This window comes from Alkalibacterium psychrotolerans (assembly GCF_054784355.1).
The window spans coordinates 1-57,671 of the sequence record NZ_BAAGPH010000015.1; the positions used below are offsets into that span (position 1 = coordinate 1).

37 protein-coding genes and 2 pseudogenes (1 of these 39 running past the window's edge) are annotated in these 57,671 nt (G+C 44.2%); 32 read left to right on the forward strand and 7 right to left on the reverse strand.

The features are described from left to right. Positions 1–444 (forward strand): annotated as a pseudogene (locus tag ACYVLS_RS02325) (transposase); the annotation flags it as partial. A 2-nt stretch (positions 445–446) separates the two neighbouring features. Then, positions 447–875 (forward strand): annotated as a pseudogene (locus ACYVLS_RS02330) (TrlF family AAA-like ATPase); the annotation flags it as partial. Positions 876–1,026: 151 nt separating this feature from the next. Here ACYVLS_RS02330 and guaA read toward each other — a convergent pair. The 5 genes from guaA to ACYVLS_RS02355 form a co-directional block, all read right to left on the reverse strand. After that, positions 1,027–2,583: a glutamine-hydrolyzing GMP synthase gene (guaA, locus tag ACYVLS_RS02335; protein WP_460320760.1), complete on the reverse strand. Its 1,557-nt coding sequence runs from the start codon at positions 2,581–2,583 to the stop codon at positions 1,027–1,029. 34 nt (positions 2,584–2,617) lie between these two features. After that, positions 2,618–4,099: an IMP dehydrogenase gene (gene guaB / locus ACYVLS_RS02340; RefSeq protein ID WP_460320763.1), complete on the reverse strand. Its 1,482-nt coding sequence runs from the start codon at positions 4,097–4,099 to the stop codon at positions 2,618–2,620. A 482-nt stretch (positions 4,100–4,581) separates the two neighbouring features. After that, positions 4,582–6,102: an ABC transporter permease/substrate-binding protein gene (locus tag ACYVLS_RS02345; protein ID WP_460320766.1), complete on the reverse strand. Its 1,521-nt coding sequence runs from the start codon at positions 6,100–6,102 to the stop codon at positions 4,582–4,584. Next, positions 6,102–7,067 carry an ABC transporter ATP-binding protein gene (locus ACYVLS_RS02350; RefSeq protein ID WP_460320769.1) on the reverse strand — a complete coding sequence of 322 codons (966 nt, stop codon included), beginning with the start codon at positions 7,065–7,067 and terminating at the stop codon, positions 6,102–6,104. Before ACYVLS_RS02350 ends, ACYVLS_RS02345 begins: the two co-directional genes overlap by 1 nt. Positions 7,068–7,265: 198 nt before the next feature. Further along, positions 7,266–8,606, reverse strand: coding sequence for a dihydrolipoyl dehydrogenase family protein (locus tag ACYVLS_RS02355; protein WP_460320772.1), 1,341 nt, complete (start codon positions 8,604–8,606; stop codon positions 7,266–7,268). 232 nt (positions 8,607–8,838) lie between these two features. Between ACYVLS_RS02355 and ACYVLS_RS02360 the strand changes: the two genes are divergently transcribed. The 8 genes from ACYVLS_RS02360 (at position 8,839) to ACYVLS_RS02395 (ending at position 16,639) form a co-directional block, all read left to right on the forward strand. Further along, positions 8,839–9,312 (forward strand): GNAT family N-acetyltransferase, encoded by a 474-nt coding sequence (locus tag ACYVLS_RS02360; RefSeq protein WP_460320774.1) that lies wholly within the window; start codon positions 8,839–8,841, stop codon positions 9,310–9,312. A 142-nt stretch (positions 9,313–9,454) separates the two neighbouring features. Further along, entirely contained in the window at positions 9,455–10,825 is a 1,371-nt protein-coding gene (locus ACYVLS_RS02365) for a M24 family metallopeptidase (protein ID WP_460320776.1), read from the forward strand. Between the two features lie 430 nt (positions 10,826–11,255). Continuing rightward, complete coding sequence (locus ACYVLS_RS02370) at positions 11,256–12,449, forward strand: hypothetical protein (RefSeq protein WP_460320778.1); 1,194 nt, start codon at positions 11,256–11,258, stop codon at positions 12,447–12,449. A 14-nt stretch (positions 12,450–12,463) separates the two neighbouring features. Further along, positions 12,464–13,657, forward strand: a complete 1,194-nt coding sequence (locus ACYVLS_RS02375; RefSeq protein ID WP_460320781.1) for a hypothetical protein — start codon at positions 12,464–12,466, stop codon at positions 13,655–13,657. Next, the gene (locus ACYVLS_RS02380) at positions 13,654–14,598 is read left to right on the forward strand and encodes an ABC transporter ATP-binding protein (protein WP_460320784.1); all 945 of its coding nucleotides are present in this window, start codon (positions 13,654–13,656) and stop codon (positions 14,596–14,598) included. Before ACYVLS_RS02375 ends, ACYVLS_RS02380 begins: the two co-directional genes overlap by 4 nt. Further along, positions 14,579–15,490, forward strand: coding sequence for a hypothetical protein (locus ACYVLS_RS02385; RefSeq protein ID WP_460320786.1), 912 nt, complete (start codon positions 14,579–14,581; stop codon positions 15,488–15,490). Before ACYVLS_RS02380 ends, ACYVLS_RS02385 begins: the two co-directional genes overlap by 20 nt. A 12-nt stretch (positions 15,491–15,502) precedes the next feature. Beyond that, complete coding sequence (locus tag ACYVLS_RS02390; RefSeq protein WP_460320789.1) at positions 15,503–16,198, forward strand: hypothetical protein; 696 nt, start codon at positions 15,503–15,505, stop codon at positions 16,196–16,198. Positions 16,199–16,312: 114 nt separating this feature from the next. Then, positions 16,313–16,639 (forward strand): hypothetical protein, encoded by a 327-nt coding sequence (locus tag ACYVLS_RS02395; RefSeq protein ID WP_460320792.1) that lies wholly within the window; start codon positions 16,313–16,315, stop codon positions 16,637–16,639. A 446-nt stretch (positions 16,640–17,085) separates the two neighbouring features. Here ACYVLS_RS02395 and ACYVLS_RS02400 read toward each other — a convergent pair whose 3' ends face one another. Next, complete coding sequence (locus tag ACYVLS_RS02400) at positions 17,086–19,368, reverse strand: S8 family peptidase (RefSeq protein WP_460320794.1); 2,283 nt, start codon at positions 19,366–19,368, stop codon at positions 17,086–17,088. Positions 19,369–19,625: 257 nt separating this feature from the next. Between ACYVLS_RS02400 and ACYVLS_RS02405 the strand changes: the two genes are divergently transcribed. From ACYVLS_RS02405 to ACYVLS_RS02510, 22 genes are all read left to right on the forward strand, one after another. Further along, positions 19,626–20,912, forward strand: coding sequence for a TIGR02679 domain-containing protein (locus ACYVLS_RS02405; RefSeq protein WP_460320796.1), 1,287 nt, complete (start codon positions 19,626–19,628; stop codon positions 20,910–20,912). Positions 20,913–20,959: 47 nt separating this feature from the next. Continuing rightward, the gene (locus ACYVLS_RS02410; protein ID WP_460320799.1) at positions 20,960–23,014 is read left to right on the forward strand and encodes a beta-galactosidase; all 2,055 of its coding nucleotides are present in this window, start codon (positions 20,960–20,962) and stop codon (positions 23,012–23,014) included. A 116-nt stretch (positions 23,015–23,130) separates the two neighbouring features. Beyond that, the gene (locus ACYVLS_RS02415) at positions 23,131–24,090 is read left to right on the forward strand and encodes a LacI family DNA-binding transcriptional regulator (RefSeq protein ID WP_460320801.1); all 960 of its coding nucleotides are present in this window, start codon (positions 23,131–23,133) and stop codon (positions 24,088–24,090) included. A 147-nt stretch (positions 24,091–24,237) separates the two neighbouring features. Beyond that, positions 24,238–24,897, forward strand: a complete 660-nt coding sequence (locus tag ACYVLS_RS02420) for a hypothetical protein (RefSeq protein ID WP_460320803.1) — start codon at positions 24,238–24,240, stop codon at positions 24,895–24,897. A gap of 346 nt (positions 24,898–25,243) precedes the next feature. Continuing rightward, complete coding sequence (locus tag ACYVLS_RS02425; protein WP_460320805.1) at positions 25,244–27,118, forward strand: glycoside hydrolase family 13 protein; 1,875 nt, start codon at positions 25,244–25,246, stop codon at positions 27,116–27,118. 36 nt (positions 27,119–27,154) lie between these two features. Continuing rightward, positions 27,155–29,452 (forward strand): glycoside hydrolase family 65 protein, encoded by a 2,298-nt coding sequence (locus ACYVLS_RS02430; RefSeq protein ID WP_460320808.1) that lies wholly within the window; start codon positions 27,155–27,157, stop codon positions 29,450–29,452. Positions 29,453–29,870: 418 nt separating this feature from the next. Continuing rightward, a complete protein-coding gene (gene pgmB, locus ACYVLS_RS02435) occupies positions 29,871–30,530 on the forward strand; it encodes a beta-phosphoglucomutase (protein WP_460320810.1) in 660 nt (219 codons plus the stop codon). A 15-nt stretch (positions 30,531–30,545) separates the two neighbouring features. Then, positions 30,546–32,171 carry a glycoside hydrolase family 13 protein gene (locus ACYVLS_RS02440; protein ID WP_460320898.1) on the forward strand — a complete coding sequence of 542 codons (1,626 nt, stop codon included), beginning with the start codon at positions 30,546–30,548 and terminating at the stop codon, positions 32,169–32,171. Between the two features lie 236 nt (positions 32,172–32,407). After that, complete coding sequence (locus ACYVLS_RS02445; protein ID WP_460320813.1) at positions 32,408–33,724, forward strand: sugar ABC transporter substrate-binding protein; 1,317 nt, start codon at positions 32,408–32,410, stop codon at positions 33,722–33,724. A 158-nt stretch (positions 33,725–33,882) separates the two neighbouring features. Beyond that, positions 33,883–35,199: a carbohydrate ABC transporter permease gene (locus tag ACYVLS_RS02450; protein ID WP_460320815.1), complete on the forward strand. Its 1,317-nt coding sequence runs from the start codon at positions 33,883–33,885 to the stop codon at positions 35,197–35,199. Then, complete coding sequence (locus ACYVLS_RS02455; RefSeq protein ID WP_460320817.1) at positions 35,199–36,077, forward strand: sugar ABC transporter permease; 879 nt, start codon at positions 35,199–35,201, stop codon at positions 36,075–36,077. The genes ACYVLS_RS02450 and ACYVLS_RS02455 overlap by 1 nt, the downstream gene beginning before the upstream one ends. Positions 36,078–36,162: 85 nt before the next feature. Beyond that, positions 36,163–41,997 carry a pullulanase gene (locus ACYVLS_RS02460; protein ID WP_460320819.1) on the forward strand — a complete coding sequence of 1,945 codons (5,835 nt, stop codon included), beginning with the start codon at positions 36,163–36,165 and terminating at the stop codon, positions 41,995–41,997. 218 nt (positions 41,998–42,215) lie between these two features. Continuing rightward, positions 42,216–44,501: a pullulanase gene (locus ACYVLS_RS02465; RefSeq protein ID WP_460320821.1), complete on the forward strand. Its 2,286-nt coding sequence runs from the start codon at positions 42,216–42,218 to the stop codon at positions 44,499–44,501. 206 nt (positions 44,502–44,707) lie between these two features. Continuing rightward, a complete protein-coding gene (locus tag ACYVLS_RS02470) occupies positions 44,708–46,369 on the forward strand; it encodes a glycoside hydrolase family 13 protein (RefSeq protein WP_460320823.1) in 1,662 nt (553 codons plus the stop codon). A 385-nt stretch (positions 46,370–46,754) separates the two neighbouring features. Then, positions 46,755–48,455, forward strand: a complete 1,701-nt coding sequence (locus ACYVLS_RS02475) for a glycoside hydrolase family 13 protein (RefSeq protein ID WP_460320825.1) — start codon at positions 46,755–46,757, stop codon at positions 48,453–48,455. Between the two features lie 12 nt (positions 48,456–48,467). Further along, complete coding sequence (locus tag ACYVLS_RS02480) at positions 48,468–49,448, forward strand: ROK family glucokinase (RefSeq protein WP_460320828.1); 981 nt, start codon at positions 48,468–48,470, stop codon at positions 49,446–49,448. A gap of 52 nt (positions 49,449–49,500) precedes the next feature. After that, positions 49,501–51,684 carry a PTS transporter subunit IIBC gene (locus ACYVLS_RS02485; RefSeq protein ID WP_460320829.1) on the forward strand — a complete coding sequence of 728 codons (2,184 nt, stop codon included), beginning with the start codon at positions 49,501–49,503 and terminating at the stop codon, positions 51,682–51,684. Positions 51,685–51,699: 15 nt separating this feature from the next. Then, positions 51,700–52,551: an endonuclease/exonuclease/phosphatase family protein gene (locus tag ACYVLS_RS02490; RefSeq protein WP_460320831.1), complete on the forward strand. Its 852-nt coding sequence runs from the start codon at positions 51,700–51,702 to the stop codon at positions 52,549–52,551. Positions 52,552–52,671: 120 nt separating this feature from the next. Next, positions 52,672–53,562 (forward strand): transporter substrate-binding domain-containing protein, encoded by an 891-nt coding sequence (locus tag ACYVLS_RS02495; protein ID WP_460320833.1) that lies wholly within the window; start codon positions 52,672–52,674, stop codon positions 53,560–53,562. A 76-nt stretch (positions 53,563–53,638) separates the two neighbouring features. Continuing rightward, complete coding sequence (locus ACYVLS_RS02500) at positions 53,639–54,337, forward strand: amino acid ABC transporter permease (protein ID WP_460320836.1); 699 nt, start codon at positions 53,639–53,641, stop codon at positions 54,335–54,337. A gap of 12 nt (positions 54,338–54,349) precedes the next feature. Further along, complete coding sequence (locus ACYVLS_RS02505) at positions 54,350–55,093, forward strand: amino acid ABC transporter ATP-binding protein (RefSeq protein ID WP_460320838.1); 744 nt, start codon at positions 54,350–54,352, stop codon at positions 55,091–55,093. A 167-nt stretch (positions 55,094–55,260) separates the two neighbouring features. Next, positions 55,261–56,358 carry an NAD(P)-dependent alcohol dehydrogenase gene (locus ACYVLS_RS02510; RefSeq protein ID WP_460320840.1) on the forward strand — a complete coding sequence of 366 codons (1,098 nt, stop codon included), beginning with the start codon at positions 55,261–55,263 and terminating at the stop codon, positions 56,356–56,358. Between the two features lie 108 nt (positions 56,359–56,466). Here the strand turns inward: ACYVLS_RS02510 and ACYVLS_RS02515 are convergent, their stop codons facing one another. Beyond that, positions 56,467–57,671, reverse strand: partial view of a 6-phospho-alpha-glucosidase gene (locus ACYVLS_RS02515; protein ID WP_460320842.1) — the 3' portion only. The gene runs 127 nt beyond the window's last position; only the last 1,205 of its 1,332 coding nucleotides appear in the window; its start codon lies off the right edge, out of view; its stop codon occupies positions 56,467–56,469.

Genomic DNA, 57,671 nt, shown 5'->3' on the forward strand with positions numbered 1-57,671 from the left:
CAAGATAACGAAAGTGACGAAACCTGGTCTCTCTTTTTCGACTACCTTAAAGCCAGAGGGTTAAATGGCGTAAAGCTAGTGATCTCTGATGCCCACAAGGGCTTAGTTAAAGCAATCAAACAGTCATATACTCATGCTTCATGGCAACGATGTCAGGTACACTTTATGCGCAATATCCTTAGTTCTATTCCTAAGAAAGAGTCAAAACCTTTCAGAGAAGCGATTAAGGGGCTATTTAAATTGACGGATATTGAAATGGCCCGAAAGGTCAAGAATACTCTGGTCAACGACTATATAGAACAACCGAAATACCGAAAAGCCTGTGAAAAGCTGGATGAAGGTTTCGAAGATGCCTTCCAATACTTAGTGGTTGGACAGGCTCAATCAAGATTAAAGAGCACGAACCTGCTTGAACGGTTAAACCAAGAAATTAGACGCAGAGAGNGATGTCCCCAGGTAAAAAAGCATTTGTAATACTAAAATTAATTTTAGAATTTTCGGATAGCAAAATTCCAGTGTTAATTGATCAACCAGAGGATAGTCTAGATAATAGAGCCATTTATAATGAACTAACTAAATATTTAAAAATAACAAAACTAAATCGTCAAATAATAATTGTAACTCATAACCCTAATATTGTAGTAGGTGCGGATTGTGAAAATATAATAGTTGCAAATCAGCATTCAGAAAATGCTAAAAATAAAAATGGAACTAAATTCGATTATATTAACGGAAGTTTGGAGAATTCCTTTCTAAAGAATAGTTCTTTTGTCTTAGAGCAAAAAGGTATAAGAGAGCACATCTTTGAGATATTAGAAGGTGGGAAGGAAGCTTTTAAAAAACGCGAACAGAAATATAATGTCAAGAGAATGTAATTACACGAATGTTTTAAGATTATTTAATTATGATGATAATTGTAAAAAAGCAACCGAAATTGTAGATTAATCTACTAATTACGGTTGCTTTTTAATACGACTTTCAGTGAAATATTTAGAATCGACTTGGTTAAAGTTTCTATAGACTTACTTACTCCCACTCCACAGTTGAAGGTGGCTTGCTCGTTACGTCGTAAACGATGCGGTTGACGTGCTTGACTTCGTTGACGATTCGGACAGAGATTTTCTGCAAAACATCCCACGGGATGCGGGCGAAGTCTGCGGTCATGCCATCAATCGATGTGACGGCGCGAATACCGATTGTATAGTCATAGGTACGGCCGTCGCCCATGACGCCGACACTCTTGAAGCCTGGTAAGACAGTGAAGTATTGCCAAATGTCACGGTCCAAGCCGGCATTTTTGATTTCTTCTCTTAAAATCGCGTCACTTTCGCGGACGATTTCTAGTTTTTCTTCAGTAATTTCACCAATTACTCGGATTCCTAGACCTGGCCCAGGGAAAGGCTGGCGCCAAACAAGAGATTCAGGCATGTTCAGTTCCAGTCCGAGTTCGCGGACTTCGTCTTTAAACAAGGTATTCAGTGGTTCAATCAGTTCAAAGGTCATGTCATCAGGCAGTCCGCCCACGTTGTGGTGAGACTTGATAGTCTGAGCAGTGGCTGTTCCACTTTCAATGACATCAGTATACAAAGTTCCCTGAGCCAGGAAGTCGATGCCATCCAGTTTCATCGCTTCATCATTAAAGAGGTAAACAAATTCGTTTCCGATGATTTTACGTTTTTGTTCAGGATCAGATACACCGGCTAATTTATCCAGGAAGCGGTCTTTGGCATCAACGCGGATAACGTTCAAACCAAACTTCCCTTCCAAGCTTTCCATGACCTGGTCCCCTTCGCCTTTTCGCAGTAAACCGTGGTCGACAAAGATACAAGTCAGCTGGTCGCCAATGGCTTTGTTTAACAACACACCCACAACGCTGGAATCGACTCCGCCAGATAAGCCTAAAAGGACTTTGCGGTCGCCGACGCGTTCCCTGATTTTTTCAACTTCCATATCGATAAAGTTCTGCATGGTCCAGTTGCCTGAACATCCGCAGACGTTGAATGCGAAGTTGCGCAAAATTTCATTTCCGTGTTCGGTATGGCGAACTTCTGGGTGGAACTGCACGCCATGGAAGTTCTTGTCAGTGTTTTGAATGGCACTGATTGGGCAGTGGTCGTTTGAAGCGGTGACTGTAAAGCCTTCCGGACTTTTCGTTACATAATCACCATGGCTCATCCAGACGTTTTCTTCGGTTTCAAGCGTTGTGAAAAGATCAGCCGTGCGGTCTTGTACGCTGATTTTCGCTTTACCGTACTCACGGTTCTTGCTTGGCTTCACTTCGCCACCCAGCATGTAAGTCATCAGTTGCATGCCGTAGCAAATGCCTAAAATTGGAACGCCCAGATCGAAAATTTCCGGGTCGATGGAAAAAGCGCCGTCGTCATAGACGCTCATCGGTCCACCTGAGAAAATAATCCCACTGACGTTCATTTCTTTCAGTTCTTGGGCCGTCGTTGTATGCGGCAGCAGTTCAGAATACACACCGAATTCTCTAATGCGGCGGGTAATCAGCTGATTGTACTGGCTTCCGAAGTCCAGGACGATCAGCTTTTCCAGTTTTGTCGTATCAATAGTAGAAGTCACTCAATTCACACCTTATCTGATTAGTTTTGTTAATTTAACGCACGGAATAGTTTGGGGCTTCTTTCGTAATCTGTACATCATGCGGGTGAGACTCACGCAGTCCGGCTCCACTCATTTGGATGAACTGGGTATCTTCGCGCAAAGCTTTCAAGTCTTTGGCACCGGCATAACCCATTCCTGAACGTAGGCCACCCATCATCTGGAAAATGACTTCCTGCAGGCTGCCTTTGTACTCAATACGGCCTTCGATGCCTTCAGGGACCAGTTTGTTGGCTTCGTTTTTAGAATCCTGGAAGTAACGGTCGCTTGATCCTTTTTTCATGGCGCCTAAGCTGCCCATGCCGCGGTATGTTTTGAACCGACGGCCCTGGAAGAGTTCGAATTCACCAGGTGATTCGTCTGTTCCGGCAAGTAGGCTACCTAGCATAACGGCATGTCCGCCGGCTGCGAGTGCTTTGACCACATCACCGGAGTACTTGATGCCGCCATCTGCGATAATCGCTTTGCCATATTCCCTAGCAACGGTTGCTGAATCATAAATAGCAGTAATTTGAGGGACACCGACACCGGCAACGACTCGCGTTGTACAAATGGAACCCGGTCCAATTCCGACTTTAACGACATCAACGCCTGTTTCAAACAAGGCGCGGGTTCCTTCAGCTGTTGCCACATTTCCAGCAATCAGAGCAACATCTTTAAATTCGTTACGCAGTTCTTTTATTTTGCGAATCACACCGGCACTGTGGCCGTGCGCTGTATCAATGACAATAACGTCCACACCGGCATCTATAAGGGCCTGAGCACGCTCAAATGAGTCGCTCGTTACCCCAATAGCTGCACCAACGAGTAAGCGGCCATGTTCATCTTTCGCGGCGTTTGGAAATTCAACGACTTTTTCAATATCTTTAATGGTAATCAGACCGCTTAATCGTCCGTTGGCATCAACAATAGGCAGTTTTTCGATTTTATGTTTCTGCAGAATCTTTTCTGCATCTTCCAAAGACGTGCCAACGGGTGCAGTCACTAAATCGTCTTTCGTCATGGCGGTGCTGATTTTTTGAGTATAGTCCGTTAAAAAGCGCAGGTCACGGTTGGTCAAAATGCCGACCAAAACACGGTCTTCCATTGAATTGACCAAAGGCACACCACTGATGCGGTAGCGGGACATCAATTCTTCGGCATCTGAAATGAGGTGCTCCGGTGTCAGGTAGAAGGGGTCGATAATGACGCCATTTTCTGAGCGTTTTACTTTTTTGACTTCCATAGATTGGTCTTCGATGGACATGTTTTTATGAATAATTCCCAGACCCCCTTGACGGGACATGGCAATCGCCATACGTGAATCCGTCACCGTATCCATGCTTGCACTCAAGACGGGAATAGATAGTTTCACTTTATCGGTCAGTGATACACTCAAATCCACATCATTTGGCAGGACATGGCTTTCCTGTGGCATTAATAGGACATCATCAAAAGTAAATCCTTTTTTGGCAAATTTAGTTTCCCAAGTTGTCATAAATCAAATTCCTCCTCAAAGAATAGGGTGACGGGCTGATAATTTTAAGGATTAGTGTATCAAACGGTCTGGAGAGAAGCAATCGGTATTTCCAGTTAGTTTTAATGATGAGAACAGACTAAGACAGCGGGATGTCTGTGATAGAAAAAAGGAGTAGCGTCAGAAAGGGAATGCAGCCGTTTCCAATTGGTGTTTTATGAAAAAGAGCAAAAGATAGCTGTGTTTAAATTCTAATTGAATTCTAATGATTAATCAAGTCCCATCTGGCTTTATTGTTAAGAAAAGGGAATATAAATACGAATATTCGTCAGTTTTAATCTGTTTATATGAGCAAAAGACGAACATTAACAAGGTTGAACTTGAACTTATCCGGGCTAAAAATGTAGGAATGCGGAAAGGTTTATCTGTACAAAAAAACAGTCCAACCGACCTCAAGGGCAGCTGAACTGTTCTATTATTTCATTTATAATCATATGAAGTGTTTATTCGCTAAGCAGGCCTTCTTCAATCAAGAATTCACGGGCCACTTCTTCAGCTGGTCGGTCTTCAAAGGCAACCTGGTAGTTCATTTCACGCATCTGATCGTCCGTAATGCGTCCATCTAGTACGGATAGAATATCCTCAATTTCAGGGTACTCTTCAACAAGAGATGTCATCATTAAAGGTGCCCCTTGGTAAGGAGGGAATAAACTCTCATCATCTTCAAGAACGACAAGGTTATTTTCAGCTATATCGGCATCCGTACTGTAGGCATCAATCAGGTTAACGTCGCCACGTTCAATGGCTGCATAGCGGAGCTGAGGTTCCATCGTAGTGACACTGGCAAAGGAAATGCCGTACATACTTTGGATACCAGGGTATCCGTCATCTCGGTCATTGAACTCGATGGTAAAGCCAGCGTTCACCAGATCGGTAACGTCTGCCAGATCCGAAATGGTTTCCAGCTCATGTTCTTCGGCAAAATCAGGTGCAACGGCAAGAGCATAGGTATTGTTGAAGTCCATCGGGTCCAGTAGGGTCATATTATACTCTTCCTGGAGCAGGTCGCGGGCTTCAATGAACACCTCTTCTTCGCTCGTTCCCGGTTCTGGAATGGTATCAAAGAAGTTCGTCAAAACGGTCCCGGTAAATTCGGTATAGATATCTACTTCGCCAGAACGTAGTGCGTTAAAGACAAAGGTTGTTCGTCCAAAGTTCGGCTCAACGCGTGCGGTCAAGTCACTTTGATCTTCAATCAGGAGTTTGTAGACATTCATCAGTATTTCCGGCTCAGGTCCCATTTTTCCGGCAATCACTAAGTCTTCGTCTTCACCAAATAGCAGAGGGATTGTTAATAGTCCGGTAATAACTAGCAGCCCCGTGCTCAGTATAATCACTGTTTTTCTGAAGGAGGTCTTCTGCAAATAGCGCAGTAATTGGTCAAACAAAATAGCCAACAGTGCAGCCGGAACAGCCCCTAAAATAATCAGGTTGTTGTTTCCGCGGTCAATTCCTAAAAGAATCAAGCTACCTAACCCACCGGCACCAATCAAGGCGGCAACCGTTGCGGTACCGATAATCAGAACCATCGCGGTACGGATACCGGCCATAATGACAGGCAAGGCCAGAGGCAGCTGAACTTTTCTCAGTTTGCGCCAGCGGTCCATTCCCATAGCATCAGCCGCTTCATTGAGAGACGGGTCAATGCCGGTTAAGCCGGTGTAAGTATTTCTTAAAATAGGGAGCAGCGCATAGATAATCAAAGCCGTAATGGCCGGCACAGTTCCAATACCCACAAGTGGAATCAAGAGACCTAAAATAGCCAAGGACGGAATTGTCTGGAAAATGGCAGTGACTTGAATAATCGGTTCGGCCAGTTTTTTACGTTCCATCAGGAAAATACCCAGTGGCACGGCAATCAGGACGGCAATGAATAATGAGATAAATGAAAGCTGCATATGTTCAATCAGCGCTGTCCATAAGTCTCCGCTTCGTGCTTGTAATGTTTCGATTAATGCTCCCATTAGACTGAAACCTCCTTCTTATCGCCTAGGTTCCCTGCAAGGTACTGCACCAGGAGATCTCGCGTAATGATTTTGTCCACGTCGGTCGTCTCAGTTACTTTAACAGACGGGTGTTTCGACAAGGTCAGAATCAAATCATCGATTGTCGTTGAAGCGTCAACAGATGCGGTAAAGACTGTTGTTTCTGTGGTGTAAAATTCATGGTCAAGTAGATGCTGCACAGTTTTTTCTTCTTGATAATGCGGCAGGCCTGTCTGGAGAAACTCTTTGACAAAGTCATTTGCCGGGTGCTTGAGGATTTCCTCAGCCGTTCCCACTTGTTCAATTTTCCCTTCATTCATCACACAAATCCGGTCGCCTAAGTTAATAGCTTCCTGCATGTCATGCGTCACAAAGACGACTGTTTTTTTGAATTTATGCTGCAGGTTGACAACGTCCTGTTGCAGATGGCTTCGGGTAATCGGGTCTAAGGCACTGAAGGGTTCATCCATTAGAATGATTTCCGGATCAGCTGCCAGCGCTCGAATGACACCGATTCGCTGCTGTTCACCGCCGGATAGTTCAGACACTTTGCGGTCCCGGTACTGATCGGGGTCAAGGTTGACGCTCTCAAGCAGTTCCGTTACGCGGTTAGACATGTCTTCTTTGGACCACTTTTTCATTTCCGGCACAATCACGATATTTTCCTCGACGGTCATGTTTGGGAAAAGGGCAATCTGCTGAAGCACATAGCCGATATTCCAGCGCAGTTCCTGAAGATCATAGTCGCTGATGGGTTTGCCATCAATCTTGATGTAACCTTTCGTCAGTTCAATGAGCTGATTAATCATTTTCAGCGTTGTCGTTTTACCGCTCCCACTAGGGCCAATTAACACAAAAAATTCCCCTTCATTTATCTCAAGTGAGAAGTCGGAAACGACAGCTGTTCCATTGTATTCTTTCGTTACTTTGTCAAAATGAATCATAGCCGTACCTCCCCATATTCTATTGAATTAGTATAACAAACTTGTTACAAAACTCTGTAATCATATACTCAGAAAGTTTAGTCACAGCTGGTTAAATACTATAGACACAGTCTTTTTAAGCTGCAAAATCAGTTGAAACAGCCTGTCAAAATGAATAAAAAACCATTCACCTCCAATAAATGAGGTGAATGGTTTATATTACTTGTAAAGAGAAGACAAGTCACTGCCGATGGATGGATAAGCAAACATGATCGAGGATAGTTCCTCTGCTTTTATCTGACGGTTAATCAGAAAACTGAAATAGTTAATCAGCTGATCTGCTTCATTGTTCAAGCAGGACGCGCCGACTAGCTGACCGGACTTTGTCTCTGTAACAACAGTGACTCTACTGACTGCTTCATTCGTCCGGCTATAGCTGAACCATTTGCTTGTATCGGTAGTGGCAACGTCATAGTAATCCGGATGCTTCTCAGCTTCTTCAGCCGTTACACCAATCTGAGCCAGCTTGGGAGACGTAAACACAATGGTTGGAATGGTCGGATAGACTATTGGCTGATCCGTTTGCTCGGTCAGATAGTTCATCAGGTAGCTGGACTCAAAACTGGAAACAGGTGTCAATTTCGGCTGTTTTTTGGACAGGACATCACCTAATGCGTAAATGGACGGGTTGCTTGTGCGAAGATGCTGGTCCACTAAGATACCGCCTTTGTCATAATCCACATCAGCTGCTTCCAAGTTCAGTGTATCGGCGTTGGGAATCCTTCCGGTTGCAGCAAAGACTAAGTCAGTTGTCAGTTTGAAATCCTGCTTGTCGGTAAGGAAGTAGCCCTTGTCCGTTTGTTTGATTTCTGCCAAGTCTGTATTTAAATGAAAAGTAACCCCTTTACTTTCTAGCTGATGCATCACTTCACGGACGAAATCCTGATTATAAGCTTTGAGTGGCGTATCATTGTGCTGTATCACATGAACCTCAGCTCCTGCAGCATTGGCAATGGATGCCAGTTCAAAGGTGATGTAGCCGCCGCCCACAAATGTAAGGGTGTCGGGCATATCGGGAAGCGAGAGAAAGTCATCGCTTGTCAGGAAATGTTCCGACCCGGGGAGGTCAAGGATACGTGGACGGGCACCGGTGGCAATAATAAACTGGTCCGCTTTAACGACAGACTCGCCGACTTCTATGGTTTGCTTATTAATAAATTTAGCCGAACCGGTTAGCGTTGTGACTCCGGCATCTTCCAGTCCTTTTTTGCTTTGTTCAGAAACAGGGTCGGTAAAGGTCTTTTTAAACGCCATCAAATCAGGCCAATTGATATGAATTTCCTCTTTAACGCCTTTTCCACTCAGTTGGTTTGCTTTATCTTTCGCTTCAACGGCAGACAAGAGTACTTTTTTTGGATCACAGCCTCTGTTGGGACACGTTCCGCCCCACAAATCCTCTTCCACGATAGCGACTTTTTTTCCGGACGAAGCGAGTCCCATAGCGATGCTTTTGCCGGCCACGCCACTGCCAATGACAATGACATCAAAACGTTCAGTCATGTTCATTCCTTCCTTTCTTTCTGGTTCATTATTAATAGTTGATTCATTTTACGTTACTTAATTTAAATGGCTTAATAAAAGAGTATCACTTATGATAGAGCTTTACCTAGTTTGAACCCTCGGGAAAGAGGACTTTATCGCTTTAAGTCAGTTATGGTAGGATAGGTAAAATTAATCGACTACATTCAAATCTGGGCTTTTGAAAGCAATTAATTTAAATGGGGGATTTTATATGGTGAAGCTACGGAAAATAGAAGAAAAAGATAATCAGGTTTTAGGGGAAATTGTTCAGCGCTCGCTGGAAGAAGAAGGGTTGAATATGCCGGGGACAGCCTACTTTGATCCCTATTTGTTCTCTTTATATGAGTATTATCAGAAACCGGACAGGCAGTACTGGGTTCTGGAAAAAGAGGGCAAGGTCATCGGAGGCATTGGGGTCGGGCCTTTTGATGAAGAAAGACGAATCGGTGAAATTCAAAAGCTCTATATTATAAAGGCAGAGCGCGGTCAGGGCTATGCACATCAGTTGGTAAAGAAAGCGATGGAATACGGTAAGAAACAATATGACGCGCTTTATATTGAAACCTTTGCGTCTTTATCCGATGCGAATCACTTGTATCGGAAGTATGGTTTTAATAAGTTGGATGCGCCACTGGATGGAACGGAACACAGCGCCTGTGATACTTGGCTGCTTCGTGAGTTTTAAAGAGAATACATTCAAAAGGCTTGTGCTGTATGAGAAAATACTTACGCAGGGGCCTTTTTCTATATCATATGCTATGATTGAGTTAACTCACGGACTAATATTTAAAAAAGTAACCCCCACATAGAAAAGGAAGAGGATAGTCATGACAGTGGAAGTTAAAGAAGTCAACGCACCGAAACCCGATCACTCAGAACGTAAAGTGATGCTGACGGATAAAACGATGCAGGAGCGACTGGACAAGGTATTGAAAAGAATGAAAGACAGTGGCTTGTCTTCGCTGGTTATTTATGCCGATAAGGAGCATGGCAGTAACTTTGAGTACCTCGTCGGCTTTATTCCGCGTTTTGAAGAAGCTCTGCTCGTTGTGAATGGTGATGGGTCCAGCACACTGATACTCGGAAATGAAAACTTTAATAAAGTGAAGCATGCACGAATTCAGGCAGTCGGTAAAAAGTGTTCACTTTTTTCACTGCCTAATCAGCCGATGGGAGACTTGAGTGAGCTGTCCTCAATTTTGAAAGAAACTGAACTGGATAATTCTAAGGAGGTCGGCGTCGCTGGCTGGAAGCTGATTCCTGAAATGACTCGCCAGTTTGATGTGCCTCAGTTTATAATTAATGCTCTGGAAGAAAGAACAGGTAAAGACAAACTGGTCAATGCGACAGAACTCTTTATCGGTCCGGAAAAAGGTGTCCGAGTTACAAATAATGCCAACGAACTGGCGCATTATGAATACGGGGCGTCTTTGGCAGCCGATGCCGTTCTGGGCGCGATGAATGCACTTGAAGTTGGTGTGAGTGAACTGGAGATTGGTAACCATCTTCATAAAAACGGTCAGTACCCTAATGTTGTGACCATCGGAGCATTTGGCGAACGATTTGAAAAAGGGAACCTCTTTCCAACAGCTAATACACTGGATAAAGGCGACAAAGTGGCTCTGACTGTCTCCTATAAAGGCGGTCTGTCCAGTCGGTCTGGTTATGCGGTCGAAAGCTTGGATGAACTGGAGACTGCGGATGCAGGCTACCTTGAAGAAGTGGTGCTGCCGTACTTTGAGGCCTATCATTTCTGGCTGACACACGTGGAAATTGGAATAACTGGCGGATCTTTTTATGATGCGTTTGATGCTGCTTACCCTCAGTCAGACTTTGGCTGGGAACTTTGTCCGGGACACTTGACGGCTGATGAAGAATGGTTGTCATCCCCTTTTTATAAAGGATCAGAAGCAGTCGTCCAGTCCGGCATGATTTTCCAAGTAGACTTTATCCCTTCTCAAAAAGGGCACAACGGAGTGTCCGCTGAGAGTACGGTTGCTGTGGCTGATGCCGACTTGCGAGGAGCTATAGAGCAGGATTATCCTGCACTGTGGAATCGAATTTTAAAGAGACGAGTGTATTTGAAGGATGAATTGAACATCAATTTGCCAAAAGAGCTTCTGCCGCTGGCGAGCACAATCGGTTACTATAGACCGTTTCTACTGAACAAAGACTGTGCATTAGCAATTCAAGACTAAGCGATTATAAGGACAGACGATTTGCCTAACTGCAGGCGAATCGTCTTCTTTTTTTATAAAAAGGGTTTGTCATTGCTTTTTATTGAGTGGACGGGCCAACTCGGGAAGATAAGTCAGAGTGAGACGACCCGCTACAGCGTAGGCTAGCCAACTCAAATGAGACAGTCAGAGTGAGATGCTCCGCTGTAGCTCAGGCTAGTCAACTCGCATAAGAAAGCAAGCGTGAGCCGGCCTACCCACTATCACACTAAGGGACAGGTACTTACTAATTCTAAATAACCAGCTAAAAAGCCTGTCAAAAAACCGATTTATGAAGAAAGTATGAAGATTAATTTAAATGAGAAAAAAATGATAAATATCCTTTTTTTATAATATACGTGTGATAAACTTATTAAAATAATACAAATTTTACATATGAGGGACCGATTGAATGAGTAAGCAAGTGATGAGTGAAACCGTCAGATATATGTGGCGAAACAAGAAAAACCGGCTGATTATGTTGATTGCGTTCGGCGGTATGCTTTTGTACAGCCTGCTGATACTGCCGAATGTCCAGGGGATAGACGAAGTAGATGTGCAGCAGCTGGAAAGAGAGCTGGCATCGAATCAGCAGACATTTGAAGATCGACTGGAAACCGGCCAGACGGTTTCCTCTTTATTTACAGGAACAAGTGCCTATGAAGTGGCACGAAATGAATTTGTCAGTCAAAGGGATTTACTGTCGGCTATCCGAACAGGTGACGCGAGAAGGTACCTAGAGATTCCTTATCGACCGGCCAGCGAGAACAATCCAGGCGAAGAAGATGAGGAGAGTGTGCTCTTTTTAGGTCGTCAAAGAGAGAACGACTATCAGCAGCATAAAAATGCTGTCTACATAAATGAAGTGGACCCACTGAGTTTTCATCACATTCATGAGCGAACCAGTCTCCAACAGCTGCATCTGTTTATGATTGGCTGGGGACCTTATGTCCTGATTTTTCTGCTGCTCTTTATGATTAGTGATGTAGTGACAAAAGACAGAAAACTGACTACCCAAAAAATTGGCGTGTCCAAAAACTGGTTTATCTATCTGCTGGTACAGTCTGTTGCGGCACTGGGCTTTGTGGTGGTGTTTCTCGCTATGTTAGCTGGTACGTTTTACCTGGTTAATGGGCTGCTGCACGGCTTCGGGTCAGGTGCACTCCCGGCGGGCTTCTTTGAAACCGTTCCGGAAGGCGAGCCTTTCCATCAGTCTTTCCTGACTACCATCCCGTTAAGTGAGTTTTTCTTAAGGGCCTTCCCTTTTTTAGCCTTGCTCTTGTATGGCTTCACTCGACTGAATACTGCCTTCAGTCTTTTGCTAAAACAGGATGTCGTTGTTTTAATTGCATCAATGTTCACGCTGCTTTTCCCCTTTCTTTATTACGGAGAGGAAACAACTGATCTCCTGGGAGTTCATTTGAGCTGGTTCCCGCAGACTTACTTTCACTTTGGGGAAGTGGTAACTGGATTGGTCGAGCAGACGCTAGGTCAGACGATTCCGCTCTCGCGAGGGCTAATCGTTTTAGCTGTCACCATCCTCATTCTGGAAGGGTTAAATTTCTTACTGTCCAAACTGATAACGAGACAAAAATTCTTAGCTTAGGAGGCGTGCATTAAATGAAAAAAATTATGAAATGGAACGGCAGACTGTTGCTCCGCGACTGGAAGACACGCCTTTTGCTGTTAGGATTGTTTGTCTTTCTCGGATCCTTTTCTCTGCTTTACAGACAGCAGAATGTAACCTTACCGGAAACGCAGCTGCGGTCGGAATACAGCGATGCGCACCAGATTTTCCGGCTGATACCGGATGCGCACTTTGAAGGCGACTTGGGCCAGGAAGTTCAACGGCGTCTGGGACGCAACTCCAGTCTGATTGGCTTGAACCGCTACATACTGACGCAACGGGAAGGGAATACCGTCGAAGGCCTGGAAGAGGTTGTGTCGGATTACTTGAATAATGGTCGGGAGATGGCCGAAAACAACCTGTACTTGCATGAAGCGACTGATTTTGAATCATATGATTTGCTTCAGGAGGTATACTTGCCGTCTGTTGATGAAGTGGAACAACAGCTGGCCTTCTTTGATGCACTGGATGAACAGAATCTGGATATCGAATGGAATCCTTATGCCTCTGCACAGGTTCATCAGCAGCAGCTGGAATTGTTCGTTTCCGTTGTTCTGTTTATTATTATTGCTCTCCTCGCCGGGGATCATTTTACAAAAGAACAGCAGAAAAACTATAGCGTGACACAAGGCCTTCCGATACCGGTGAAATGGCAGTGGCGGACACGCAGCTTTATGCTGTGGGCTGTCATCTGGCTGGTTGCTTTAACGGGTCTGCTGACGAGTTATGTCATTTCCCTTTTTTTCGAGACTACAGGCAGTCTGGCTTATCCTACTGAACTTTACATTAATGGTGCGGTGTCTTATATCCCGATGTGGCAGTACAGTCTGCTGCTGATCGGAATGGGTATGCTGGTGAGTTATTTATTCCTGTTGATAGTGACAGGCTTAAGCTGGATGATACGAAATGTCTACCTCACTCTGTTCATTACTGGGGGCCTGGTGATGCTGTATTCCATCTGGCAGTTTATTCCACCACTGACAGGCTGGCAGCCGTCCTTCTACACGAATCTGGTTGGAGTGACAAGCGGGGAAGCGGCGAGTCGTTTTGGCCTGCCGGGCATAGTGTTCTGGCGCCTTCCTCTCATAGCCGGTGCGGTCTGGCTGTTTCTTGAAGGCATTTTTCATTATGTCTATCAGTACATTCCAACGCAGACACTTGGATTAAAAAGGAGAGAGTCTAAATGACACTGACAATTAAAGATTTAACAGTAGCTTACGGTGACCGGACCATACTGGACAACATTTCATTTACATTGGAAAAAGGTCAGATTATTGGTCTTGTCGCACCTAACGGGACAGGGAAAACGACGCTGTTCAATGCAGTCATGCGTTTTATTCCGGTCGAAGCCGGTACCATTAAAATTGACGATAAAGAGTATTCCGCCAGTGACAAAGACGTTCTGGCTTTGCACAGACAGATTACCTTTTTCCCGAATCAGGCGGATCTGCACGAAAACTTTTCCGGCACGGAGCATATCGAAATGTATGCGGACATGTGGGCGGGGAAACGTGAACAGGTTCAAGCGATTATTGACCGTCTGGAAATGAATGATTATGTTGACCGAAAAGTCAGTTCCTATTCACTTGGGATGCGCCAGCGCCTATGTTTTGCGATGGTGATTGCGGCGGATACACCAATCATGTTCATGGACGAAGTGATGAACGGCTTGGATCCCGAAAATGTATCACTTGTATCAGATATTTTGATTGACCTTAGAAAAGACGGAAAAATTATTATGGTAGCATCTCATTTGCTGGACAATTTGGATGAGTATGCGGATAAAGTCTTTTTCCTTAAAGACAAAGTGCTGCATTTTGTGTTTGACCATCATGATAAAAAAGAGGATTATTTCAAAGTCATGTGTACGAAAAAACAGGCCGCTTTACTGGAAGAGACAGTCCCTCTGCCGGAAGGCACGATTCATCTGGGCAACAGCATGCTGTGTATTCCGCTTTTACCCCTTTCAGAAAAAGAACAGATGGCTTTGTATCAAGTTATTCGTCAGCTGGAAACAGGCGCATTGACTATCGGTCCGCTTGGAACGGGTGAATATTATTCTCACCTTTACGGGCTTGAACTGCATTCATATGACAGGGGGCACGATTATGCCGAACAGTCTGTCTAAAAAAGGACGGTTGACCGGGTTCTTGTTTGTCAGTGTCTTGTTACTGGCAGGCTGCACAAGTTTTACCGGCATCACTAATCCGCGCTACGATGGCGAAAGAGTTGTGCCGGATGACGAGGCTATAGAAGCGCACCAAACAGAAGCGCGTGTGGATTCTGATATGGAAGAATGGTACCTGCGTTATCCATTAAGTGAATCGCTCAGCGAGCCTTCCTTGGACTTCACGGGAGACGAGACGCTTGAACTGACCGACGAAGAATTAGTCATTGGTGAAGACATGCCAGCAGGGCGAGCAGTTCTGCAGGGCGAACCGAGTGATTTTCGTCCGGAACAGCGGATTTTCCATACCGCTAATGTGACGATAACTGACGAAAACGATGCAGTGGTGTTTGAACAGCATTTCCAGGATGATGTCGGTGTGATGCAGGCTGTGGTGGACTTGAGAGAGGGGCACACCTTCAGAATGACAGGGAATGACCCAATTCTTCATGTCTCCTATGATGAAGCCAATGCACCGGAATTGACTCAGGTAGAAGCTTCGTCAGATGCAATTGCTTTGATAGCCGGTCATTATGAAGTGGGGAACCAGATTGAAGCGGGGACTTACGTTCTGGCTGGTTTTCTGAGTCCCAGGGCGTCCGAACTGTTTGTTTTTTCTGGAAATGAGTCTCCGAAAATCATCGATTTGCATGCCCGCCTGTCTCAGCATCAGCTGATTAGTGAAGAAGACAATCAGGCGATGCTGGACAGTGGTCAATTGACTGAAAGTGAGTATGAACAGAATGAGGAGGAGCGGGAGCGTGCTCGAGCAAACAGACCGACGCTGACGCTTGAAGAAGGCGATACCCTTTACTTACCGATGGTGAGCCGGCTTTTACTGGAAAAAAACTAGAAGAGGTGCCCTATGTATGAGTTCTGGATAGAAGCGGAGCGGTTCTACACCCTAATCATGCCCGCAGTCATTATTGCCTATGTTTTTCTCATAGGTCTGATCATACTTGTCTATGCCTATGCTGAACGTATCAAGCTGCGCCGGCGTGTGACCAGTATTATCATACTCACGGCGACACTGCTGGCTGCCGGTTATTTTGCATTCGGTCATTTTCAGTATCGAGAGTGGATTCAGCAGAATGAATTTATTCACCCCGGCATCCGCGAATACAGCTATATTCTTGGCATACGGTCAGATGAAGACCGCGCGCTAGTCAGACAGTTTCGCCGCTCGTCAAATATATCTATCCAGATGAGTGAGCTGGACATGTACGAATCGAAACCAGTAGAGGTCGACTTTCCTTACACCTATCTCGGTTCACGAGACAGTACACACTATTTTTCCTTTGGGGAGGATGAACAGTTCGCCTTTCGCATCCGAGGAGAGCTGGCCTGGACAGATGGCAGACGGGAAATGACGGGGACCGAATTTAACCTGACTGATGACCGCTTTGAATCCATTGGTTTTGTTCCTCAGTCTGCGCCAATATTTGAAACACTTTACCTGCCAGAAGAAGAGCAGAGGGAGCTTTCCAACTTGTCGGATTACCAGCTCGTTTCTGTTTCACGACTCTATGCCGAGTGGATTTTTCCAAATCAGAGCAACTGACTCTTGAAAAATGAAACCCCACAGTCATCATTCTGTTATCATTATAGGATTGTATTTTTAAGAATGGACGAGTAAAATGGAGAAAGTACTTATGATAAAGGAGACTCCACTATTATGGATATGGAAATTTTTACACAATTTAGACTTGTTTTTGGATTGATTCTTGCTGTTTTACTTGTATTTACGGTGCTATCACTTTTGCCAAAAAGTCAGAATACAGGGGTGACTTTTTTCTCTGTATTATCTATCTCGCTGTCGCATCTGATTATTGGAACGGCACTTATCATTGTTGAAAACACCTTCCTGGATGACTTTACGCTGGACGGCGATCCGCTGACTTTTTTTATGTATCTAGGCATTGTCGGCTTGGCCATCTTGAATCCAATCATTTATAAACTGCGAAATAAACGACGCAGACGTTCAACCTATTCATTTAAGTAAGTATGAACAGTTAAACTCTTTCAAGCGAATTAGCATGCGATGATGTGGATATAGTCCCGTCATCGCATGCTTTTGCTTTTTTTATGATTGTTAAAGGAAAAAGCAGCCTGGCTGCTTTTATCATAATAAAGGCTGTGTAGTAAAAATAGACTGAATGCGGGTGAACTCAACTGAATAGGCGATATCGTGTAGTTCAGAAAACCGAACTACACTTTAAGCGTGATTTTTCCGGGTAGAGTAGAGTTTGACTAATTATTTTAGCATCAAACTTCACACTAAGTGCAGTTCGGCGTCCGTCCCAGTTTTAAACTCATAACTGACACCCAATTTGTTGAGTTCATAACAGAGGGTGCTGTCAGCGCATCTTTATAATAGAAAAAAGGTGCGACTTACCCCAAAAAGGAGACAAGCCGCACACTTTAATTGCTTTTCATTTTATTAACTCATTATGGTTTGGATTTACCGCCGAAGAAGTAAAAGCCGCCTGCGACTGAACTTATAATGACGACTGCCCCTGCAAATGCGAAAGGCAGGTCGCCATCTGTTGATCCGAAAGCTGATCGGCTTGCTTCGGTATCATCAGAGTCTTCAGTGGACTGGTCATTACTTTCTTCTTCAGAAGAGTCGTCCTCTTCACTTTCTTCAGAACCGCTGGTCATGGCTGTTTTCAGTTCGCTAGGGTTAAAGACAGCAAAGGTTCCAGTCGAAGTACTGTTTGCGACTACACCACCATTGGTATAGCGTTCACCGGCTAGTGTCCAGCCTGATTGAGCTTCGATCCACTGATACAAGGCGTCCTGGTTCACTTCTGCGTTATCTGTAAAGAAGCGGTACTCCATATTTTGAGCGAAAGTTGTATAAACTTGTTCATTCTGCTCGACTGAGAACTGTATGACTCGGCTTAGTGCCTGATCAGCGTAATCCATTTCGACTTCAACGGTTTCAAAGGACAGCAGGGCATTGCCTTCCTGGAGGTTTTCTGCCGGGATGACCCATTCCATATCGATACGGGCAATCAGTAGTGTGATGTTACGCTCGCGGATGGAATACACCTGGTCGGCTGTCAGACTGACCCGTTCAAGATGACTCAGTGAAGAGTCAAAAGATACAGCCAGTACACCATTATCAGCTACAGCAGAAATATCCTGCTCGTCGATTGTCGCTGTACCGTTCGTGTCGGAGGGACGAATCCATACCGTACTCTGCTGGTTATTATGGTCCTCTTCATCCTCATCGGTGTCTTCAAGGGTATCATCTTCAGATTCAACGTCATCTGATTCCGTGTCGTCTTCCATGTCACTGTCTTCAGTCTCTGATTCGTCATCATCATCTGAAGGGGTTTCGCTGGCGTTGTCTTCGTCAGTTTCTGAAGCATTCTCTGTATCCGTATCTTCCGTGTCGGCTTCGCTTTCCTCATCATCAGCTTCTGATTCTTCTTGAGGATTTACTTCGTCCTCTTCAGTATCCTCTTCTGTGTCTGAATCCGCCTCTTCTAAATCAGTCTCTTCATCGTCGCCAGTTTCTTCTTGAGTATCATCTTCTTCAGGTTCTTCTTCAATTACCTGTTCAAGGAAATGAACAAGACCGTAGCCGTAGACATCATCACGGCCTTCTTCACCCATATCTCGGGCTTTAGCCTGCATGCGAGCCCGTATTTGAGCAGCTGATTCATTGGGATACTTTTGCATCAAGAGAGCAGCGATACCTGCAACGTGAGGTGTTGCCTGTGACGTACCGGACATGGTTGAAAAACTGTCCGGAGAGCTGATTCCCAGACCAAGTATATTTGTGCCGGGAGCAGCAAATTCATTTTCGTCGGCAATTTTTGAATCATCGGCACGGTAACCGTCTCTTGTAATATTTGATACGGCGATAACTTCAGGATAGGCTGCCGGATATTCAATAGAATAACTTGAATTTCGTATATTACCACTGGCTGCAACAATCAGTATGCCTTGATTATGAGCTTCCTTAATTTTCTGATGAATATCGTCGCTTGGATATTTAAAACCTGAACTGATAGTGATGACATCCATATTATTGTCCATCGCCCACTGAATACCGGCTATCAGACTGCCGGCGTTGGTCCGGTTACCGCCTTCTGAATGGTAGATTTTCACTCCAAATAAGTCGACGTTTGGCGCAATCCCTTGAGCGGGTGTGTGCTGGTCGGCTCCAATGATACTGGCGACGTGTGTGCCATGTCCATCGTGATCGTTCGTCCAGTGGTCTGCTCCTTTAGAGTGGTTTTCTCCAAAAATGCTATAACCCCCGGCAAAACTAATATCGTTATGACCATCGTAAAAGCCTGTGTCCAGTACCGCTACGCGAACATTTTGTCCGGTGACGTCTTGATCCCAGGCATCAAAGGTCCCAACCATATCCTGATTCCAGTCATCTGATGTCAGGGCGGGACTGCTGGCTGTCTGAGTGGTCTGCATTTCCTGGTCATAGGTGATTCGGTCAACATTATCCTGCTGGCTGATTTCCTTAATGGAAGAAGCCGGAACAGACATGGTCTGGAGATTCTGTATAGTGGTCACGTTTTTAAAAGCAGGATCGAGCTCATCTTCTGAAGGAGCGTCACCTTCGTAGCGAACGATAATATCAATGTAGTCATCTGAATGATGCAGGTCGTGTGCCAATGCAGCTGTGGAAGGAAGCAGTGTCCCTATAAGCAGTATTGCGATGGCAGTATACTTAATTAATCGTGTTTGATTCTTAGTCACCGATAAATGTCTCCTTTGTGGTTTTTACATAGTCGGACGTTCTATTCATAATAAATTGATATATTCTCGTAAAATCTTAAGGTTTTTGGCCTCATTAAAGGTATCTTATCACAAGAAGCTTTCGACCCCGTGGTTAAAAGTCTTATAAAATTAATTTATATTAGAGTCTTGTCACATTTCGTTAAAATATTATAGAATTAACAGAATAAGTGATAGAATGTAAGGGATATCAGTAGTGTGAAGGGGTGTGTTAAACAATGACTACTATTGAAAAAGCTGTCGAGTTTTTCAGAACGCAGCCAGGAATGGATAGATTATTTAAACTATTTAGAACAGAATTACTCAAACATCGCAAAGTAAAAGGGACAGCCAAGCTTGATTTGTTCAAACCTGAGGAAATGGAGGCCATTGCGCATTTTTTCCAGGTGACCCCAGACTCTCTTGCTTCCAAAGGTCGTGTGGATTTAGAAGCCTTTAACCGCAAACTGGATACACCACCTTTCAACGGGCTGGACTTAACACAGCTTCTGGAAGCTTATTTTGATGAAAAACTCCTTTCCTTATCCACAAAGGAGGAACGCAAATTTTATCTGAACCAGCTAGAGGACAATTATTCGCTCTTAAAAGACTGGCTTGCGTATATTAAACGAAACACATCAGACACTGACTGGATTCAACAGTTGATCGAAGAATCTACCAACCAGTTTGAGCAGTATGTTCTGTATTTGTCGGAAGGCATTCGTCTCTTGCCGGCACGGCCTATCCGTTTATCTGTCTTTAGTCAGATTATTACGCTTGATGCGGACGCTTTCCATCCATCGAGTGATTTAGGTAAATTGTGGCTGCATGTTCTGGGCGAAACCAAACGTCTGCATGCCATAGAGCCTATAACCTTGCCCGAAACTAAAAAAGCGACAGATGAATTGCTTGAATCCTTTAACCTGTTTCGTGAAGACATATCAGATAGCGTGACCGTCGCTAACTTGTTTGCAGAAACGCAGTCTGGTTATCATCCAATGTGGGAAGCAGCAGTTCATACCCATAGTGTTCTAACTGTTCCATTAAGAGAAGTGATTAAACTGCAGGCGGTCTATCCAGCTCATGCAAAAAATATCGTCTGGGTTGTAGATAATCCTGAAGTTTTTACCCGACTCATGGATGAAGTACCGAACATGCCAATGATATGTCCGAAAGAAAAATGGTCTTGTGCAACCTGGGAGGTCTTTGACCGACTAGAAGAAGAAGGAGTCGAGCTGCGCTTTATCGGGGACTTTACACCGGAAAGTATTGTTCGTGCCGAAGAGCTGCTTCTGCAGTTTCCGTCGAATTCGAAAACCTGGCGAATGGAGATTCCGCTCTATTTGCAGTCTCTTGAAAAAGGTGAGCACTTAACTGAAGACAGACTGGCACTTCTGAATAAGCACCACCTTGATTTTCTTGCCTGCCTGAAAGACGAGATGCGTGAAAATAGACGCCCGGCTTACTTGATGACCCGTATTGAGGAGCTGACAGCTGAATTGAAGAAGTTTTATTCCGATTACTAAGCCTATGTGAGTGAACGTATCGATTTTTAGATGAAAGGAAGATACTTATGAAAAAAATAAAAGTGACAGACGAAAGCCGACTGCTTCATGGCGGTGATTATAATCCGGATCAGTGGCTGGATTACCCGGAGATTCTAAAAGAAGACGTGGAACTGATGAAAGCAGCTCATACGAACACCTTCTCGATTGGTATTTTCGCCTGGGCGGCTTTGGAGCCGGAAGAAGGGAAATATGACTTTGACTGGCTAGATCGTGTTGTCGAGCGGATTCATTCCATCGGCGGGCGTTTTATTCTGGCAACCCCAAGTGGTGCCCGTCCGGCCTGGATGTCCAAGCATCACCCGGAAGTATTGAGAGTGGATGCCTATAGACGCAAGCAACTGCACGGTGCACGCCATAATCACTGCTTTTCCTCTGAGTACTACCGTCAGAAAACGCAGGAGATGAATACGAAGCTGGCCGAGCGGTATGGACACCATCCGGCTCTTTTGATGTGGCACATTTCAAATGAGTTTGGCGGAGAATGCCACTGTGACAGCTGTCAGAAGCATTTCCGCGACTGGCTGAAAGAAAAATACAATCATGACTTAAAAGAACTGAACCATTCCTGGTGGGGAGCATTCTGGAGCCATACCATCACAGATTGGGAGCAGATTGAATCGCCGTCACCTATTGGGGAAAATGCTGTTCACGGGATGAACCTCGACTGGCGACGATTTGTTACGCATCAGACCATCGATTTTTATAAAAATGAAATCAAGCCTCTGAGAGAGCAGACACCGGATGTGCCGATTACGACAAACTTCATGTCCGACAATCCTGAATTTGTGCCGTTTACAGCACTTGATTACAGTGAATTTGCCAAAGAAGTCGATGTCATCAGCTGGGATGCTTATGCGCCTTGGCACAATGACCAGGAAGATACCGCAACCCTGGCTTCGCGAGTCGCCTTTTTAAATGACCATTTTTACTCTATGAAAAATCAGCCGTTTTTATTAATGGAATCCACGCCGAGTCTGGTGAACTGGCATGACGTCAATAAAGCCAAGCGTCCAGGCATGCATCTCTTGTCATCCATGCAGATGCTGGCACACGGTTCTGATAGTGTCCTGTACTTCCAGTGGCGTAAATCCCGCGGCTCATCTGAAAAATTCCACGGGGCTGTTGTCGATCATGACCAGTCTAAAGAAAACCGCGTCTTTAAGGAAGTGGCTCAGCTAGGACGGGCAATGGAAGAGTTATCTGACCGCGTTGTCGGCTATCAGCGCAAGGCTGAGGTCGGACTCTTATACGATGTGGAAAGCGACTGGGCGCTGAATGATGCGCAGGGCTTTGGCTTGAAGACAAAGCAGTACGGCGAAACCCTCCAGAAACACTATCAGATGTTCTGGGAAAATAATATACCCGTAGATGTGATTGCAAAAGACGCTGACATTGACCAGTACACAATACTTCTCATACCGATGCTCTACATGCTGACTGAAGAAACGGCAGAAAAAATCAGAGATTTTGTTAAAAAGGGCGGAACAGTGGTCACAACCTATATCACCGGACTGGTGGATGACTCTGACTTGACTCATATGGGTGGCTGGCTGAAACAGTTGAGAGAGGTCTTCGGGGTTGAACCGATGGAAACGGACACCTTTTATCCAAGTGACAGAAACAAGGTGACGTATCAAGGGAAATCCTATGAAGTCAGAGATTACGCAACGGTACTTAACGCTCTAAAAGCGGACTCGCTGGGCAGCTACGAAAGTGATTTCTATAAAGGTACGCCTGCCGTAACGAAAAACACGTACGAAAATGGCCAGGCTTACTACATCGGGGCGCGTCTGGAAGATGACTTCCATCGTGCATTTTATAGTAAACTGATTGAACAGCACGACTTGAAACCGGCACTGGAAGCTAAGCACGAACGCGGAGTCTCCATTCAGGCAAGGGAAGCTGAAGGGAAACAGACTATTTTCATTATGAACTTTACCGAAGAACACCAGCCGGTTCTCCTGCTGGAAGAAGTAACCGACTGTCTCACAGATGAGCAACTTGGTGGTGCCCTGGAACTGGCTCCTTATGAAACACGAATCGTGGAAAAGACAGTCTGACGTGCACTGTCAGATTGAATTGTTCACAATTTATGTCTAAAATTGTGTGCTGATTATTGGTATAATGACATAAGGTAATACAGCAATAATTTTGGGAGGTAGAAAGGGGAAATCATTTGGTTACATTAAGTGACGTTGCGAAAAGAGCAAATGTCTCAAAAATGACTGTCTCTCGCGTGATCAATCACCCAGAACAAGTGACAGACGAGTTGAAGCAACTGGTCTATGAAGCCATGCAGGATTTGAACTATCGGCCAAATGCCGCTGCAAAGGCATTAGCCAATAATCGGACGCAAATAATCAAACTCTTGATACTGGAAGAAATGGATACAACAGAACCTTACTATATGTTTCTGCTGACGGGGATTGCCAATGAACTGGATAAATACGCCTACAGCCTGCAACTGCTGACGCACAGAAATATTCAGATAGGGGAATCCGACGGCTATATTGTCTGCGGTATGCGCAGCAAAGATGCCCCATTGATTGAAGAGTTGAATAAACCGACTGTTCTGTTTGGTCAAAATGACTTTGGCTTTGATTACGTTGACAGCAATAATGAGAGCAGCATGGAACGGGCAACAACCTATGCTATTGAAAAAGGTTACGAAAAAATTGTGTATATCGGCATTGATGTGGATGAACCGTTTGCTCACTCAAGAGAAAAAGGCTACGCCGCTGTGATGGATAAGCACGGAATGGAAAAATGCGTGTATCGTTTAGAAAACCGCTCGCGTTATTCTGCCGCTTTTGTAAAAGAAAATTTTGCGGAGTTTCCAAAAAACACATTGTTTCTCTGTGCCTCGGACCGTTTAGGCCTGGGCGTTATCCGTGAAATTAAAGAGCAGGGCTATTCCATTCCAGAAGACTATGGTGTCATCGGACATGACGGGGTATTTCTGGATCAGATTGCTTATCCGCATCTGACGACATTAAAGCAGTCGATTGCGGAAATGGGTGCCGCCTGTGCACGCATGGTTCTGAAAAAGGTTAACGAGAATGGCAAGTCTCAAGGAAACGAACTGTTCGAGACCGAGCTCAAAATCGGTGGAACCACACGAGAGGGCAATGACTAATTGAACCGTCATTAAAAAGAAAACTAAATAGATTAGTGACGACTGGGACAGGCTGTTTTCTGTTCCAGTTTTTTATACATAAAAACGTGTTTAGGTCAGATTAATAAGGTATAATAAATTATCTAAAAACAGAGAAGAGTGAACTAGATGAAAAAATTAGTGTCGATTATAGCAACTCTGCTGGGCCTTTTTATTTTATTAGTGCTGTTTAGTGCCTGCTCGGATGAAGCCGTTTCGTCGCCAGACAGCAGCATAACCATCAGTGAGGGGGAATTAACTGAAAGAGAGGATTTTCTCTTATCCAGTTTAACTGAACACATTTTTATATTTGACTTTGTCATCGAAGACGGACCAGAAGACTTAGTTCTTTACGTTGAGGAGTTCGTTTACGGAGAACGGCAAGAGTATCCGGTCAGTTCAATAAGTTTGGAAGAAATCGACGCGAACGGTTCGCTCTTTTTTGCAATTAATCGACCGGACATAGAATCAGATGAACGGTCATTTATTCTCGGTGTAGAAAGTGACGGCAACTGGTCTACCGTAACGTCTTTGGTGAGCATGACTACGGAAGAAGATGAATTAGCTGCAACACTGTGGCAAAACACCGCGGCTGACGGCAATGACTTGACGGTATCGGAAGGCGGCACGGTTCTAGCGAGCATTATTCATGCAGATGGAGAAAAAGGCATGAGTACACTGTCAGATGATTTTTATCAGGATATAGACGGCAATCTTGAACAAATTGAAGCTTACCCTAGCGTTTACCTATTTAAAGTGGACTTATATGATAGTGAGAACATGGAATAGCGTGAATCCGTGGGAATAATTAGTAAACGTCATTAATAATACTGACTTGCTTTGAAGATTGATTTTCATTAAAATTTAAGATAACAATCGATATTTAATAGAATAGTTTCAACCTGAGGAAGAGGTCTATCAAACATGAGTTGAGAGACACCCTTCTTCAGGTTTTTGTTTTTCATGGAAAGGGACAGTTTGAGTATATGCGCTGACATTTTTTCTGTTACCGATAACACTTTAAAATTTCTTGTATAATTTCAGGTGCGTGCTAGAATCAAATTGGAACCGCTTCATGAAAAGCGCTGTTTTTTTAAATGAACTGAGTAATTTTAAAACCAGAAGGAGTTTTATTATGGACACAGCTGCAATTTATCACCGAGCCGAAAGTGAATATGCTTATTTATATGAACGCGGGCACTATCACATTCGTATTCGAACAAAAACAAAAGATGTACAAAGCGTTGAACTGCTGAGTGGAGATCCGTATTCACTTGATAATGAAAAATGGTATATGAAAGGCAAAGAAATGAAAAAAGTCGCATCCACTAACATGCACGACTACTGGATGATTGACACGCATGAGCCGACTAAACGTATGGCCTACGGCTTCCGAGTCATCGGAAAAGACGGAATTGAAATCTTTTATTCAGACCAGGGCGTATTCCCCTTTGAAGATGCGTTCTTGAGTCAGATGAACTTTTATTTCCGTGTCCCTTATATCCATGAAATCGATGCGTTCCGTGCACCCAAGTGGGCAAGCGAAACAGTCTGGTATCAGATTTTCCCTGAACGCTTTGCCAATGGCGACCCGTCAAATGATCCCAAAGGAACTCTGCCATGGGGTAGCAAGGAAAACCCATCGCGTGATGACTTTTACGGGGGAGACCTTCAAGGTGTCCTAGACAATATGGATTATCTAGAAGATTTGGGAATCAACGGCATTTACTTTACACCTATTTTTAAAGCAAGCTCCAATCATAAATACGACACAATAGACTACAAGGAAATTGATCCGGACTTCGGAGACAAGGCTTTGTTTAAAGAAGTCGTAGAAGAAGCACACCGAAGAGGCATCCGCGTCATGATAGATGCTGTATTCAACCACGTGGGAATTCACGCTCCTGAATGGCAGGATGTTTTGAAGAACCAGGAAAATTCCAAATACAGAGACTGGTTCTACATTCATTCTTTCCCTGTTGAAGATGTCGGTCAATTGAGCACGGAAGAGCTGGAGAACGTTGGACGCGTTAATTATGATACATTCGCCTTTACGGGTCATATGCCGAAACTAAATACAGCAAATCCTGAAGTCCAGGAGTACCTGCTCGATATTGCGACTTACTGGGTAAAGGAATTCGATATTGATGCCTGGCGTCTGGATGTGGCCAACGAAGTGGATCACTTCTTCTGGAAACGATTCTTCAAGGAAACCACAGCTGTTAAGGAAGATTTATATATACTCGGAGAAATCTGGCATTCTTCTCAGAACTGGCTGAATGGCGACGAATTTCATGCAGTCATGAACTATGCCTTTACCGATACAATTGAAAACTACTTCTTCAAAAAATTCCTGTCACCTTCACGATTGGTGTCAGGCTTAAACAGCCAGCTGATGCTTTACCGTCAGCAGACAACCGAAGTGATGTTCAACCTGCTGGATTCACACGATACGCCACGGGTCCTGACAAAAGCCGGACACGACAAGAACCTGGTTAAATCGGCTATGGCCTTCTTGTATGCTCAGCCAGGTGCCCCATGTATGTACTACGGTACTGAACTGGGCATGGACGGCGGCATGGATCCGGATTGCCGAAAATGCATGATTTGGGATGAAGACAAGCAGGATAAGGACATGCTGGAGTTTTCTAAACAGCTCATCAGTTTCCGTAAAACCTATTCAGACATCCTGGTTTCCGGTGAAACGGAATGGCATGATGTACGAGACGATGAACAGTTCCTTGGCTTCAAGCGAAAGTTAGGCAACAAAGAGCTGCTGTTCTTCTTTAATCAGGATGAGGAAGAAGCCTTCCTGCCGATGATTCCAAATGGAGCAGAGAAAGTCTTCCACTTGAACGATATTGGCGGTAACGGAGAAACAATGCTGACGCAGAATGGATTCTCAATTTACTATCATGAAGACAATGAAGAAGAGAGAAAACAACGCCTGCTGAACAAGCGAAACCGTGCAAAAAAACGCAAGGTACTGCTGGAAGCTATAAAAAAGTAAGATATAACGGATAAAATTGAGATAGGACGTGTAAGCATGGAAAGAATTGCAAAAGTTGACCCGTGGAAAGTCATTTCCACAGATGTAAAAGATAAAAAACGCGTGCAGGAAAGTCTGACATCACTTGGAAACGGCTATATGGGATTACGCGGGAACTTCGAAGAAGGGTTTTCCGGTGATACTCATATCGGAACGTACCTGGCTGGAGTCTGGTATCCAGATAAAACGCGAGTAGGCTGGTGGAAAAACGGCTACCCGGATTATTTTGGTAAAGTTATTAATGCGACCAACTTTATCCCCGTCACAATTTTAGTCGATGGGCATCAAGTTGACTTGAACACCGACGAGGTCAGAGATTATCACTTGGAACTGGATATGAAAGAAGGGCTGTTGAACCGTTCATTTATCTGGATGAAAGACGGCATTGAAATTCGCTTCGCCTTCTCACGCTTCGTCAGTGTCGCGACAAAAGAACTGGCAGTCGTCAATGTTTCTGCTGAACTGCTTAGCGGAGAAGCTAGAATTGAAATGGTTCCTCATTTAGATGGGGATGTTGAAAATGAAGACAGCAACTACGATGAAATGTTCTGGATTGAACGAAACCGCGGACTTTCACCGTATCCATTTTTAACAACGAAGACCATTGAAAATAATTTCGGCACAGACCGATTCACTGTTACAACCATGATGGTGAATCAGACCGACTCTCTGGACAAAGGGACATCAGAAGAGGCGGATATGAAAGTAGCTGAAACCTTCAGTAAAAACCTGTCTGAAGGGGAGTCTGTTTCACTGACTAAGCTGATTGCAGTTGTAACCAGCCGTGACATTTCAGAAGACAAGCAAGTTGCAGCTGCGCAGGCTATCTTAGATACTGCTGCTGAGAGAGGCTTTGCAAGCTTGAAAGACGCGCATGTCAACGAGTGGGCTACACGCTGGAACAATGCCGATGTGATTATCGAAGGCGATGAAGCCAGCCAGCAAGGCGTCCGTTTCAATATTTTCCATCTTTTCGCAACCTATTATGGAGAAGATCCGCGTCTGAACGTCGGTCCAAAAGGCTTTACCGGTGAGAAATACGGGGGCGCAACTTACTGGGATACTGAATCATGCATCCTGCCGATGTACTTGTCTATTACGGAAGAAGATGTGTCCAAGCAGCTTCTAGTCTACCGTCACAACCAGTTGGAACAGGCCTATACAAATGCACAGAAACAGGGACTTGAGGGCGCACTGTATCCAATGGTTACCTTCACGGGTATCGAATGCCATAACGAATGGGAAATTACTTTTGAAGAAATTCACCGTAACGGTGCCATTGCGCATGCTATTTATAATTACGAAACTTATTTTGGAGACGACTCTTATGCAGTCGAACAAGGGCTGGATGTTCTAGTCGGTATTTCCCGTTTCTGGGCAGACCGCGTGCATTATTCTAAACGCAATGAGAAATACATGATTCATGGCGTGACCGGTCCAAACGAATATGAAAACAACGTCAATAACAACTGGTACACGAACACGATGGCTGCCTGGACATTGCGCTATACGCTGGAGACACTTGAAAAAGCAACAGAGGATAAGAAGCATAATCTGAATATCAGCGCGGAAGAAAGCAGCAAGTGGGCCGATATTGTGGAGAACATGTATTACCCTGAAGATGAAGAGTTAGGCGTGTTCGTTCAGCACGATACTTTCCTGGACAAGGATCTGCGTCCGGTTGATTCACTGAAACCGGAAGAACGCCCAATCAACCAGAACTGGTCATGGGACAAAATATTGCGTTCACCGTTTATCAAGCAAGCAGATGTTCTGCAGGGACTTTATTTCCTGGGTCATGAGTATTCAATGGAAGAAAAAGAGAAGAATTTTGATTTCTATGAGCCAATGACTGTACACGAATCCTCATTGTCACCATTGGTTCACTCTATTCTTGCTTCTGAACTGGGCAAGAAAGACAAGGCCTTTGAGATGTATGAGCGTACGGCTCGACTAGATCTGGACAACTACAATAACGATACAGAAGACGGCCTGCACATTACGTCAATGAGCGGAGGCTGGCTGTCAATCGTTCACGGCTTTGCCGGTATGCGTACCTTGACCGGTGGCTTGTCATTTGATCCATACTGTCCGACTCAATGGACCGGGTATCAGTTCAAGCTGAAATACCGCGGCCGTCTGATTGCTGTTCATGTAACTGCAAATGAAGTGGAATTCTCTCTTCAGGAAGGCGAAGCACTGACCTTTACCCTTTACGGAGAAGAAGTAACTCTTGAAGATTCACTGACCACTTCTTTATCCGAAAAAGAAACGACAACAGTAAAAAATAACTAAACATTATAAAAGGAAAGGAGGGGACACGCTCCCCTCCTTTTTTACCGCTTTTAGATCTGGGATGAAGCGATAATGTAGCGTTGCCTCGTGACTCAAAGGAGATTTCCAAGTGGGTCACAGGGCAAGCAAAGGTTCGCCTGTAACTGAACGTGTATAGGCTACCGAGTTACCGGGCAAAAGCGTTTAGCCAGTGACTGGAGAGCTAGTTTGAACTGAGTTCCTGGGCAAAGACCTTTACACCAGTATCTGGCCAAATTTTAGCGAATGAGTTGCCGGGCAAATCAGTTTTCACCAGTGACTGAGATGACTAGTCGTTTTGGGTTCAGGGGAAACGGATGGTTGACCCACAACTCAATCGACTATTTTCACCTAGTAACCAATGAAAAATAAAAACAAGATAAATTATGGAGGAATGAACATGATTAAAGGATTAGTTTTTGATTTAGATGGCGTTATTACAGATACAGCTGAGTACCATTACTTAGCTTGGAAGAGTCTGGCTGAAAAAATTGGTATCGAGATTGACCGCGAATTCAATGAGCAGTTGAAAGGCATCAGCCGCATGGAATCACTCGACTTGATTTTAAAACACGGCAACAAGGAGTCAGACTATACAGAAGCAGAAAAAGAAGAACTGGCTACTCAAAAAAATGAAGAATACAAAGAGTATATCAAAGAAATTACACCAGCTGACCTGCTTCCCGGTATCGACAAACTGCTTAAAGAAGCTAAAGAAAAAGGACTGGGCATGACTCTGGCATCTGCAAGCAAGAATGGACCGGCCATCATGAACAGCCTGGAGATTATGGACCTGTTTGACGGCATTGTTGACCCGGCTACTCTTAAAGCAGGTAAACCTGATCCGGAAATCTTTGTCCGTGGAGCTGAAATGCTCGGCTTAAGACCAGATGAATGTGTTGGATTTGAAGATGCTGAAGCCGGTATTGAAGGCATTAACGGTGCAGGGATGTTTTCTGTCGGGGTCGGTTCAGAAGATGCAATGAAAGAAGCAGATTATGCTGTACAAAGCACGGAAGAGCTCGATTTAGATACTATTTTGGCTAAAGCAAGCCAATAAGAGGGGAGTGTGGAGATACTTATGAAGTGGTGGCAGAATGCAGTGATTTATCAGATTTACCCACGCAGTTTCCAGGACAGCAATGGGGACGGCATCGGCGATATTCAAGGCATCATCAGCCGATTGGATTACTTGGAGGAACTGGGAGTGGACGCCATCTGGCTGAGTCCGGTCTACCAGTCGCCGAATGATGACAACGGCTATGATATCAGTGATTATCAGGCGATTCACCCGGAGTACGGCACGATGGCGGACATGGATGAGCTGATTGCCGAAGCAAAAAAACGTTCCATTCGTATTGTAATGGACCTGGTGGTAAATCACACAAGTGACGAACACAACTGGTTTGTTGAAGCGAAAAAAGGAAAAGACAATCCTTACCGCGACTATTATGTCTGGCGAGACCCAGTTGACGGAAAAGAACCGAACGATTTGGGATCGACGTTTAGTGGCTCAGCTTGGGAACTGGATGAAGCGAGTAATCAGTACTACCTGCATTTGTTCAGTAAAAAGCAGCCGGATTTGAACTGGGAAAATGAACAGCTGCGCGGCGAAATATACGACATGATGAATTACTGGCTGGACAAAGGCATTGGCGGTTTCCGAATGGACGTTATTGACCTGATTGGCAAGAAGCCGGATGAAAAGATTACGGCAGATGGTCCGAAATTGCATGACTACCTCAAAGAACTGCATGATGAGACGCTTAAAGGGCGCGACGTCATGACAGTAGGTGAGACATGGAGTGCGACGCCTGAATCAGCCAAGCTCTATTCCCATCCAGACCGCAATGAGCTGTCGATGGTCTTTCAGTTTGAACACATGATGCTGGACGAACAGCCTGGGAAAACGAAATGGGATTTAAAGCAGCTTGACTTGAAAGAATGGAAAGAGGTGCTCACTAAATGGCAGGTCGAATTAAAAGATGAGGGATGGAACAGCCTGTTTTTAAACAATCATGATACGCCAAGGGCCGTTTCACGCTTTGGCAATGACACTAAATACCGTGAGAAGAGCGCCAAGTGTCTGGCTATCGTTTCTCATATGATGAAAGGCACGCCTTATATTTTCCAAGGGGAAGAAATCGGCATGACGAACCGTACCGTCAAGTCAATTGATGAAGTGGATGATATTGAGAGCATCAACATGTATCACGAACGTCTGGAGGATGGCTATTCTGAGAAGGAACTTCTGCATGCGATTAATGTGAAAGGGAGAGACAATGCCCGCACACCGGTTCAGTGGAATGCTGAGGATCAGGCTGGATTCACCACCGGCACACCATGGTTACCCGTTCAGCCTAACTATAAAGAAGTTAACATTGAAGCAGCGCTGAATGAGCCTGAGTCGGTCTTTTATACCTATCAGCAATTGATTCAGCTTAGAAAAAACCACCCGTTAGTTGTCTGGGGGGATTTCGAACTGCTATTGGCCGATCATCCTTCGCTGTTTGTCTATAAACGCAGCTATGAAGGAGAAAACTGGCTGGTCTGTGGCAATATCAGTGACGAACCGGAACGTCTGGTACTGAACGAACTGTCACTTAAATCAAAAGTCCTGATATCAAATGCTAAACGTACAACGGTCACTTCTGACGGGTTAGTTTTATCACCTTACGAAGCCTTTGTCGTCAAGTTTTAAAGTTAGTTTAAGTTTTTAATTTAACAACAGTTACAACCTGATACCGGTAACATAAAAAAAACAATTGAAACATTTGTTAAAACCTTATATAGTTAAAATGTAATCACTTACAAAAGCTTTTTTTAAGCCCTGTCAAACAGAACGGTACCTTCTGGCTGATAGAGGCTGAAAAAAGAAGTGACACCAAATGGTTTCAAAAGTTAAAAAAATAGTAAAAAAAACAGGAGGAATAATACATGCTTAATTCAAAATTTTGGTATAAAGGATTGTTACTGCTTTCTACTGCTGGTTTATTAGCTGCTTGTGGAAATGGTGACAACGGAGACACAGATGATACAGGAGCAGATGAGGACACTACAGAAGAAACTGTAGACGAAAACGGTGAATCAGCTGAAGGTACTGACGAAGATGCACCGGAGAAACCGGAAGTACTTACTATGTGGGTTAACGATGAAGAAGCTCAACTTGATGCTTACGAAGAAATCACTCAGCGATTCACTGAAGAGTATGACATTGAAGTTGAGATCACACCATACGAAATGCTGGAACAGCTTGACGGCATGAGCCTGGATGGTCCTGCTGGTCAAGGTCCTGACTTATACTTCCAGCCACATGACCGTATGGGAGACATCTACCTCCAAGGTCTAGCTCTAGATCTTGATTTAACTGACGATCAATTAGACCGTTTAGGCGAATACAACGAAGAGGCTGTTCAGTCATTCAGTTATGAAGGCGAACAATATGGTATTCCGGCAGTTGTAGAAACGTATGCACTGTTTATCAATACAGATATCGTACCGGAAGCACCTGAAACAATGGATGAACTGATGGAAATCGCCCGTGAAGAAACAACTGGTGACCAGTATGGCTTCATGATGGATGCCGCTAACCTGTACTTCACATACCCATTCATTACAGCGGATGGCGGATACATCTTTGCACAAGATGAAGACGGAATCTACGACACTTCAGACATCGGTTTGAACACTCCTGAAGCTGTAGAATCAGTAGAAACTATCCAGTCATGGTTTGACGAAGGATTAATGCCTTCAGGTACAGACTTGGAAGTTGCCAACAGCCTGTTCCTTGACGGCAACGTCGGAATGATTGTTAACGGACCATGGGCAATCGCTGAATACCGTGAAGCTCTTGGAGACAGCCTGCTGGTTGCAGAACTGCCAACTCAAAACGGTGAGCCATTGAACTCATTCTCAGGAAACAAAGGTTGGTTAGTCAACTACTATACAGAAAATGACTACTGGGCAACTGAATTGGCACTATTCATTACCAACGAAGAAAGTTCAACAACTTACTTCGACATAGCCGGCGAACTGCCAGCTCATACAGCTGTAGAAATTGATGACGAATTCCTGGCGCCGATTTTTGCTCAGACTCAAAATGCACACCCAATGCCTAACATTCCTGAAATGTCTCAAGTTTGGGAACCAATGGGTGACGCTCTGAACTTCGTACAACAAGGTGAAGATGTACAGGAAGTATTAGACGAAGCTGTACAGCAAATCGAATCTGAAATTTCAATGATGGGTCAGTAAACTTAATATCATTGTAACGTCAAACTAATTTGAGGAGGAGATTGAGCGATTTGACACTCAATCTCCTTCTTCATATTAAAAATTACCTCGTACTATCTTTTTAATCATATATTCTTAAAATATGTGATTGCTTCACGCCTTATAGAAGGAGAGAAATTATGGCTGATAACAACAACCAAATTAAACCGTCTCACACTAGAACGGAAAATCTGGATCATAGCCCTAAAAAAGCTATGCTACTGTCGATTATTCCTGGTATGGGACAGATTTATAACAAAAGAAAACTAAAAGGATTGGCTATTTTCATACTATTTGCTGCTTTCGCAGTGGTTTCGCTTGAATTTATTGCTTCTGGCTTACAAGGCCTTGTTACCCTAGGTACAGAGGCACGTGTTGATGATTCACGTGTATTTCTGGTTGAAGGGATACTGGCATTAATTTTTGCTATTTTCTATGCTTCTCTTTATTGGATCAATATTCAGGATGCAAAAAATGAAGCACAGAAAATTAGAGACGGGTGGACCCCCGGTGGAGTCATTGAAAACTTTAAGAATTCCTGGGATACTGCTTTTCCCTATGTCCTAATAGGTCCTGGATTTTTACTGCTAATTTTTGTAGTTATTTTACCGCTTTTGTTTATGGGCTTTTTAGCCTTTACTAACTATAACTTGTATAACGCGCCACCTCGTAACCTGCTTCAGTGGGTAGGCTTTGAGAACTTCACTCGCTTACTTACTTTGGCAGAGTGGCGTCAGACATTCATCAGCGTATTGTCCTGGACATTAACATGGACATTCGTTGCAACTACTTTACAGATTGCTTTAGGGATGTTTTTGGCCGTTCTGACCAATGACAAACGACTCAAAGGGAAAAAGCTCATTCGTACTGTCCTGATTCTGCCATGGGCTGTTCCAGGATTCGTTACTATCATTATTTTCTCTGCGTTGTTCAATGATAACTTTGGGGCAATCAACCTTGATATCATACAGCCATTGTTTAACACAACTATACCGTGGATGACCAATGTCATGTGGAGTCGAATTGCGATCATTGCGATTCAAGTCTGGCTAGGTTTCCCCTATGTGTATGCACTGTTTTCCGGTGTACTTCAAGGGATTTCCGACGACTGGTATGAAGCTGCCGATATGGACGGTGCCTCACGCTGGCAGAAATTCAGAAACATCACGTTCCCGCATCTGATGTTTGCAACCGGACCGTTACTGTTGACTCAATACACGTTCAACTTCAATAACTTCAATATCATTTACTTGTTCAATGAAGGTGGACCAGCTGTACGTGGACAGAATGCCGGCGGTACCGATATTCTGATTTCATGGGTATTCAGTCTAACCTTTACCAATTCACAATTCAGTATGGCTGCTGCCATTTCACTGATTCTGGGAGTGATTGTCGCAACGTTTGCGTTCTTCCAGTTCAGACGATCACGTTCATTTAAAGAGGAGGGGACCATGTAATGACTAATTCTTCAGATAAAAAGGGTAAAAAACAAATGACCCGTAAACAGAAAAGTCGTTTTGAAGTAGGGCTCATTTACTTCATTCTAGCGATTATGTTCATTATTATTGCCTACCCACTCTTTTGGGCGTTCGCAATGTCCATGAACACAACAAGTAACTTATATAGTGCTTCACTTAATCCAGCTGACTGGTCGTTTGACAACTTTGTCTGGCTGTTTACACACCCGAGAAGTAACTACCTGATATGGTACCGAAACACATTATTTGTCTCGGTTATTGTATCATCTGTAACGACTCTGACGGTTAGCTTTGTGGCTTATGCCTTCTCGCGTTACCGATTTAAAGGACGCAAAAACGGCTTGTATGCTTTCCTGCTTCTGCAAATGTTCCCAGTATTAATGGCTATGGTTGCAATGTTTATCCTTTTAAATCTTGTTGGCTTACTGGATAATCTATGGGGACTAATCCTTATTTATATCGGTGGAGGAATTCCGATGAATGCCTTCCTGGTAAAAGGGTACTTTGACACCTTGCCAAGGTCTCTGGACGAATCAGCTAAAATGGATGGCGCCGGGCACTTCAGAATCTTTTTCCAGATTCTACTGCCATTGGCAAAGCCAATTTTATCTGTCGTGGCACTCTTTAATTTCATGGCTCCGTTCATGGACTTTATCCTGCCGCGTATCGTTTTAAGAAGTCCGGATAACTTTACACTGGCACTAGGTCTATATAACTTCGTTAATGCACAGTTCTCAAATAACTTCAGCCGGTTCGCTGCCGGTGCAGTATTGATTGCTGTTCCAATAGCGACAGTCTACCTGATTCTTCAGAAATACTTGATTTCTGGTCTGGCGTCAGGTGCAACAAAAGGTTAATAAGAATACGACTCTCCTTGCTGTTCAGTAGGGAGAGTATTTATGGAAACGTTGGAAGCGCTTAATACTAAAAAGGAGAGAATCCATGAAACAAAAATTTCAGACTTTATTTTCCGCATTTTTAGTTGCTTTATTAGTTATGCAGTCACTGGCTCAACTTTTCCCCGTTTTTCAAACGGTTAGAGCTGAAACAGAGCGGTCGCTGCGTGTGCATTTGGAAACAGACTCTATCGATAATGACTTATCTTTATGGATGTGGGGCGATGTCAGCACCCCATCTGATTCAGTAGCCGATTGGCCGAATGGGTCGCCGTTTGTCGAAGAGAACCAGACGGACTTTGGTTACTATCAGGATGTTCAGATTACAGAGGATGCTGAAGAGATTGGATTAAGTCCCGTTTTTTCTGATGGGTCTAAATTTATTGAAGATGATATTGAAATAGAGTTATTCTCAGAAGTTGAAGAAGTATGGGTAAGAGCGGATGGTTCAGTGTATTACTATGAGCCAATCGATTTTGATTCACCAACTATTCGAATTCATTACTATGATGAAGAAGCGAATTATTCAGATTACGGCGTTTGGTACTGGGGCGCAGCTCCAAACCTTCCTCAAGAATGGCCAACAGACGCTGTACGTTTTTCATCAGAGCAGTTAGGACCATACGGTGCTTACGTCGATATTCCTGTTAATGAAGGTGCTGAAGGTTTCTCATTTTTAGTTCTTAATGTTGAGACGGAAGAGCAGACAGGGGACCTTGTTTTTGAAGACCTTGCCAATCACCAGCAGATCTTCCTGAAAGCTGGCGTTGAAGAAATCTTCACCAATCCGTTTTATAGAGCAGATGCAGTAGAAGAAGGGCCGGATGAAACAGAGGGAGAAGGAGACATTTCTCTTGCAGCTTCTGTTAATCGTTCCTTTGATTACAATGAACATGGTATTTTAGATGTTGACATTGAAAACAACTCGGATCTGGCAATCGACCGCATTAGAGCGGACGTGTCAGCCATTGGTGGACCGTCTGACTTGGTTATTTCCCCGGAATTGAACCGTGTCACATTGTCTGCTGACCATACTGTTGCGCCCGGTACTTACCCAATTACAGTTTTTGTCTGGGATGAAAACAATGGACGCTACACTACTGAAACTGAAGTAACTATTGAAGCACGAAATAAAGCTGAAGGTGAACGCGACTGGGATGAAGAAATTATATATTTCATGCTGACAGACCGTTTTGCTGACGGAGATCCGGCGAACAACGACCCGTACAGCTTGAACTATGAAAATGCCGACAACCCTCGTGGAACGTATCAGGGTGGAGACTTTAAAGGTGTCACAGAAAACCTGGATTACTTGGATGAGTTAGGTGTTTCAACTATCTGGATTACTCCGATTGTTGAAAATGTAGCGTATGATGTATCGTACGCAGACCCGGATAACGGCAGCTACTATGGTTACCATGGCTACTGGGCTAAAGATTTTGAAGAGTTAAATCCACATTTAGGAACACTTGCAGAATTTCACGAACTGATTGACCGTGCTGCGGAACGAGACATCAGTATCATGGTAGACGTGGTATTGAATCACCCAGGCTACGGAATGCATCCAAATGATGGTGTAGAGAATCCGCCGGCAGGCTACCCGACCGACGAAGACCGTGCCCGTTTTGACGGCATGATCAGAGAAACAGGTGGCAGCAATGATTTGACAATGGAACTGGCTGGCTTGCCTGACTTCATTACAGAAGACCACGCAGTGAGAGAACAGCTGGTGGAGTGGCAGGCTGACTGGATTACTAAGTCAACCACCCCTAATGGAAATGCCATTTCAAGTTATCGTGTCGATACAGTGAAGCACGTTGACGATACAACATGGCAGCACTTCAAAAATGAACTAGTTGAAAGAGACCCTGCATTCAAAATGATTGGGGAATCTTGGGGTGCTAACTACAGAAATGACCATGGTTACTTGAATACCGGAACAATGGACAGCTTGCTGGACTTTTCATTCAAAGACTATGCAAGAAACTTTGTTAGAGGAAATCTGACTGCTGCAAATGATACTTTGATTGAGCGAAACAATGCATTAACTAGTGATGCAACACTCGGCCAATTTTTAGGCAGTCACGACGAAGCCGGGTTCCTGTATGCACTTGGCGGCGACGAAGGTCAGCTGAAACTGGCTGCATCTCTACAAATGACAGCAAAAGGTCAGCCGGTCATTTATTACGGTGAAGAACTGGGTCAATCCGGACCGGATAACTGGCCTGTGTATGACAACCGTTATGACTTTGGCTGGGATATGATGGAAGGCAATGACATTCTGGACCATTACCAGAGAGTGATTGGTTTCAGAAATGACTTCAGTCAACTTCTTTCAAGAGGAACACGTTCTGAGTTTCTGACTTCAGATGACCAGGACTGGATTATGGTTGAACGTGCATTGAATGACGAATCAGTCTACATGGCATTCAACGTATCTGAAGAAGAACAGACAATTTCTGTTGAAGTAACAAACGAAGATGTTGTTGTAATGGACCACTATTCAAACGCAGAATACTCAGCTGTTGCTGCTGACGACAGTCATGTTCTGACATTCACTGTTCCAGCAATGGAAGATGGCGGAACTGCACTGCTTTCAGTAGAAAATGGTGCGTTTGTTGCTGAAGAAGTGGAAACACCTGAGGAACCGGATGAACCGGTAGAAGAAACTGACATCGAAGAAGGTTTCTTTCGCCTCCATTTTGCGGCGCTTCCGTCAGATGATCGCGAAAATCTGGGACTTTGGATCTGGGGTGATGTAAAATCACCATCCGAAAACTGGCCAACAGGTGCATTATCATTCAGTAATGCTGTAGAAACAGAATACGGCTATTATTTGGATGTTGAATTGGCAGATAACCCAGAAAAAATTGGCTTTTTGTTTAATACACGATCCGGAGCAAATTTATCAGATGACTACGAAATTCGTCTGATTGCTCCAGAAATGAATCAGGCATGGATGGATGAAGAGTACGCTATTTATCCGTATGAACCATTATTTGAAGAAGATATGATACGTATAAATTATAGAAGAGACAATGCCGACTACGATAACTGGGGACTATGGACTTGGGGAGACGTAATAGAAGAAACTTCTAACTGGCCAGATGGTGCTCATGACAGTGATGGAATCGGACAGTATGGTACATTCTTTAATCTGGATTTACTTCCAGATGCCGATGAAATCGGATTTTTGTTCCTTGATAAGGCAGGCAGTGATCAGACCACTGATTACGAGTTCTCAGGTGTATCTGAACACAGTCAACTATTTATACGCGAAGGAGACGATACTGTTTATACCAACCCTTATTATGCCAGCGAAACAGGCATGACTAGAGCAGAGTTGATTTCCGAAACTCAAATAGAAGTGTTCTTCCATTCAACAGAAGGACTGACTGAAGACACTATACAAGAGTTAATTGAAGTGACAGATTCAGAAGGAAACCCTGTAGAGTTTACAACGGCAATCGATCACGAACGCAATGTTGTTATTTTAGAAGGTGATTTTTCAATCGAAAACGGTCCGTTCGCGATTCTATTCAATGAAACACAGGTTGAAGCACGTATGGGATGGCGCCTGAAAGATGCCCTTTATGCATATGATGGTGATTTAGGACTAGATTTACATCAAGACGGTACAGCTGACCTGAAATTATGGTCTCCAAGTGCAGATGCTGTTCGCGTTATTCTGTATGATAAAATTGACCAGAAAACAGTTGTTAGAGATGACATTGAAATGGAAGCAAAAGATTCCGGTGTCTGGGACATTACATTGAACGAAGATACAACTGGCTTAAGCGATGTGACTGGCTACTTCTATCACTTCGAAATTGAACGTGATGGCGAAACGGTCCTTGCTTTAGACCCTTACGCCCGTTCAATGGCAGCCTGGGACAGTAGTGATCCGGATAACTATATCGGAAAAGCGGCAATAGTGAATCCGAGCCATATCGGACCGGAACTGGATTATGCAGAAATAGACGGTTACGAAAAACGTGAAGATGCGATTATTTATGAAATTCACGTCAGAGACTTTACATCAGATCCTTCTATTGAAGATGAGCTTGAAAGTCAATTCGGAACATTTAGTGCCTTTGTTGAAAAATTGGACTACATTGAAAGTCTGGGTGTAACTCACATACAGATGCTTCCGGTCATGAGCTACTTCTTCGCTAATGAGTTTGAGAATGACGAAAGAATGATGCACTATTCATCAACCAATACAAATTACAACTGGGGTTATGACCCGCACAGTTACTTCTCATTAACCGGCATGTATTCAGAAAATCCTGAAGACCCGGCTAAGCGTATTGAAGAATTCAAGAATCTTATTGACGAAATCCACGACCGTGGCATGGGTGTTATTTTAGATGTTGTATACAACCATACAGCTAGAGTACACATCTTTGAAGATCTTGAGCCAAATTACTACCACTTCATGGATGCAGACGGCACGTCACGTACAAGCTTTGGTGGCGGACGTCTGGGAACCACTCATGAAATGGCACGCCGTATACTAGTTGATTCCATCACTTACTGGGTTGAAGAGTACAAAGTAGACGGCTTCCGCTTCGACATGATGGGTGACCATGATGCTGAAAGTATTCAGATTGCTTTCGACGAAGCGAAAGAACTGAATCCAAACATTTTAATGATTGGTGAAGGCTGGCGTACATTTGTAGGCGATGAAGGGTATGAAGATGTCATGCCTGCGGATCAGGACTGGATGCAGCATACTGAAGCAGTCGGTTCATTCTCAGATGACTTCAGAAATGAACTGAAATCAGGCTTTGGCAGCGAAGGTGAGCCTCGCTTTATTACTGGCGGAGCACGTTCCATTCAGCAGATTTACGACAACTTAACTGCAAATCCGCATAACTTCACAGCAACAAACCCTGGTGATGTGGTTCCTTATATTGCGGCACATGACAACTTGACCCTTCATGATGTCATTGCTCAAAGTATTCAAAAGGATCCTGAGTACCACCAGGAAGAAATTCACCAGCGTATTCGCTTAGGAAACTTGATGGTACTGACAGCACAAGGAACACCGTTCATCCATGCTGGCCAGGAATTCGGACGCACCAAGCAGTTCCGTGATCCGGAATTCATTGAACCAGTCGCGAATGATTTAGTTCCATATAAGTCAACCTTTATGACAAACGCGGATGGCACACCATTTAAGTATCCGTACTTTATTCATGATTCCTATGATTCAACGGATGCAATTAATCTGTTTGACTGGAATAAAGCGACAAATGTAGATGAGTATCCAATCAACACAACAACGCAGAGCTTTACAACAGGAATGATTGAACTGCGCAGAAGCACGGATGCCTTCCGCAAGGGAACGATGGAAGAGATAGACGAAATGGTCTCTCTGGTAGAGGTACCGGAAATTGAGTCTAATGACCTGGCAATTGTTTACCGAGCAGAAGATTCCAACGGAGATATCTATTATGTCTTAGTTAATGCAGATAATACCGAGCGTACACTGACATTGGATACTGACCTGACAGAAGGCTATGTGTTGGTAGATGGGGAATCTGCTGGAACACGTGCTATCAGTGAACCTGAAGGCGTTGAGGTTTCAGAAACAGCTGTCACATTGGCACCTTTGACAGCTTCAGTTGTTGTCCTGACAGACAGGGACATGACTGAAGTTCCAGATGACGGTCAGGATGAAGAAACTCACCCTAGAGATAACGCTCCCGGACGTCAGGAAGGCCACCCAAGAGATAATGCTCCTGGACGTCAGGAAGGCCACCCAAGAGATAATGCTCCTGGACGTCAGGAAGGACATCCAAGAGATAATGCTCCTGGACGTCAGGAAGGACATCCAAGAGATAATGCACCAGGTAGAAACAAATCAAATAGGTAAAATGTGACTAGAATTGTCTAGTTAACCTAATGCTCTATAATTAATCGGCACTCCCCTGTATGGTGTTTTTGACGCCAGAGGAGAGTGCCTTTTAATTCTTCGTTTACTGTATACTGTTAAATATAGAAATTTTATATTAAAACAGAAATTAGCCAATTGCATGATAAGGAGAGGATCGTATTAATACTAAAGCCGAAAGAGTGATTTCAAGTGCCATATTGAAATCGGAAGAACAAATCGATTTGTTTTTTGAAACAGAAGAAATTACGGAAACTATTGTCGTAGAAGATAAGAACGGCAATAAAGTTTCAGTAGAATCAGTGACTGGAGACGAAGATAACAACCGCCTTCAATTGACCGGAAACTTTGTAGTGGAAAAAGCACCCTATACTGTTCAGTACAGCAATGAAAGAGTTCAGTCTATTTTGAGCTGGCAGTTGAAAGACAAGCTGTACACCTATGAAGGAGAACTGGGAGCGAAGCTTCATGCAGACGGCACTGCAGATGTTAAAGTGTGGTCGCCGAGTGCAGACTCTGTTTCTGTCCGCTTGTATGATAAAGCAGACCAGAACTGTGTAGTTGCCGAAGCGATTGAAATGAAACTTCTGGAAAAAGGAGTCTGGCATGTAACGCTGGATGAAAAGACGACTGGTCTGTCAGATGTAACCGGCTATTTTTATCATTTCGTTATTTCGCGCGAAGGGGAAACTGTTTTAGCCTTGGACCCTTATGCGAAATCACTGGCCGCCTGGGACCATACAAATCCGGAAAACAAAGTGGCAAAAGCTGCCTTGGTTGATTTGGAAAAAATTGGACCTGAACTGGACTATGCCGAGATTGAAGGCTTTGAAAAGCGTGAGGATGCGGTGATTTATGAAGTCCATGTCAGAGACTTTACCTCCGACCCTTCTATTTCCGGTGACTTGACGCATCAGTTCGGGACCTTCAAGGCTTTCATTGACAAGCTGGACTATATCAAGAGTCTAGGTGTCACTCACATTCAGCTCTTACCTGTGATGAGTTATTACGTCATTAATGAATTCAAGAATCAGGAACGCCTGCTTCACTATGCTTCAAATGACTCCAACTATAATTGGGGCTATGACCCTCAGAGTTATTTTGCATTGACGGGGATGTATTCAGAAAATCCAACTGACCCGGCTAAGCGCATTGAAGAATTCAAGCAGCTAATTAAGGCTATTCACGACCGAGGTATGGGCGTCACTTTGGATGTTGTCTATAATCATACAAACAAGACGCATATTTTCGAAGACCTCGAACCGAACTACTATCATTTTATGGACAAAGACGGAACAGCAAGAGAAAGCTTCGGCGGCGGACGGCTGGGGACCACTCATAAAATGGCACGCCGCATACTCGTTGATTCCATTGTTCACTGGGTGAAAGAGTACAAAGTGGATGGTTTCCGTTTTGATATGATGGGTGACCATGATGCAGAATCGATCCAACTGGCCTATGATGCGGCTAGAGAATTGAATCCGGCTGTTTTAATGATTGGTGAGGGCTGGCGCACATACGCTGGGGATGAAGAAGTCATGGCTGCTGATCAGGATTGGATGCAGCATACTGATGGTGTCGGCTCCTTTTCCGATGATTTCCGTAATGAGCTGAAGTCCGGCTTCATGAACGAAGGCGAGCCGAGTTTTCTAACTGGAGGCGTGCGTTCCATTCAACGCTTGTTCGACAATCTGACGGCCAATCCGCATAACTTCACGGCGACAAATCCAGGAGATGTGGTGCCTTATATCGAAGCCCACGATAATTTACCTTTACATGATGTCATTGCCATCGCACTCAAAAAAGATCCGGAGTTTAACCAGGAAGAGATTCATAAACGCATTCGACTTGGGAACCTGCTGGTACTGACTGCTCAAGGCACAGCCTTTTTACATGCAGGCCAGGAGTATGGGCGCACAAAGCAGTTCAGAAGTGATGACTTCAAGGAAAAGGTACCGGAAGAAGAGACGCCTGACCGTTCAATTTTTGTGACCGATAATGACGGCGAGCCCTTTACCTATCCTTACTTTATTGATGATTCGGTGTACGCAACGGATGCGGTCAATAAATTCGACTGGCAAAAAGTAACGGATAAGGAGGCTTATCCATTCAGTACGCTGACTCAAAGCTATACGAAAGGGTTAATCGAACTCAGACGCCAGACAGATGCTTTCAGGAAAGGCACGCTGGAAGAAATTAGAAAAAATGTCTTGCTTCTTGATGCACCAGAAATTGAGGAAGAAGACCTGGTTATTGCATTCAAGGCAGATGATTCAAATGGCGACAGTTACTATGTCTTTGTCAATGCCGACGAAAATGAACGCACACTGACTATTGAGTCGGACCTGTCTGGAGCTGAAGTTCTGGCTGATGCAGAAAATGCCGGGACTCAGCGTATTACTCAGCCAGCTGGTTTGTCTGTATCGGATAAGGCAGTGACGTTAGCTCCTTTAACTGCAGCAATTTTAGTGATGAAACACAAGTAATCGATACGCTGAGGTGAGAAAGTATGGAGATTTTGAGAGGAGGTTCCTGCCTAGTGACGCAGGAACTTTTTCCTTTTAACCATACTAAGTATAATGAAACGGCTTGGTACAAAATAATGTTTTATACACGTGGTGTGCGCTATACTATAAATAACGATAGTAATCAGAAACAAGATGTCACTGACTAAGACAGGGAGTGGGTTATTATGAAAAGTAGATGGTGGAAAGAGGCAATTGCTTATCAGATTTATCCGCGCAGTTTCTACGATTCCAACGGTGATGGCATAGGTGACTTGCAGGGAATTATCCAAAAGCTTGATTATCTGAAGGAATTCGGCATAGACGTCTTATGGGTGAACCCGATTTACCAGTCTCCTAATGATGATAATGGCTATGATATCAGTGATTATTATGCCATTATGGATGAATTTGGCAGCATGGCAGACTTTGAGGAGCTGCTTGACGAAGTACATAATCGAGGAATGAAAATTATCCTGGATTTGGTTGTCAATCATACATCAGATGAGCACGAATGGTTTATGCAGTCCCGCTCCTCAAAAGACAGTCCCTACCGTGATTATTATATCTGGCACCCGGGGAAGCCTGATGGTTCAGCACCCAATAACTGGGAATCCTTTTTCGGTGGTTCGGTATGGCAGTACGATGAACCGACGGAAGAATACTATATGCATATCTTTTCAAAAAAGCAGCCCGATTTGAACTGGGAAAATCCTGAAGTGCGAGACAAGCTGTATGAGATGGTGAACTGGTGGCTGGATAAAGGCATTGACGGCTTTCGAGTCGATGCCATCACGCATATTAAAAAAAGAGACGGGTTTCCGGATTTGCCGAATCCAAAAAACAGAAAATTTGTCCAGTCAAACGCAGGCCACGCTAATCAGCCGGGTATTGATGTGTTCTTGTCTGAGTTTGTGGAGCGAACGGTCAAGAACTATGACGTCATGACTGTTGGAGAGGCCGGCGGAGCCACATTTGAAAATGCCAGACACTGGGTGGACCAGGAGAACGGCTATTTTGATATGATCTTTCAGTTTGAGCACCTTGGACTATGGAAAGCCGATGACGGCAGCCTGGACATTGATGCCTTAAGAACAGCCATGTCGAAATGGCAGACTGGTCTGGAAGGGAAAGGGTGGAACGCCCTCTTTTTGGAAAATCACGATCAGCCGAGAAGCGTCTCAACCTGGGGCAATGACAAGGACTTAAGAAAAACTTCAGCCAAGGCACTGGCAACATTCTACTTCTTGATGCAGGGGACACCGTTTATTTATCAAGGTCAGGAAATCGGCATGACAAATGTCCGTTTTGACTCCATTGAAGAGTACAGCGACAGCGGCATTGTCAGTTTATATGAGTATGAAACCGGAAACGGGAGGACTCACGATGAAATGATGAAGTATATCTGGAAAAACGGGCGTGACAATTCACGCACACCGATGCAGTGGTCCAGTGAGCCTCAAGCTGGCTTTACGACAGGAATACCTTGGTTTGGTGTGAATCCGAATTACCCGGATATTAATGTGGAAGAATCGGTAAATAATCCTGATTCAATTTATCATTACTATAAAAAGCTGATTGAACTGAGAAAAGACTTACCTGCTTTAATCTATGGCAAGTATGAACTCATTGCAAAAGAACATTCTCAGGTTTATGCTTATTTACGTAAATACAAAGAAGAATGTTATGCAGTCATCGTCAACTTGTTTGATGAAGAAACTGATTTCTATCTGGAAGACGGGATGACATGCGAAAACCTGCTTATAGCTAATTATTCGGTAACAGATGAACGGGATATACTGATGCATCTACGCCCATATGAAGCACGCGTTTATAAAGTAACGACATAAGTAGTTTAACTATTCCGGAATAGGAAAGGTTCCCGTTATCGCGGGAACTTTTTTTATTTTAAAGTCTTTTATAGAAGTCAGAGGCGTTTGTAAACATTATATGCTGCAGACAATGATTAAAGGAGAGGTAATCGTCTATCACAAACTTAAAATAATATACGAGATTGTTTTTTTACAGAAAGAGTCACTCTTTGAAGCTGGCCTGCCATTTCTTAGTTATTGACTAGAGCCGGTGCTGCGAACGTTCATGTGTTTTTCATTTAAGAAAACTGATACCGATAACAGTTTTAAAACAGTTGAATCGGCAGCGGTTACACTATACTATTAACTCTGTTGTCATAAATAATATGACAAAGCAGACAATAATATGGAGTGACGACTATACATGGAAAAACAATGGTGGAAAAAAGCGGTAGCTTATCAGATTTACCCGCGCAGTTTTTATGATTCAAATGGAGACGGAATTGGTGACCTGCAGGGCATTATTCAAAAGCTGGATTATCTGAAAGAGTTGGGAATCGGTGTCATTTGGGTCAGTCCTGTTTATGATTCTCCTAATGATGATAACGGTTACGATATTAGTGATTACCATGGCATCATGCAGGAATTCGGGACAATGGCCGATTTTGATGAACTGATGAAAGAAGTACATAAGCGAGGCATGCGCATCATCATGGATCTGGTTATCAACCACACGTCTGATGAGCATGAATGGTTTATAGAATCCCGCTCGTCAAAAGATAATCCGTATCGTGACTTTTATATCTGGCATCCAGCGAAACCGGACGGGACTAAAATCAATAACTGGGAGTCTATTTTCGGTGGATCGGTTTGGGAATATGATGAACAGACGAATGAATACTACATGCATGTCTTTTCAAAAAAACAGCCGGATTTGAACTGGGAAAACCCTAAAGTGCGTGAACATTTGTATGAAATGGTCAACTGGTGGCTGGACAAAGGCATAGATGGCTTCAGAATCGATGCCATTTCTCACATCAAGAAAAAGAACGGCTTTCCGAATATGCCGAACCCGCTGAACAAAGAAGTGGTGCCGTCTTTTGACGGACACATGAATCAGCCGGGCATCGATTTGTTCTTATCCGAATTTGCTGAACAGACTATCCGCAACTATGATGTAATGACGGTCGGGGAAGCAAATGGCGTAAAAATCAAAGACGCTGACCGCTGGGTTGGCGAAGAGAATGGTTACTTCAATATGATTTTCCAGTTTGAGCACCTTGGCCTGTGGGGAGCAAACGGAGATGGACTGGACCTCAAGGAGCTGAAAGACGTGATGACCCGCTGGCAGAAAGGGCTCGATGGCCGCGGCTGGAACGCCCTCTTTATTGAAAATCACGATTTAGCCCGAAGTGTGTCAACGTGGGGAAATGACGGGGACTTAAGAAAAACATCCGGTAAAGCACTGGCGACCTTTTATTTCTTTATGCAGGGGACACCTTTTATTTATCAGGGTCAGGAGATCGGTATGACAAATGTGCAGTTTGATTCGATTCATGACTACGATGATATCGGGATGATTAACCTCTATCATAATGAAACGCAAAACGGTACTACGCACGACGAAATGATGGCTTACATCTGGAAAAACGGTCGGGATAATTCCCGGACACCGATGCAGTGGTCGAATGCACCGGAGGCGGGCTTCACAACGGGCACGCCTTGGTTTGGTGTCAATCCGAATTATCCGGATATCAATGTCGAGCAGGCACTTAACGATCCTGATTCACTGTACTACTATTACAAAAAAATGATTCAGATGAGACAGACAACACCGGCGCTGATTTACGGTCACTATGAACTGATTGCCAAAGAGCATGAACAGGTCTATGCCTATTTGAGAGCCTATGAAGGCGTGGAGTATGTCATTATTGTCAACCTGTTTAATCAGAAGACGGTTATCAATCTGGAAGAAGAACTTGAGTTAGGTGAACTGAAATTATCCAATTACACAGTAACGGATGAATTGAATGCGCATATGGAGCTGAGACCGTATGAAGCACGGGTTTATAAAGTGGCTAAGCAGAAAGTATGGCACGATCCAAACTATTACACTTTGTCATAGAGGAGCAGACAGATGAATAAAATGGCAATCGGAATTGATTTAGGCGGCACTACAATTAAATACGCATTTGTGACTGACCAGGGAGAATGTGTTGCCCAGTGGTCGACACAAACACCGACTCATGAGGGTGGGAGACACATTGTTCCGAAAATCTCCGCATCGATAAAAAAACAGATGAGAGAAATGGGGTTCACCTCATCTGATTTTACAGGTATTGGAATGGGCTCGCCCGGGGCAGTCAACCGCAAAGAAGGCACCGTGACGGGAGCGTACAACCTGAACTGGAGCGAGACTGTACTGATTAAAGAACAGATTGAACAGTCTTTAGACCTTCCCTTTTTTATTGATAATGATGCCAATGTTGCTGCCCTGGGAGAACAGTGGATGGGTGCTGCCAAAGACGAACCCAATGTCGTTTTTGTTACTCTGGGAACAGGGGTCGGAGGCGGAGTGATCGTTAACGGCCAGCTTGTCCACGGGGCAAAGGATACAGCTGGTGAAATCGGACACTTAAAGGTGGAAGAAGATGGCTTTGCCTGCACATGCGGCCGAAACGGCTGTCTGGAAACGGTGGCAAGTGCGACAGGAATTGTCTCTCTTGCAAAACAGGAAGCGAAACATTACGTCGAGACGTCTCCGCTGGCTCAGGGGATTACCCATGGCCAGACGATTACAGCCAAATTTGTCTTTGACAATATCAAACTGAACGATCCTTTGGCAGAAGCCGTGCTGAACAGGGTCGGTAAGTATCTGGGGACAGCCTGTGCGAATATTGCGAATATCTTAAACCCGTCTACGATAGTCATTGGCGGCGGTGTATCCAGAGCGGGAGACTTGCTTCTCCGCTTTATCCGCCCTCATTTTGAACAGACCGCTTTTCCGACGATTGCAGAAGACACCGCTATTCGTATTGCTTCGCTGGAAAATACAGCAGGCGTGCTCGGAGCCGCTTCACTTGTCTTTAAGAAGGCGTCGGATAGACTAGACGCATAACCTGAGGAAAGCGAACACAAAACAGATGATACTTAGAAGAGGAGAATAAATAATGAAAAAGATAATGAATTTTGAGTTCTGGCAGAAGTTCGGAAAGGCATTGATGGGTGTGATTGCCGTTATGCCGGCAGCCGGTCTGATGATCAGTATCGGTGGGTCCATTCCACTGATTAATCCGGATCTGGAAGCCCTGGTAGCCTTTGGCAGCGTGATTGAAAATATTGGTTGGGCAATTATCGGCAACCTCCACATATTATTTGCTCTAGCTATTGGTGGAAGCTGGGCTAAAGACAAGGCTGGTGGAGCGTTTGCCGCCGGTATCGGCTTTGTTCTGATCAATCGAATCACTGGAGCCATTTTTGGTGTAACAGGGGATATGCTGGCAGATGAATCAGCAGTCACGCAAACATTATTGGGAACGGAAATACCAGTCGATGGCTATTTCATTTCGGTACTGGAAGCCCCTGCTTTAAATATGGGGGTTTTTGTCGGAATTATTGCCGGCTTTATGGGCGCCATGGCCTTCAACAAATACTATAATTTCAGAAAACTGCCGGACGCCCTCTCGTTCTTTAACGGGAAGCGCTTTGTTCCTTTTGTTGTGATTTTATGGTCGCTTATAGCAGCTGTCGTCCTGTCCTTTGTGTGGCCAGTGATACAGTCTGGAATTAACAGCTTCGGTGTCTGGATTGCGGAATCTCAAGATACAGCACCCATTCTTGCGCCTTTCCTGTTTGGAACGCTTGAACGACTGCTCTTGCCGTTTGGCCTGCACCACATGCTGACAATCCCAATCAATTACACGCCTCTAGGAGGAACCTATCAGGTGTTGAGTGGGGCTCAAGAAGGCGCACTCGTCTTTGGACAGGATCCCTTATGGCTGGCATGGGCACGTGATTTAGTGAATCTGGATTCTGCCGGAGATACGGCTACCTACCAGTATGCACTGGAAAACTTTATTCCTGCCCGTTTCAAAGTGGGTCAGATGATTGGTTCATCGGGTATACTGATGGGACTGGCGTATGCCATGTACAAAAATGTTGATCAGGATAAGCGTAAACAGTACAAATCAATGTACTTTTCTGCCGGACTGGCTGTGTTTCTAACAGGTGTAACGGAGCCGCTGGAATTCATGTTCATGTTTGCTGCGATGCCACTATACGGAATCTATGCCCTTATTCAGGGAGCCGCCTTTGCAATGGCAGATATCGTTAACTTGAGAATCCATGCTTTTGGTAATATTGAACTGCTGACGCGTACGCCGTTAGCTCTTCGTGCAGGACTGGGCTGGGATTTGCTTAACTTCTTGTGGGTAACGGTACTCTTTGCAGTTGGAACTTATTTCCTGGCAGACTTTCTTATTAGAAAGTTCAACTATGCCACACCGGGACGAAAAGGCAATTATGAAGGCGATGCAAATGGCGCTGATACAAGCGCACCTGTAGATGCCTCCCAGCAAGTGTATGATATTATTCATTTATTAGGTGGAAAAAATAATATTGAAGATGTCGATGCCTGCATGACCCGTCTGCGTATTTCAGTTAAAGATACAGACAAAGTTGGAAGCGAAGCGCACTGGAAAAAAGCAGGAGCGATGGGTCTCGTCCATAAAAATACAGGTGTTCAGGCTATTTACGGACCGAAAGCGGATGTCCTGAAGTCAGATATTTTAGATGTTCTCGAATCAGGTGCGGACGTTCCGGCTTCAAGCATTGACAAGGATGCTGAAGTTGAAACAAATGACGAATCAGGCACACAAGGGACTGCAAAAACTACTCAGGCAGACTCTGTTCAGGTCGTTTCGGTTGCTGAAGGTAACGTTCAACCGATTACCGAAGCACCGGATGAAGTGTTCTCTCAGAAAATGATGGGTGACGGGTATGTGATTACACCGGAGGAAGACACGGTAGTTTCTCCTGTTTCCGGAACCATTACATCCATTTTCCCAACAAAACACGCAGTAGGGATTGAAACAGAAGAAGGCATTGAAGTGCTTGTGCATATGGGGATTGACACAGTTGAACTCAAAGGACAGGGCTTTGAAGTGTTTGTATCAGAAGGACAGACAGTAGCAGGTGGAGACAAGCTGGCTGCAATGGACCGCAAAGCTGTAAAAGAAGCTGGTAAACAAACAGCGATACTGGTAGTCTTCACCAATCTGTCAGACGCTCAGTCATTCGCCTTAGATGGTGATGGCACGCGCAAATCAGCAGACGTTATTGGAACAGTTAAGTAAAAAGGAGAGCAAATAATGAAGGTATTAACACTGAACACTCATGCTTGGATGGAAGAACATCCGGAAGGAAAATTGGAACAGTTGGCAGACAGTCTGGCTGAACAAGACTACGCAGTTATTGCGCTGCAGGAAGTCAACCAGTCAATGGATGCTGAGCCAGTCAGTGACGATGCCTTTATTTCTCCGGAAGAAACTCATTTTCCTGTAAGCATCAAAAAGGATAACTTTGCTTATCAGTTGGTTAAAAAGCTTCAGGAACGTGGCTCGAACTATTATTGGAGCTGGTCGGCAAGTCATATTGGCTACAGTAAGTATGATGAAGGGGTAGCGATTTTAGCTAAGACCCCCTTTAAAGCAGACAGTTATCTGGTTTCAGATGTAGCTGATTACGCCAACCACCTGACTCGAAAAGTTCTGAAAGCGTCAATTTCTCATTCTGGAAAAGAATGGAAGGTGTTTTCGGTTCATTATTCCTGGTGGACAGATGATGAAGGAAACCGACTTTTTCAGACTGAATGGAAGCGCACCTTGGATATAATTGGTAAAAACGAACAAAATAATCTTTTAGTCATGGGTGATTTCAATAATGATCCCGCTTCTCTTGGAGAAGGCTACGAACTAGTCCAGCAGACAGCGCCGTATTTATCGGATGCCTTTACAATCGCTGATTTTACGGTTGGAGAAGCAACGGTGATGCACGAAATCGACGGCTGGAAAGGCCATACAGATGATAAACGTATCGACTTTATCTTTGTAGGTGAAGACATCTCCGTTAAGCAGTATCGAGTCGTTTTTGATGGAAAAAATGAACCGGTCGTCAGTGATCACTTCGGTGTTGAAGCGCACCTGAAAATTAAAACTTACTAAAAGTTAGGATATAGCGTGACAAATAAATTAAAGCATGCTATATTAAATACTGGTCGTAATTAGCGGCCAGTATTTTTTAATGCTAATAAAGTTATAAATGTATGGAAAAGGGGAACATTCATGAAAAAAGGGTTATTTTTCACAAGTATAGTATCTTTAAGCGGGCTGCTTTTGGCTTGCGGAACGGATACCGCTACTGAAACGGAAACAGCAGACGACCAAGCTGAAGAGACTGTAGAAGAAGATGCTCAGCAAGAAACATCATGGGCAGATGTCGAAGAAGAAGGTGTGCTGACTGTTGGAACGTCTGGAACTTATGCACCCATTACATTCTTTGATGAAAATAATGAACTGACAGGATTTGAAGTAGAACTGGTCAGAGAAATTGGAGAAAAACTGGGCCTTGAAGTTGAATTTGAAACAATGGACTTTGACGGGATTTTGCCGTCTCTCAGAAACGGACAGATTGATGTTGCTGCTCATGACTTTGCCATTACTGAAGAGCGACTGGAAACGTTCGATTTTGTCGATCCGCATAAGTTCTCCTATGGTTCTATCATTGTGAGAGAAGAAGATCAGGACCGTTTTGAATCAGCATATGAACTGGAAGGCGTTGATGTTGCTGTTGGATCACTGACCAGTAACTATGCAATCTTTGCTGATAACATCGGGGCAAATGGAACGGCTTATGATGGTGGAGTAGAAGCCATTTTAAGAGACGTGATTAACGGCAATCAGGATGCGTATTTAAATGATTACCTCGTACTGATTAATACGTTGAATGAATTTGGTGATGACCGTCTGGCAATTGCGGAAGATGTTAAATTCCATGCTACAGAAAGTGCCATGGCTGTACTGAAAGGAAATGAGACCCTTCGCGACCGATTGAGTGAAGCTTTAGCTGAACTGAATGAAGAAGGTGTCGTTGCGGAACTGTCCGTTGAATTCTTAGGAGCCGATGTTACAGAGCCCGTTGATGAGTCAGAAATTGTCAGCCTTGACGGTGAATAAATAGTAAACTTGAAACATACAGGAAGTGCTTTTTCTTGTATGTTTTCTTAATTAAAGCAAGAGAAAGGACAACCTCATGTTTGATGCAATTAGAGATATAAGGTGGGAGTATCTGTTTGACTTTGAACTCGCAGTCGACTCCCTGCCATTTTTACTGCAAGGTCTGCAGAATACGATGATTATTTCCGTCTTCAGCATGTTCTTCGCCCTCATACTGGGTATCGTCATCGGGATTGCCCGTATGTCCAAGTACGCCGTATTTCATCTGCCGGCCCGTCTGTATATTTCCTTTATGCGGGGGACACCTTTACTGGTTTTTGTCTTTATTCTATACTATGGCCTGCCGGTTATCGGAGTGGAGTTTACGAACGCATTGGTTGCTGCAATTGTCGGAGTCAGTTTGAACTTCGCTGCCTATAATGCGGAAGTTGTCCGTTCAGCTATTCTTTCTGTGCCTCGCGGACAGTGGGAAGCGGCTGCTACCTTGCAGATGGATTACTTCCAAACCCTTCAAAAAGTCATTATTCCCCAGGCTACACGAATTGCCTTGCCGCCGACATTTAATATTTTTATGGATGTCGTCAAAGGCACTTCTCTTGCCTCGGTTATTACTGTGCAAGAACTCTTGTACAGCGGTCGACTGGTAGCCGGAAGAACATACGACAGTATGACGATGTATATTTCAGTCGCCTTGATTTACTGGATGGTCTGTATTGTCATCGGCTATTTCCAGGACCGCCTTGAAATCCGATACAACCGCTATCTATCCAGCTAGGAGGAAAAGAGATTGATTACAATTAAAGAATTGAAGAAAAGCTTTGATGACACCCCTGTCTTGAAATCCATTGATCTGCAGGTGAACAAAGGGGAAGTTGTGTGTCTTGTCGGTGCATCGGGTTCAGGAAAAACGACCCTGCTGCGCTGCTTGAACCTGCTGGAAACACCGGATGAAGGGACCATCAAAATTGGAGAAAAGGAAGTATCCTTCGGGGAGAAAGCCTTAAGCAAAAAGGACATCAAAGAGATCCGCCGCTATTCCGGCATGGTGTTTCAGGGCTTCCATTTGTTTCCTCATATGACTCTGCTTGAAAATATTACTCAGGCGCCACTGACTGCCAAGCTCCAGGATAAAGAAACCATCATGGAAGAAGCCAACGTTCTGCTTGAAAAAGTGGGGTTATCTGAACACCAGGACAAGTTTCCGGATGCCCTGTCCGGTGGCCAGCAGCAACGAGCGGCCATCGCCCGCGCTTTGATGATGCACCCAGAGGTCATGCTGTTTGACGAACCGACTTCGGCACTGGATCCTCAGCTGGTGCGAGAAGTGCTTAAAGTTATCGAAAGCCTGGCTAAAGAAGGGCAGACGATGGTGATTGTGACCCACGAAATGCATTTTGCCCGCCGTATTGCGGACAAGGCCTTTTTCATGGATGATGGCTATATTGTTGAGGAAGGCCCGGCTGAACAAGTCCTGGCAAATCCGAAAGAAGACCGCACACGCGAGTTTCTGGCCCTGCTTGAAGACGAATAGGTTGGATAGTTAATACTGAAAATAAACCGTTCAGCTTCTTTGAGGAGCTGGACGGTTTTTTTGTTCCTCAAGGGGAAAAATTATTTTATGAAAGCCTTTCCTTTGCTATATCTTTAATCGTTTGATAGGCTTAACATGTCAAAATATATGAAGGGAGTCAATAATTAATGAAAATAAATGCAGCAGTTACTCCGGGTCAAGGCAAGGAATTTGACATGCGGGAAATCGAACTTCAAGAGCCTAAAGCCAATGAAGTGCTGATCAAAGTCGTGGCGTCAGGTGTCTGCCATACCGATATGGTAGCGAGAGATACAGGTATTACGCCTAAACCGGCTGTCTTAGGTCACGAAGGGTCCGGTGTTATCGAAAAGGTAGGTTCAGGAGTAGAGAACTTTGAAGCAGGAGACCACGTCGTCATGAGCTATGTGCATTGTGGAAACTGTGAACAGTGTCTATCCGGCACGCCTGCAACCTGTGAATTTCTGACCCCGATGAACTTTGGGGGCAAAGCACAGGATGGAACGCATCGTCACTATGAAGGGGATGAGGAGCTTTCCATGTTCTTTGGGCAGTCATCTTTTGCTACTTATGCCATTGCCCATGAACAGAATATTGTTAAAGTTCCCAAAGACGTCGATCTGACTATTCTTGGTCCGCTCGGCTGTGGTATTCAGACGGGAGCAGGAACCGTTTTGAATAACCTTAAACCGAAGTTCGGATCAAGCATTGCCATTTTTGGTGCCGGCGGTGTGGGATTGAGTGCAGTTATGGCGGCTAAAATTGTCAACTGTGAGCACATTATAGCTGTTGACTTACATGACAGCCGTTTAGAGATGGCAAAAGAACTAGGAGCAACCCACGTCATTAATGGCGAAAAGGCAGAAGATGTTGTGGAAGAGATTAAGGAAATTACTGGTGGAGGCACGCACTATGCTATTGATACGACGGGTGTTTCACCTGTAGTCAAGCAGGCTCTTCAAGGCTTGAGACCCAGAGGAGAACTGGCCATTATCGGTGTCGGTTCAGATTTTGAAATGGATCTGATGCAGGACTTGATGGCCGAAGGGAAAATGATTAAAGGAGTCATCGAAGGGGATGCCGTACCGAAAGTCTTTATTCCCAAGTTGATTCGTTACTATCAGAAGGGTTTATTCCCATTTGACAAGTTAATCAAAACATATGACTTTGACGAAATCAATCAGGCATTCAGTGATTCTGAAAAAGGCGAGACGATTAAGCCTGTCTTGAAAATCGGTAAAGTGTAGATATTTTAAAATGCCTAGGTTGACAGTTAAATTACAAATAACTATTTAGTCACATAAAGAAACCTCAACTCATGATATCACTCATAAGTTGAGGTTTCTATTTGTTATTTATTTCAATTCAGGCCAGTAGCCTTTGTTAGCTTCAATTAAATCGTCTAGCAATTGTTTAGCGACTTCAGCACTGGGAACGATTTTCGACAAGCTTAGGGCTTGCCACAGTTTCTGGTAACTACCTTCGATATAGGCTTCAACAACTAATTTTTCAGCAGTCACCTGCTGAAGCATCAGTGCGCGGTTGAACGCAGGGATTTTACCTTGGGCCAACGGTTCGGGTCCATCACTACCGACGATACAAGGCACTTCTACCATGGCATCATCATCAAAATTGGCAATCGCTCCATTGTTTTCGACAATCAGAAGCATACGTTCTTTTGCATTGAATGCAATTGCACGAGCCAAATCCACTATAAATGACGCATGGCTATCGATATGGAAGCCACCATCAACTGCGGTTCCTTTATCAATGATATTACGAGCAGCTGTAAATACCTGTTTCTCTCGTCCGGCCATGACTTCATTAGCACGCGTGAAGTCAGGATTAGAACTGGCTACTTCATAATCCGGATAGAAATAGTACTTCAAATAGGTGTTAGGCAAATAGTTTGGTTCAATAGCTAATAAATCTTTAGCTTTTCTATGAGTGGCCTGCCAGCTTTCGTCCATGTGTTGTGTATCGACTTCGACTTGGGTCAGGTAACCATTTTCTGCCACATATTCTTTAATTTCATCAATATATTCATATCCTGTAGCCTTATCTTTAACGCTTGTCCACCATCCAAAATGGTTCAATCCGAAATAGCTAACTTCTAGCTTGTCTGGAGTGGTTCCGACAATTTGAGACATTCTGCGTAATGTCCCGACCGGCATATCACAGATATTTAGAACTTTTGAATCCGGACGCAGAACGCGAGTTGCTTCAGCAACGATGGCTGCAGGGTTTGAATAGTTAAGCATCCAGGCATCTGGAGAGTATTTTTCCATATAATCTATGATTTCAAGCATGCCGGTAATGCTTCGCATACCATAAGCAATTCCACCCGGTCCGCATGTTTCCTGACCAACAACACCATATTTTAACGGGATTTTTTCATCCTGTTCACGCATCTCGTACTTTCCTACACGAATATGAGCCATGACGAAATCGACATCAGTAAAGGCCACTTTTGGATCAGTTGTATAGGAAAATTTCAGGTTAGGCGCCTGTTCTTTTAGAAGAATTTCCAATGCTTCACCTAAAATACTTTGTCTGTCTC

Coding starts and splice junctions, on each gene's coding strand:
- guaB (WP_460320763.1), bottom strand. CDS start 4,099: ATGACAACTTGGGAAACTAAATTTGCCAAAAAAGGATTTACTTTTGAT.
- ACYVLS_RS02345 (WP_460320766.1), bottom strand. CDS start 6,102: ATGGGAGCATTAATCGAAACATTACAAGCACGAAGCGGAGACTTATGG.
- ACYVLS_RS02350 (WP_460320769.1), bottom strand. CDS start 7,067: ATGATTCATTTTGACAAAGTAACGAAAGAATACAATGGAACAGCTGTC.
- ACYVLS_RS02355 (WP_460320772.1), bottom strand. CDS start 8,606: ATGACTGAACGTTTTGATGTCATTGTCATTGGCAGTGGCGTGGCCGGC.
- ACYVLS_RS02360 (WP_460320774.1), top strand. CDS start 8,839: ATGGTGAAGCTACGGAAAATAGAAGAAAAAGATAATCAGGTTTTAGGG.
- ACYVLS_RS02365 (WP_460320776.1), top strand. CDS start 9,455: ATGACAGTGGAAGTTAAAGAAGTCAACGCACCGAAACCCGATCACTCA.
- ACYVLS_RS02370 (WP_460320778.1), top strand. CDS start 11,256: ATGAGTAAGCAAGTGATGAGTGAAACCGTCAGATATATGTGGCGAAAC.
- ACYVLS_RS02375 (WP_460320781.1), top strand. CDS start 12,464: ATGAAAAAAATTATGAAATGGAACGGCAGACTGTTGCTCCGCGACTGG.
- ACYVLS_RS02380 (WP_460320784.1), top strand. CDS start 13,654: ATGACACTGACAATTAAAGATTTAACAGTAGCTTACGGTGACCGGACC.
- ACYVLS_RS02385 (WP_460320786.1), top strand. CDS start 14,579: ATGCCGAACAGTCTGTCTAAAAAAGGACGGTTGACCGGGTTCTTGTTT.
- ACYVLS_RS02390 (WP_460320789.1), top strand. CDS start 15,503: ATGTATGAGTTCTGGATAGAAGCGGAGCGGTTCTACACCCTAATCATG.
- ACYVLS_RS02395 (WP_460320792.1), top strand. CDS start 16,313: ATGGATATGGAAATTTTTACACAATTTAGACTTGTTTTTGGATTGATT.
- ACYVLS_RS02405 (WP_460320796.1), top strand. CDS start 19,626: ATGACTACTATTGAAAAAGCTGTCGAGTTTTTCAGAACGCAGCCAGGA.
- ACYVLS_RS02410 (WP_460320799.1), top strand. CDS start 20,960: ATGAAAAAAATAAAAGTGACAGACGAAAGCCGACTGCTTCATGGCGGT.
- ACYVLS_RS02420 (WP_460320803.1), top strand. CDS start 24,238: ATGAAAAAATTAGTGTCGATTATAGCAACTCTGCTGGGCCTTTTTATT.
- ACYVLS_RS02425 (WP_460320805.1), top strand. CDS start 25,244: ATGGACACAGCTGCAATTTATCACCGAGCCGAAAGTGAATATGCTTAT.
- ACYVLS_RS02430 (WP_460320808.1), top strand. CDS start 27,155: ATGGAAAGAATTGCAAAAGTTGACCCGTGGAAAGTCATTTCCACAGAT.
- pgmB (WP_460320810.1), top strand. CDS start 29,871: ATGATTAAAGGATTAGTTTTTGATTTAGATGGCGTTATTACAGATACA.
- ACYVLS_RS02445 (WP_460320813.1), top strand. CDS start 32,408: ATGCTTAATTCAAAATTTTGGTATAAAGGATTGTTACTGCTTTCTACT.
- ACYVLS_RS02450 (WP_460320815.1), top strand. CDS start 33,883: ATGGCTGATAACAACAACCAAATTAAACCGTCTCACACTAGAACGGAA.
- ACYVLS_RS02455 (WP_460320817.1), top strand. CDS start 35,199: ATGACTAATTCTTCAGATAAAAAGGGTAAAAAACAAATGACCCGTAAA.
- ACYVLS_RS02460 (WP_460320819.1), top strand. CDS start 36,163: ATGAAACAAAAATTTCAGACTTTATTTTCCGCATTTTTAGTTGCTTTA.
- ACYVLS_RS02470 (WP_460320823.1), top strand. CDS start 44,708: ATGAAAAGTAGATGGTGGAAAGAGGCAATTGCTTATCAGATTTATCCG.
- ACYVLS_RS02475 (WP_460320825.1), top strand. CDS start 46,755: ATGGAAAAACAATGGTGGAAAAAAGCGGTAGCTTATCAGATTTACCCG.
- ACYVLS_RS02480 (WP_460320828.1), top strand. CDS start 48,468: ATGAATAAAATGGCAATCGGAATTGATTTAGGCGGCACTACAATTAAA.
- ACYVLS_RS02485 (WP_460320829.1), top strand. CDS start 49,501: ATGAAAAAGATAATGAATTTTGAGTTCTGGCAGAAGTTCGGAAAGGCA.
- ACYVLS_RS02490 (WP_460320831.1), top strand. CDS start 51,700: ATGAAGGTATTAACACTGAACACTCATGCTTGGATGGAAGAACATCCG.
- ACYVLS_RS02495 (WP_460320833.1), top strand. CDS start 52,672: ATGAAAAAAGGGTTATTTTTCACAAGTATAGTATCTTTAAGCGGGCTG.
- ACYVLS_RS02500 (WP_460320836.1), top strand. CDS start 53,639: ATGTTTGATGCAATTAGAGATATAAGGTGGGAGTATCTGTTTGACTTT.
- ACYVLS_RS02510 (WP_460320840.1), top strand. CDS start 55,261: ATGAAAATAAATGCAGCAGTTACTCCGGGTCAAGGCAAGGAATTTGAC.